Source organism: Rhodococcus oryzae (genome assembly GCF_005049235.1).
Lineage (GTDB): Bacteria > Actinomycetota > Actinomycetes > Mycobacteriales > Mycobacteriaceae > Rhodococcus_G > Rhodococcus_G oryzae.
On sequence record NZ_SUMD01000005.1, the window covers coordinates 57,672 to 114,748 of the forward strand.

General features: G+C 69.8%; 57 protein-coding genes and 1 riboswitch (2 of these 58 cut by a window edge). Of the genes, 26 read left to right on the plus strand and 31 right to left on the minus strand.

The window, feature by feature from the left end:
- Positions 1 to 1,386 carry the 3' portion of a phytoene desaturase family protein gene (locus tag FCG67_RS11725; RefSeq protein WP_136909990.1) on the plus strand. It extends 192 nt beyond the left edge of the window, so 1,386 of the gene's 1,578 nt are visible here — the last part of the coding sequence; its start codon lies beyond the left edge, outside the window; it ends in the stop codon at positions 1,384 to 1,386.
- Positions 1,387 to 1,443: 57 nt separating this feature from the next.
- A complete protein-coding gene (locus FCG67_RS11730; protein ID WP_136909991.1) occupies positions 1,444 to 2,142 on the plus strand; it encodes an LppM family (lipo)protein in 699 nt (232 codons plus the stop codon).
- 60 nt (positions 2,143 to 2,202) lie between these two features.
- Here the strand turns inward: FCG67_RS11730 and metF are convergent, their stop codons facing one another.
- Positions 2,203 to 3,126, minus strand: coding sequence for a methylenetetrahydrofolate reductase [NAD(P)H] (gene metF, locus FCG67_RS11735; RefSeq protein ID WP_246045050.1), 924 nt, complete (start codon positions 3,124 to 3,126; stop codon positions 2,203 to 2,205).
- Positions 3,127 to 3,259: 133 nt separating this feature from the next.
- Between metF and FCG67_RS11740 the strand changes: the two genes are divergently transcribed.
- The 4 genes from FCG67_RS11740 to FCG67_RS11755 all read left to right on the plus strand — a co-directional run bounded on the left by FCG67_RS11740 (position 3,260) and on the right by FCG67_RS11755 (position 8,632).
- Complete coding sequence (locus FCG67_RS11740) at positions 3,260 to 4,375, plus strand: polyprenyl synthetase family protein (protein WP_425467830.1); 1,116 nt, start codon at positions 3,260 to 3,262, stop codon at positions 4,373 to 4,375.
- Entirely contained in the window at positions 4,375 to 5,991 is a 1,617-nt protein-coding gene (gene crtI, locus FCG67_RS11745; protein ID WP_136910276.1) for a phytoene desaturase family protein, read from the plus strand. Before FCG67_RS11740 ends, crtI begins: the two co-directional genes overlap by 1 nt.
- An 81-nt stretch (positions 5,992 to 6,072) precedes the next feature.
- Positions 6,073 to 7,683 (plus strand): alpha-(1->6)-mannopyranosyltransferase A, encoded by a 1,611-nt coding sequence (locus FCG67_RS11750; RefSeq protein ID WP_136909994.1) that lies wholly within the window; start codon positions 6,073 to 6,075, stop codon positions 7,681 to 7,683.
- 1 nt (position 7,684) lies between these two features.
- A complete protein-coding gene (locus FCG67_RS11755; protein WP_136909995.1) occupies positions 7,685 to 8,632 on the plus strand; it encodes a phytoene/squalene synthase family protein in 948 nt (315 codons plus the stop codon).
- A gap of 4 nt (positions 8,633 to 8,636) precedes the next feature.
- Here the strand turns inward: FCG67_RS11755 and FCG67_RS11760 are convergent, their stop codons facing one another.
- On the minus strand, positions 8,637 to 9,518 hold the full coding sequence (locus FCG67_RS11760) for an SDR family oxidoreductase (RefSeq protein WP_136909996.1): 882 nt from the start codon (positions 9,516 to 9,518) through the stop codon (positions 8,637 to 8,639).
- 54 nt (positions 9,519 to 9,572) lie between these two features.
- Positions 9,573 to 9,941, minus strand: coding sequence for an Rv2175c family DNA-binding protein (locus FCG67_RS11765; protein ID WP_136909997.1), 369 nt, complete (start codon positions 9,939 to 9,941; stop codon positions 9,573 to 9,575).
- A gap of 168 nt (positions 9,942 to 10,109) precedes the next feature.
- Here FCG67_RS11765 and pknB point away from each other — a divergent pair, with 168 nt between their 5' ends.
- Positions 10,110 to 12,149, plus strand: coding sequence for a Stk1 family PASTA domain-containing Ser/Thr kinase (gene pknB / locus FCG67_RS11770; protein WP_136909998.1), 2,040 nt, complete (start codon positions 10,110 to 10,112; stop codon positions 12,147 to 12,149).
- A 152-nt stretch (positions 12,150 to 12,301) separates the two neighbouring features.
- On the plus strand, positions 12,302 to 13,216 hold the full coding sequence (locus FCG67_RS11775) for an esterase/lipase family protein (protein WP_136909999.1): 915 nt from the start codon (positions 12,302 to 12,304) through the stop codon (positions 13,214 to 13,216).
- A 25-nt stretch (positions 13,217 to 13,241) separates the two neighbouring features.
- Here the strand turns inward: FCG67_RS11775 and FCG67_RS11780 are convergent, their stop codons facing one another.
- From FCG67_RS11780 to FCG67_RS11795, 4 genes are all read right to left on the minus strand, one after another.
- Positions 13,242 to 14,066, minus strand: coding sequence for an HAD family hydrolase (locus tag FCG67_RS11780; protein WP_136910000.1), 825 nt, complete (start codon positions 14,064 to 14,066; stop codon positions 13,242 to 13,244).
- 68 nt (positions 14,067 to 14,134) lie between these two features.
- Positions 14,135 to 14,893 carry a VOC family protein gene (locus tag FCG67_RS11785; protein ID WP_136910001.1) on the minus strand — a complete coding sequence of 253 codons (759 nt, stop codon included), beginning with the start codon at positions 14,891 to 14,893 and terminating at the stop codon, positions 14,135 to 14,137.
- Between the two features lie 135 nt (positions 14,894 to 15,028).
- On the minus strand, positions 15,029 to 16,414 hold the full coding sequence (locus FCG67_RS11790) for a class II 3-deoxy-7-phosphoheptulonate synthase (protein WP_136910002.1): 1,386 nt from the start codon (positions 16,412 to 16,414) through the stop codon (positions 15,029 to 15,031).
- A gap of 51 nt (positions 16,415 to 16,465) precedes the next feature.
- Entirely contained in the window at positions 16,466 to 16,957 is a 492-nt protein-coding gene (locus FCG67_RS11795) for a polyadenylate-specific 3'-exoribonuclease AS (RefSeq protein WP_097212158.1), read from the minus strand.
- 186 nt (positions 16,958 to 17,143) lie between these two features.
- On the opposite strand from FCG67_RS11795, the gene FCG67_RS11800 reads away from it, so the two are divergent.
- Together FCG67_RS11800 and FCG67_RS11805 are read left to right on the plus strand one after the other, a co-directional pair.
- On the plus strand, positions 17,144 to 18,385 hold the full coding sequence (locus FCG67_RS11800) for a glycosyltransferase 87 family protein (protein WP_246045052.1): 1,242 nt from the start codon (positions 17,144 to 17,146) through the stop codon (positions 18,383 to 18,385).
- A 59-nt stretch (positions 18,386 to 18,444) separates the two neighbouring features.
- Entirely contained in the window at positions 18,445 to 18,837 is a 393-nt protein-coding gene (locus FCG67_RS11805) for a DUF4240 domain-containing protein (protein WP_136910003.1), read from the plus strand.
- Here FCG67_RS11805 and FCG67_RS11810 read toward each other — a convergent pair.
- From FCG67_RS11810 to FCG67_RS11835, 6 genes are all read right to left on the minus strand, one after another.
- A complete protein-coding gene (locus tag FCG67_RS11810) occupies positions 18,834 to 19,571 on the minus strand; it encodes a lysophospholipid acyltransferase family protein (RefSeq protein WP_136910278.1) in 738 nt (245 codons plus the stop codon). The two genes, FCG67_RS11805 and FCG67_RS11810, sit on opposite strands and share 4 nt — an antisense overlap.
- A gap of 120 nt (positions 19,572 to 19,691) precedes the next feature.
- Positions 19,692 to 20,666: an ROK family protein gene (locus FCG67_RS11815; protein WP_136910004.1), complete on the minus strand. Its 975-nt coding sequence runs from the start codon at positions 20,664 to 20,666 to the stop codon at positions 19,692 to 19,694.
- A 2-nt stretch (positions 20,667 to 20,668) separates the two neighbouring features.
- Positions 20,669 to 21,061, minus strand: coding sequence for a hypothetical protein (locus FCG67_RS11820; RefSeq protein ID WP_136910005.1), 393 nt, complete (start codon positions 21,059 to 21,061; stop codon positions 20,669 to 20,671).
- Positions 21,058 to 22,338 (minus strand): ArsA family ATPase, encoded by a 1,281-nt coding sequence (locus FCG67_RS11825; RefSeq protein WP_342775487.1) that lies wholly within the window; start codon positions 22,336 to 22,338, stop codon positions 21,058 to 21,060. The genes FCG67_RS11820 and FCG67_RS11825 overlap by 4 nt, the downstream gene beginning before the upstream one ends.
- Positions 22,314 to 22,751 (minus strand): SRPBCC family protein, encoded by a 438-nt coding sequence (locus tag FCG67_RS11830; RefSeq protein ID WP_136910006.1) that lies wholly within the window; start codon positions 22,749 to 22,751, stop codon positions 22,314 to 22,316. The genes FCG67_RS11825 and FCG67_RS11830 overlap by 25 nt, the downstream gene beginning before the upstream one ends.
- A gap of 118 nt (positions 22,752 to 22,869) precedes the next feature.
- Entirely contained in the window at positions 22,870 to 23,262 is a 393-nt protein-coding gene (locus FCG67_RS11835; protein WP_097212152.1) for a polyketide cyclase / dehydrase and lipid transport, read from the minus strand.
- A gap of 115 nt (positions 23,263 to 23,377) precedes the next feature.
- Between FCG67_RS11835 and FCG67_RS11840 the strand changes: the two genes are divergently transcribed.
- Entirely contained in the window at positions 23,378 to 25,177 is a 1,800-nt protein-coding gene (locus tag FCG67_RS11840; protein ID WP_136910007.1) for an AMP-dependent synthetase/ligase, read from the plus strand.
- Positions 25,178 to 25,245: 68 nt separating this feature from the next.
- Here the strand turns inward: FCG67_RS11840 and FCG67_RS11845 are convergent, their stop codons facing one another.
- From FCG67_RS11845 to FCG67_RS11865, 5 genes are all read right to left on the minus strand, one after another.
- On the minus strand, positions 25,246 to 26,373 hold the full coding sequence (locus tag FCG67_RS11845; protein WP_136910008.1) for a glycosyltransferase family 4 protein: 1,128 nt from the start codon (positions 26,371 to 26,373) through the stop codon (positions 25,246 to 25,248).
- A gap of 59 nt (positions 26,374 to 26,432) precedes the next feature.
- A complete protein-coding gene (locus tag FCG67_RS11850) occupies positions 26,433 to 27,719 on the minus strand; it encodes a hypothetical protein (RefSeq protein WP_425467831.1) in 1,287 nt (428 codons plus the stop codon).
- Positions 27,720 to 27,796: 77 nt separating this feature from the next.
- Positions 27,797 to 28,849: a C40 family peptidase gene (locus tag FCG67_RS11855; RefSeq protein WP_136910009.1), complete on the minus strand. Its 1,053-nt coding sequence runs from the start codon at positions 28,847 to 28,849 to the stop codon at positions 27,797 to 27,799.
- 334 nt (positions 28,850 to 29,183) lie between these two features.
- Positions 29,184 to 29,750, minus strand: coding sequence for an NlpC/P60 family protein (locus FCG67_RS11860; protein WP_077041951.1), 567 nt, complete (start codon positions 29,748 to 29,750; stop codon positions 29,184 to 29,186).
- 15 nt (positions 29,751 to 29,765) lie between these two features.
- A riboswitch (cyclic di-AMP (ydaO/yuaA leader) is annotated at positions 29,766 to 29,930 on the minus strand.
- 126 nt (positions 29,931 to 30,056) lie between these two features.
- Positions 30,057 to 30,326 carry a hypothetical protein gene (locus FCG67_RS11865; RefSeq protein WP_136910010.1) on the minus strand — a complete coding sequence of 90 codons (270 nt, stop codon included), beginning with the start codon at positions 30,324 to 30,326 and terminating at the stop codon, positions 30,057 to 30,059.
- Between the two features lie 138 nt (positions 30,327 to 30,464).
- On the opposite strand from FCG67_RS11865, the gene FCG67_RS11870 reads away from it, so the two are divergent.
- On the plus strand, positions 30,465 to 32,177 hold the full coding sequence (locus FCG67_RS11870; RefSeq protein ID WP_169310503.1) for a DEDD exonuclease domain-containing protein: 1,713 nt from the start codon (positions 30,465 to 30,467) through the stop codon (positions 32,175 to 32,177).
- Between the two features lie 98 nt (positions 32,178 to 32,275).
- Positions 32,276 to 32,551 carry an Lrp/AsnC family transcriptional regulator gene (locus FCG67_RS11875; protein ID WP_077041953.1) on the plus strand — a complete coding sequence of 92 codons (276 nt, stop codon included), beginning with the start codon at positions 32,276 to 32,278 and terminating at the stop codon, positions 32,549 to 32,551.
- A gap of 58 nt (positions 32,552 to 32,609) precedes the next feature.
- Here FCG67_RS11875 and trpD read toward each other — a convergent pair whose 3' ends face one another.
- Positions 32,610 to 33,644, minus strand: a complete 1,035-nt coding sequence (trpD, locus tag FCG67_RS11880) for an anthranilate phosphoribosyltransferase (RefSeq protein WP_136910012.1) — start codon at positions 33,642 to 33,644, stop codon at positions 32,610 to 32,612.
- A 45-nt stretch (positions 33,645 to 33,689) separates the two neighbouring features.
- On the minus strand, positions 33,690 to 34,172 hold the full coding sequence (locus FCG67_RS11885; RefSeq protein WP_136910013.1) for a hypothetical protein: 483 nt from the start codon (positions 34,170 to 34,172) through the stop codon (positions 33,690 to 33,692).
- Positions 34,173 to 34,298: 126 nt separating this feature from the next.
- Here FCG67_RS11885 and ctaE point away from each other — a divergent pair, with 126 nt between their 5' ends.
- The 4 genes from ctaE to qcrB all read left to right on the plus strand — a co-directional run bounded on the left by ctaE (position 34,299) and on the right by qcrB (position 38,659).
- Positions 34,299 to 34,910, plus strand: a complete 612-nt coding sequence (gene ctaE, locus FCG67_RS11890) for an aa3-type cytochrome oxidase subunit III (RefSeq protein WP_072754055.1) — start codon at positions 34,299 to 34,301, stop codon at positions 34,908 to 34,910.
- Between the two features lie 64 nt (positions 34,911 to 34,974).
- On the plus strand, positions 34,975 to 35,826 hold the full coding sequence (gene qcrC / locus FCG67_RS11895; protein ID WP_097212142.1) for a cytochrome bc1 complex diheme cytochrome c subunit: 852 nt from the start codon (positions 34,975 to 34,977) through the stop codon (positions 35,824 to 35,826).
- A complete protein-coding gene (qcrA, locus tag FCG67_RS11900; RefSeq protein WP_136910014.1) occupies positions 35,823 to 36,959 on the plus strand; it encodes a cytochrome bc1 complex Rieske iron-sulfur subunit in 1,137 nt (378 codons plus the stop codon). Before qcrC ends, qcrA begins: the two co-directional genes overlap by 4 nt.
- Entirely contained in the window at positions 36,956 to 38,659 is a 1,704-nt protein-coding gene (qcrB, locus tag FCG67_RS11905; RefSeq protein WP_136910015.1) for a cytochrome bc1 complex cytochrome b subunit, read from the plus strand. The genes qcrA and qcrB overlap by 4 nt, the downstream gene beginning before the upstream one ends.
- Positions 38,660 to 38,773: 114 nt before the next feature.
- On the opposite strand, the gene FCG67_RS11910 is transcribed toward qcrB, so the two are convergent.
- Positions 38,774 to 39,685: a LysR family transcriptional regulator gene (locus FCG67_RS11910; RefSeq protein WP_136910016.1), complete on the minus strand. Its 912-nt coding sequence runs from the start codon at positions 39,683 to 39,685 to the stop codon at positions 38,774 to 38,776.
- Between the two features lie 120 nt (positions 39,686 to 39,805).
- Between FCG67_RS11910 and FCG67_RS11915 the strand changes: the two genes are divergently transcribed.
- On the plus strand, positions 39,806 to 40,645 hold the full coding sequence (locus FCG67_RS11915) for a Rossmann-fold NAD(P)-binding domain-containing protein (RefSeq protein ID WP_136910017.1): 840 nt from the start codon (positions 39,806 to 39,808) through the stop codon (positions 40,643 to 40,645).
- A 5-nt stretch (positions 40,646 to 40,650) separates the two neighbouring features.
- The gene (locus FCG67_RS11920; protein ID WP_136910018.1) at positions 40,651 to 41,268 is read left to right on the plus strand and encodes an anthrone oxygenase family protein; all 618 of its coding nucleotides are present in this window, start codon (positions 40,651 to 40,653) and stop codon (positions 41,266 to 41,268) included.
- On the opposite strand, the gene FCG67_RS11925 is transcribed toward FCG67_RS11920, so the two are convergent.
- From FCG67_RS11925 to ctaC, 3 genes are all read right to left on the minus strand, one after another.
- Complete coding sequence (locus FCG67_RS11925; protein WP_136910019.1) at positions 41,252 to 43,618, minus strand: arylsulfatase; 2,367 nt, start codon at positions 43,616 to 43,618, stop codon at positions 41,252 to 41,254. The genes FCG67_RS11920 and FCG67_RS11925 overlap by 17 nt on opposite strands.
- A gap of 204 nt (positions 43,619 to 43,822) precedes the next feature.
- Entirely contained in the window at positions 43,823 to 44,239 is a 417-nt protein-coding gene (locus FCG67_RS11930) for a cytochrome c oxidase subunit 4 (protein ID WP_027500069.1), read from the minus strand.
- Between the two features lie 48 nt (positions 44,240 to 44,287).
- Entirely contained in the window at positions 44,288 to 45,358 is a 1,071-nt protein-coding gene (gene ctaC / locus FCG67_RS11935; RefSeq protein WP_136910020.1) for an aa3-type cytochrome oxidase subunit II, read from the minus strand.
- Positions 45,359 to 45,562: 204 nt separating this feature from the next.
- Here ctaC and asnB point away from each other — a divergent pair, with 204 nt between their 5' ends.
- Positions 45,563 to 47,488 (plus strand): asparagine synthase (glutamine-hydrolyzing), encoded by a 1,926-nt coding sequence (asnB, locus tag FCG67_RS11940; protein ID WP_136910021.1) that lies wholly within the window; start codon positions 45,563 to 45,565, stop codon positions 47,486 to 47,488.
- Between the two features lie 73 nt (positions 47,489 to 47,561).
- On the opposite strand, the gene FCG67_RS11945 is transcribed toward asnB, so the two are convergent.
- The 3 genes from FCG67_RS11945 to FCG67_RS11955 all read right to left on the minus strand — a co-directional run bounded on the left by FCG67_RS11945 (position 47,562) and on the right by FCG67_RS11955 (position 50,357).
- Entirely contained in the window at positions 47,562 to 48,527 is a 966-nt protein-coding gene (locus FCG67_RS11945; protein ID WP_136910022.1) for a carbohydrate kinase family protein, read from the minus strand.
- Between the two features lie 217 nt (positions 48,528 to 48,744).
- On the minus strand, positions 48,745 to 49,113 hold the full coding sequence (locus tag FCG67_RS11950; protein WP_027500065.1) for a HesB/IscA family protein: 369 nt from the start codon (positions 49,111 to 49,113) through the stop codon (positions 48,745 to 48,747).
- Positions 49,114 to 49,280: 167 nt separating this feature from the next.
- Positions 49,281 to 50,357, minus strand: coding sequence for a glycerate kinase family protein (locus FCG67_RS11955; protein WP_136910023.1), 1,077 nt, complete (start codon positions 50,355 to 50,357; stop codon positions 49,281 to 49,283).
- 115 nt (positions 50,358 to 50,472) lie between these two features.
- On the opposite strand from FCG67_RS11955, the gene FCG67_RS11960 reads away from it, so the two are divergent.
- Positions 50,473 to 51,132, plus strand: a complete 660-nt coding sequence (locus FCG67_RS11960) for a DUF3043 domain-containing protein (protein ID WP_097212133.1) — start codon at positions 50,473 to 50,475, stop codon at positions 51,130 to 51,132.
- Positions 51,133 to 51,142: 10 nt separating this feature from the next.
- On the opposite strand, the gene FCG67_RS11965 is transcribed toward FCG67_RS11960, so the two are convergent.
- Entirely contained in the window at positions 51,143 to 51,367 is a 225-nt protein-coding gene (locus FCG67_RS11965) for a hypothetical protein (RefSeq protein WP_136910024.1), read from the minus strand.
- Positions 51,368 to 51,451: 84 nt separating this feature from the next.
- Between FCG67_RS11965 and FCG67_RS11970 the strand changes: the two genes are divergently transcribed.
- Genes FCG67_RS11970 through FCG67_RS11985 form a run of 4 tightly spaced genes read left to right on the plus strand, consistent with a single transcriptional unit; the run spans position 51,452 to position 54,937 of the window.
- Positions 51,452 to 52,426 carry a GlxA family transcriptional regulator gene (locus FCG67_RS11970; RefSeq protein ID WP_097212215.1) on the plus strand — a complete coding sequence of 325 codons (975 nt, stop codon included), beginning with the start codon at positions 51,452 to 51,454 and terminating at the stop codon, positions 52,424 to 52,426.
- A gap of 3 nt (positions 52,427 to 52,429) precedes the next feature.
- Positions 52,430 to 52,987 (plus strand): bifunctional adenosylcobinamide kinase/adenosylcobinamide-phosphate guanylyltransferase, encoded by a 558-nt coding sequence (locus FCG67_RS11975; RefSeq protein ID WP_281282332.1) that lies wholly within the window; start codon positions 52,430 to 52,432, stop codon positions 52,985 to 52,987.
- A gap of 55 nt (positions 52,988 to 53,042) precedes the next feature.
- A complete protein-coding gene (gene cobT / locus FCG67_RS11980; protein ID WP_136910025.1) occupies positions 53,043 to 54,164 on the plus strand; it encodes a nicotinate-nucleotide--dimethylbenzimidazole phosphoribosyltransferase in 1,122 nt (373 codons plus the stop codon).
- Positions 54,165 to 54,166: 2 nt separating this feature from the next.
- Positions 54,167 to 54,937: an adenosylcobinamide-GDP ribazoletransferase gene (locus FCG67_RS11985; RefSeq protein WP_136910026.1), complete on the plus strand. Its 771-nt coding sequence runs from the start codon at positions 54,167 to 54,169 to the stop codon at positions 54,935 to 54,937.
- A gap of 6 nt (positions 54,938 to 54,943) precedes the next feature.
- Here the strand turns inward: FCG67_RS11985 and FCG67_RS11990 are convergent, their stop codons facing one another.
- Entirely contained in the window at positions 54,944 to 55,222 is a 279-nt protein-coding gene (locus tag FCG67_RS11990; protein ID WP_246045055.1) for a hotdog family protein, read from the minus strand.
- Between the two features lies 1 nt (position 55,223).
- On the opposite strand from FCG67_RS11990, the gene FCG67_RS25360 reads away from it, so the two are divergent.
- A complete protein-coding gene (locus FCG67_RS25360; protein ID WP_246045062.1) occupies positions 55,224 to 55,394 on the plus strand; it encodes an LmrA/YxaF family transcription factor in 171 nt (56 codons plus the stop codon).
- 54 nt (positions 55,395 to 55,448) lie between these two features.
- Here FCG67_RS25360 and FCG67_RS11995 read toward each other — a convergent pair whose 3' ends face one another.
- Positions 55,449 to 56,552: a branched-chain amino acid aminotransferase gene (locus FCG67_RS11995; RefSeq protein ID WP_136910028.1), complete on the minus strand. Its 1,104-nt coding sequence runs from the start codon at positions 56,550 to 56,552 to the stop codon at positions 55,449 to 55,451.
- Positions 56,553 to 56,584: 32 nt separating this feature from the next.
- On the minus strand, positions 56,585 to 57,077 hold the end of the coding sequence (gene gcvT / locus FCG67_RS12000) for a glycine cleavage system aminomethyltransferase GcvT (protein WP_136910029.1). It continues 608 nt past the right edge of the window; only the last 493 of its 1,101 coding nucleotides appear in the window; the start codon falls outside the window, past its right edge; it ends in the stop codon at positions 56,585 to 56,587.

Genomic DNA, 57,077 nt, shown 5'->3' on the forward strand with positions numbered 1-57,077 from the left:
GGCATCATCGAGGACCTCGACCTCACCTCGCACGGACTGCGTTATCTCGACTGCGACCCTTGGGCATTCGCGCCCGCGCCGCCCGAGTCCGGCCGGTCGGGCATCGTCTTCCACCGCAGCCTCGAACGAACCTGCGCCTCCATCGCCGAATCCTGCGGGGCCGCCGACGCGAGGGCATACAGAGAGTTCGTCGACACCTGGGGTCCGCGCACCGCGGGAGTGATGCGGGCGTTCGCCGGGCCGCCGACCGGTGGGAGGCTGGCCCGCTCGTTCGGCACCCTGGATCGGGGCGCGGGCGCCGCGGCCTTCTCACGGGAGTTCCTCGCATCCGGGGACAGCTTGCTGGACAACTACTTCGACAACGAGCGCCTCAAGGCGGCACTGGCCTGGTTCGGCGCCCAGTCGGGACCACCGATGTCCGAGCCGGGCACCGCCCCGATGGTCGGGTTCGCGGCGCTGATGCACACCCTGCCGCCGGGCCGGGCGGTCGGCGGCAGCGGCGCCCTCACCCGGGCCCTGGCGTCGCGGCTGGCCGCGGACGGTGGAGCCGTGCGACTGGGCGACGCGGTGACCGAGCTGCGCCGCACGCCGAAGGGCTGGACGGTCCGCACCGCCCATGGCCACGAGGTCCACGCCAGGACGGTGGTGGCCGGCTGCCACATCCTGACCACCCTCGACCTGCTCGAGCGCGGCGGCCACGACCGGACGCAACTGGACGGGTGGCGCCGCCGGATCCGGGTCGGGCCGGGGATCGGCATGGTCGTCCGCCTCGGAACCGATTCGCTCCCCTCCTATCCCAGCGCCCCGGCGGGCGAGACCGTCACCTCCGGGCTGCAGCTGCTGGTCTCCGATCGCGCACAGCTGAGGCTCGCACACGGCGCGGCGCTGGCGGGCGAGCTGCCCCCCGTCCCCGCGGTCCTCGCCATGAGTTTCAGCGGGATCGACCCGAGCCTGACCCCCGCGGGTGAACACCAGGCGACGCTGTGGTCGCAGTGGCATCCCTATGCCCTCACCGGCGGACGCGACTGGGCGGACCTCGCCGAGTCCGAGGGCGACCGGATCGTCGCCGAGATCGAGCGGCTGGCACCGGGATTCACAGACTCGGTGCGCCACCGGCTGGTCCAGACCCCCGCGGACCTCGAGTCCGAGATGGGGCTGATCGGCGGCAACGTGATGCACGTCGAGATGTCGCTGGACCAGATGTTCATGTGGCGCCCCCTGCCGGAACTGTCGGGACACCGGGTGCCAGGCGCGAAGGGGCTGTACCTGACCGGCGCGTCCACCCACCCGGGCGGCGGAGTGTCCGGGTCGAGTGGGCGCAGCGCCGCGCGGATCGCGTTGTCCGACGCCCGGTTCGGGGGCTTGCGCCGGGTGCTGCACCGATGAGCGGGCCGGGAGGCACCGGATCCGCCACGCCGCGCACCCCTACCGCCTGACACCTGCATGGCTGCCTGGCACGATAACGCTGTGCAGCAGCCCCACTCCGATGTCCGAAGTCGATCCCGCGTCCGACTGTTCGCCCTGTCCGTGCTCCTCCTGATCTGCATACCGGTGCTCAGCGGGTGCCTTCGGGTCCAGGCGTCACTCGGCGTCTCACCCGACGACCGGGTGTCGGGACAGATCGTCGCCGCGACGGTTCCCGCGGACGACAACGACAAGGGCCCGGAGCTGATCCCGCCGGACTCGTTGATGTCGAAGGTCCGGGTACAGGCGTACAAGCAAGACGGCTACGTCGGCAGTCAGGCCTTCTTCAGTGACCTGACCTTCGGCGAGGTGCAGCAGCTCGGGGCGATGTCCAGCCAGACCGGCAGCTCCATCCAGCTGGACTTCCGGCGCAGCGGCGACGTCGTGGTCCTCGAGGGCAAGGCGGACCTCAAATCGGTGCCCGACGGCAGCGACGTCCAGTTCAGCGTCGCATTCCCCGCGCGGGTGAACACCACCAACGGAACCCGCGACGCCGACTCCATCGTCACCTGGAAGCTGCCGCCCGGCGAGGTGAGCACCCTCCGTGCCGAGACCCGATACGCCGACCCCAGCACGCGCGGCTTCGCCGGCTGGGCAGGCATCGTCGCAGGCGTCACGCTGGGCGTCGCGCTCGTGGTCGGCGCGATGGCGTACTTCAGCAGGCACCCGAGGCGCTGACGCACTGTGCGCGAATTGCACCCCACCGAGAGTGCAATTCGCGCACAGGCGCGAAGCGCGCTATCTGACCGAGCTGGCCAGTCCGAGGCGGGCCAGCACCTCACGGGTCGCGCGGGCGAAGTTCAGCGTGATGAAGTGCAGGCAGGGTGCGCCCTCGGCGATCAACCGCTCGCTCATCTCGGTGGCGAGCTCGATGCCGATCTCACGGACCGCGGCGCGGTTCTCCTCGGGCCCGTGGCCCGCCGCGCGATCCAGCCGGTCCGCGAGCTCGCGCGGCAGCTGCGATCCGGACAGCTCCACCATCCGCTTGACCGAGCGCAGCGACGTGATCGGCATGATCTCCGGGATGATCGGCTTGGCACCCTGCTCGGCGTCGCACCGGGAAACCCGGTCGCGCAACCGCAGGTAGTCCTCGACGTCGAAGAACATCTGGGTGATCGAGTACTCGGCCCCGGCACGCAGCTTGGAGACCAGGTATCTGGTGTCGTGGTCGAGGTCCGGCGCCCGGAAGTGCCCCTCGGGGAAGGACGCGACACCGACGTGGAAATCGCCGAGGTCGCGGACCAGCCGGACCAGCTCCTCGGCGTACTCGACGCCCTCGGGATGCCTGACCCACTCGCCGAGCGGATCGCCAGGCGGATCGCCGCGCAGCACCAGGATGTTGCTGATGCCGCGGTCCGCGTATGCGCCGACCATCGCACGCAGCTCGTCGACGCTGTGGCCGACGGCCGTCAGATGGGCGACCGGGAGCAGGGTGGTCTCCTCGGCAAGAGCACCGGTGACGCGCACGGTCCGGTCCCTGGTCGATCCGCCGGCCCCGTAGGTCATCGAGACGAATGCGGGCTGCATCTGCTCGAACTCGCGGACCGCGCGCCACAGACGCGCCTCCGCATCGGCATCGCGCGGCGGCGAGAACTCCACCGAGAAGGGAATCCGCCCGCCGCTCGAACCGATCCGGTCCACGATGGACGGGGTCTGGGTCACCCAGCCCTCGCTTGACCGTCCCCTGACGGCATCGAATGTCACTCGACAATCATAGTGGCGGGCAGCGAGGGCGACTTCGACGGACCACTAGGGTGAGGGTGTCGATCACCTTCCCAGGGCAATTCCCGGGGCAATCACCGAGGAGGACACCCTGTCCGCCCACGCCGCCTCCCCCGAGGCCACCGAGTCGCTGCCCGCCGCCGTCGAGACGGCACTGCGCGAGTTCTTCGACAGTCGCAGGCCGGTCACCGATGCCGTCGGCGGCACCTTCACCGCCGCCACCACCGCGCTGGAGGCCTTCGTCCTGCGCGGCGGCAAGCGGGTCCGGCCCGCGTTCGCCTGGACGGGCTGGCTGGGCGCCGGTGGCGACCCGACCGGTCCCGACGCCGCCGCGGTGCTGCGGGCGTGCGCCGCGCTCGAGCTGGTCCAGGCGTGCGCCCTCGTGCACGACGACATCATCGACTCCTCCCGCACCCGCAGGGGCTTTCCCACCCTGCACGTCGAGTTCGCCGACCGGCACCGTTCGGGCGGATGGTCCGGCGAACCGGCGAAGTTCGGTGAATCCGTGGCCATCCTGCTCGGCGATCTCGCGCTGGCATGGGCGGACGACATGGTCCGCGAGTCCGGGGTCGACGCGGCCGCCCAGGTCCGGCTCGGCCCGGTGTGGTCGGCGATGCGCACGGAGGTCCTCGGGGGCCAGTATCTGGACGTGAGCACCGAGGTGACCGCCGACGAGTCGGTGGCCGCGGCGCTGCGGATCAATCGATACAAGACGGCGGCGTACACGATCGAGCGACCGCTGCACCTGGGCGCCGCCCTCGCCGCGGCCGATCCGGATCTGATCGCCGCCTATCGCGAGTTCGGCACCGACATCGGCATCGCCTTCCAGCTCCGCGACGACCTGCTCGGGGTGTTCGGGGACCCGGCGGTCACCGGGAAGCCGTCCGGCGACGACCTGCGCGAGGGCAAGCGGACCGTGCTGTTCGCCGAGGCCCTGCTGCGGGCCGACGCCACCGACCGGGGCACCGCGGACGTGCTGCGGCGCAGCATCGGCACCGATCTCACCGAGGAGCAGGTGCAGCGGCTGCGCGCGATCATCACCGATCTCGGCGCGGTGGACGAGGTCGAGCGCCGCATCGACGAGCTCACCGCCAGGGGCCTGCGCGCCCTCGACACGAGCACCGCAACGGAGTCGGCCAAGCAGAGCCTGCGCGCGATGGCGCTGGCCGCCACCCGTCGTACGGCCTGATCGGCGTGGGCCTGCGCACGGTCCCGGGTCGCACCGATCACGTGGTGGTCGTCGGGGCAGGGCTGTCCGGATTGTCGGCGGCGCTGCACCTGCTGGGCACCGGCCGCGCGGTCACCCTCCTCGAGCGCGATCGTTCGGTCGGCGGCCGGGTCGGCGTCTACGACGGACCCGGTTACCAGATCGACAGCGGTGCAACCGTTCTCACCATGCCGGAGCTGGTCGCCGAGGCGCTGGCCGCGGTCGGTGCCGACTTCGGGTCGGTGTCCCCGCCGCTGCGCCTGCACCGGCTGGACCCGGCATATCACGCGCGATTCGCGGACGGCGGCGCGATCGCCGTGCACTCGGACCCCGACGCGATGGCGGCGGAGGTCGCCAGGGCGTGCGGTCCCGACGAGGCGCGCCGCTACCTCCGGCTGCGCTCCTGGTTGGAGCGGATCTTCACGGCCGAGTTCGACCGGTTCATCGACGCGAACTTCGACTCGCCGCTCGACCTGGTCGGCTCGCGCGCAGCCCTCGCGGACCTGTCGACGCTGGTCCGGATCGGCGGCTTCGGCAGGCTCGGTCCGCGCGTCGAGAAGTACCTCCGCGACCCGCGGCTGCAGCGCATCTTCACCTTCCAGTCGCTCTACGCGGGGTTGAGCCCGGCGCGGGCACTCGGCATCTACGGCGCGATCGCCCACATGGACACCTCGATGGGCGTGTACTTCCCCGACGGCGGCATGCGGGCGATCGCCGAGGCCATGGCCGGCGCCTTCACCGCCGCGGGCGGCACGCTCGCACTCGGGACCGAGGTGAGCCGGATCGACTACCGGAACGGTCGGGCGACGCGGGTGATCGCCGCCGACGGGTCGGGGTTCGAGGCCGACGCCGTGGTCCTGACCGCGGACCTCGGCAGCGGGAGTGCCCTGCTCCCGCGCCGGACGTGGCCGCGGCGGCCGGTCCGGCATTCTCCCTCCGCGGTCGTCGCGCACGGCACCATCCCCGCCTCCGTCGCCGCAGGCTGGACCGACTCCGGCCACCACACCATCGACTTCGGGGCGGCCTGGGAGCAGACGTTCGCCGAGATCACCGCGCGCCGCGGTCGCGGCAGGCTGATGAGCGACCCGTCCCTGCTGCTCACCCGCCCCGCGGTCACCGATCCGGAACTGCTCATCGACCGTGACGGTGTGCCGCACGAGCCACTGTCGGTGCTGGCGCCCTGCCCGAACCTGCACAGCGCCCCGCTGGACTGGGCCGCCCTCGGGCGGCCGTACGTCCGCGAGCTGCTCGTCGAGCTCGAGCGGCGCGGCTACACCGGGATCGCCGAGGGGTTCCGGGTTGACCTGATCGACACCCCACAGACCTGGGCCGACCGCGGGATGTCCGCGGGCACCCCGTTCGCCGCGGCACACACCTTCGCGCAGACGGGACCGTTCCGGCGCGGAAACCTCGACACCGGAGCCGAGAACGTGGTGCTCGCCGGGTCCGGCACCACACCGGGGGTCGGGGTGCCGACCGTGCTGGTCTCGGGGAAGCTCGCCGCCCAGCGGATCGGGGGCGAACTGCGTGCCAGGTCACAGACACACCCCGCACGATCAAGGCGTTTCCCGCTGCGGAACACCGAGCCACTAAACTAACCAGCTGTCCACGCATTCCGCCGACGGGTCTTGCCGGCCGGACCGCAGTCAACGCACAGCCATGGGGGAAGATCCGCACCGATGACGTCCCCACTTTCCGCTGCTGACAGGCACACCGGCGACAGCAACGACCAGGGCCCGAGCGCCGGGCGGCTCCGCGCGGTCGCCGGGTTCGCGCGCAGCGAGGCGGGGCACGCCGCGATCCTCGGGTTGGTCGGCGCATCGATGATCACGTTCGGCGGTTTCGGCTCGGGCAGCGTTCGACGTGAGGATCCGCTCCTCGAGGCGCTGCACCTGTCCTGGCTGCGCTTCGGGCACGGCCTGATCCTGTCGACGATCCTCGTGTGGGTCGGCGTGCTGTTGATGATCGCGGCGTGGGTCCGCCTCGGCCGCTGCACGCTGCGCGGCACGACCACGCTGCACGAGCTGCGCTGGGTGGTCCCGGTGTGGACGGCCCCGTTGCTGCTGGCCGTACCCATGTTCAGCCGGGATGCGTACTCGTACCTGGCGCAGGGCGCGCTGCTGCGGGACGGTTTCGACCCGTACGCGGTCGGCCCTGTCGCCAATCCCGGCATCCTGCTCGACAACGTGAGCAACGTCTGGACCACCACCACCGCTCCGTACGGACCGATCTTCCTGCTGCTCGGCCAGGGCATCACCTCGATCACCGGCGACAATGTGATCGCCGGGACGATGCTGCTGCGGCTGACCATGCTGCCCGGTCTCGCGTTGACCATGTGGGCGGTACCGCACCTGGCCCGTCAGCTCGGCGGCAACCAGGCGACCGCGCTGTGGCTCGCGGTGCTCAACCCGCTGGTCCTGATCCACCTGATCGGCGGCGTGCACAACGAGATGCTGATGGTGGGCCTGATGACGGCCGGCATCGCGCTCGTGCTCGAGCGGCGCCACGTCGCGGGCATCGCGGTGGTCGCGGTCGGTGTCGCCATCAAGGCAACCGCCGGTGTCGCGCTGCCGTTCCTGGTGTGGATCTGGATGATCCACGAACGCGACCGCGCGGTGGCCGAAGGTAGGACCCCGCCCGCGCCGCTGGTCCTTTTCGCCAAGACCGCGGGCGCGGGGCTCGCCGTGTTCGCCGCCGTGTTCGCCGCGGCCTCGGCCATCGCGGGCGTCGGCATCGGGTGGCTCACCGCGCTGTCGGGATCGGCGAAGATCATCAACTGGCTCTCGCTGCCGACGATCATGGCCCACATCGTCACCGTCAGCACCTCCTGGTTCACCGGGCTGCGGTTGGGCCCGGTGCTGGAGGTCACCCGTGCCATCTCCGCGGTCGCGCTGGTGGTGATCCTCGTGGCGGTCTGGTGGCGCTTCCGTCGGACGCCGCGGGAGGCCGTCATGGGCATCCTGATCGCGTTGGTCGCGATCGTGGTGCTCTCCCCCGCCGCGCTGCCCTGGTACTACTCGTGGCCGCTCGCCGTCGCCGCGGGCTTTGCCCTGTCGACCACGACGCTGATGATCCTGGTCGGCCTGTCTACCTGGCTGATGCTTGTCTTCCAGCCGGACGGCTCGATCGGGCTGTACACCCTCGTGCACGTGTTGCTCGCGACCTTTGCGGCGATCGTCGCGGCCAAGTCGCTGGTGACCGTCGACCCGCTGCGGCTGCGCTCCACGCCCGCCGTCGCCGACGCCGCGGACACCCGTTCCGGCGCCGGGGCGGCCCCCGGCCGGGACTGAGATGACGACGCTGGACGACCGTGCGGTTGCGAGCGATCTCGGAGCCGCCTACCGATACTGCGAGCGGCTGGCCGCCGAGCACGGCCGCAGCTATGCACTCGCCACCCGGCTGCTACCCGAGCACCGCAGGCCGGCCGTGTACGCGCTGTACGGATTCGCCCGCACCGTGGACGACCTCGTCGACATCGACGCGCCCGGCGGCCGTCCCGCCTCCGATTGCCTTGCCGAACTCGACAGGATCGAATCCGAGCTGACGGCCGCCGTCGCGGGCACCGCTGCCGACGACGTCCGGCCGGTCGTGCTGGCGGTGGCCGACACCATCGGCAGGTACTCCATCCCGCTCGATCACTTCACCGCGTTCCTCGGGTCCATGCGGATGGACCTGCCCGGCGCGCCCGGATTCCGTGCCGTCTACACCTCGATGGACGAGCTCCGCGGCTACATGCACGGCTCCGCCGCGGCGATCGGCAAGCAGATGCTGCCGATCCTGGGCACGGTGACCCCGCTCGCCAAGGCCGAGCCCGCGGCCGCCTCGCTCGGCGAGGCCTTCCAGCTCACCAACTTCCTCCGTGACGTCGGCGAGGACCTCCGGCGCGGACGCATCTACCTGCCGTCTCAGGAGCTGTCCGCATTCGGTGTTGACGGCGACCTGCTGCGCCACTGCCAGTCCACCGGGGCCACGGACCCCCGGGTCCGGCGGGCCCTCGCCCATTTCGTCGCACTGAACCGGTCCGGGTACCGAGATGCCCGGCCGGGACTGGCGATGCTCGAACCGCGGGCGCGACCCGCGATCACCGCGGCGTTCGACCTGTACTCCGCGATCCTCGACGAGATCGAGGCGAGCGGTTACCGGGTGCTCGACCGGCGGGCGGTGGTGCCGAGACGGCGGCGGCTCACGCTGGTCGCGCCGCGACTGCTGGAGTCCGCGGTCGCGGCGGCCCGTAGCTGAGCGGCTACTCCCGCTCGAGCGCCTGCGTGCGGGCGCTCAGCGACCGCCCCAAACCGGCGACCTCGGCGTCCATCTGGGGCACCAGCACCGGCGCGAGCCTGCGGATGTCGCGTTCGGCGATCGGGGTCTGCACCAGCGGCCGCAGCCAGCGCAGCGCACCGACCCAGCCCGGCACATTGATCCGGCTCGATCGCTTCTCGATCCCCGTCACGAAGCGGCTGCCACACGCCTGCACCGACGTCGTCTTCCCGAGCGGGCCGGGCAGCGCGGCGAGCATCTTGGTGAACGCGGGCAGGTCGGCCTTGGCGTCCTGGACCAGCGGGGTGTCGATCCAGGCCATGTGGGCGGAGCCGACGTCGACACCCAGGTGGGCGACCTCGAGCCGCAGGGTGTTGGCGAAGTACTCGGCCCCCGCCTTGGACGCGTGATACGCCGCCAGCCCGGGTGAGGCGGTGTACGCCGCGAGCGACGAGACGACAAGGACGTATCCCCTGCGCTCGATGATCGAGGGCAGGGCGGCGCGCACCGTGTGGAAGACGCCGACGAGGTTCACGTCGACGACGCGCCTGAAGGTCGCCGGATCGACCGCAAGGACGGATCCATAGCTCGCGATGCCCGCGTTCGCCATCACGACATCGATGCCACCGAACTGCTCGACCCCTTGCGCGACAGCCGATTCCATCGATGCGAGATCGCACACGTCGGCGACGACGGTCAGCGCGCGATCGGGACCACCGAGTTCCTCGGCCAGCGCGCGCAGCGGCTCCGCGTCCAGGTCGGTCAGCACGAGCCTCGCGCCCTTGGCATGCAGCCGACGGGCGACCTCCGCTCCGACACCACGCGCGCCGCCGGTGATGAGGACGACCTTGCCGTTCATGGATGTCATGGCGGAAAGCGTAGTCCCGGGAGCCCCGGCGGCGGGCTCATCGCATCGACGCGCCTAGAAGGCCATCGCCTGGGCGCGGCGAATCACCTCGCGGGCGAGGTCGGTGTGCAGCGCGTCCACCGGGGCCCCCGGCAGGGTCTCGTCCTCGGTGAACAGCCAGCGCAGGATCTCCTCCTCGCTGTAACCGCCGTCGCGCAGGACCACGAGCAGACCGGACAGCAGCCGGACCACCTCGCCCTCCTCGGTGAAGAAGCTCGCGGGCACGCCGATGACGCCCTCGCGGCGCACGGCGACCAGCTCGCCGTCGCGGAGCATCTGGTGCACCCGGGTGACGACGATTCCGAGCAGTTTGGCCACATCCGCGAGCTGCAGCAGCTCTACCGAGGGATCGAGGACGTCGTCGCTATAAGGGATTGCACTCACACGGGTAACGGTATCGGGTCGGTGCGCGGTAGGTCATGGGCGGTCCGCGCGATCGCGGCCGCCGCGCCGTCGGCACCGGGCGGGCGGCCCGCTGGCTACCATCGATGCGGACATTGTCGAAACTGCTGCGGTGGATCACCGGGTAGAAGAGAAACGGGGTAAGCGCGGGTGGGGCCAGGAGATCAGGCGCTGATCGGCACACTGCTCGACCGCCGCTATCGGGTGGACTCCCCGATCGCGCGCGGCGGGATGTCGATGGTCTACCGAGGCCTCGACATGCGGCTCGACCGGCCGGTCGCGATCAAGGTCATGGACCCGAAGTTCGCGCATGACCCCCAGTTCGTCGCCCGCTTCGAGTTCGAGGCCCGCGCGGTGGCCCGGTTGACCCATCCAGGTCTGGTCGCCGTGTACGACCAGGGCGTCGACGGCGAACACGCGTTCCTGGTGATGGAGCTGGTCGCGGGCGGGACGCTGCGCGAGCTGCTGCGCGAGCGCGGCCCGATGCCACCGCACGCCGCGGCCGCGGTCACCGGACCGGTGCTCGACGCGCTCGCGGTCGCGCACCGTGCCGGCCTGGTGCACCGCGACATCAAGCCGGAGAACGTGCTGATCTCCGACTCGGGCGAGGTCAAGATCGCCGACTTCGGTCTGGTCCGCGCGGTCGCCGGATCCAACGCCACCTCCAGCAGCGTGATCCTCGGTACCGCCGCCTACCTCTCCCCCGAGCAGGTCACGACGGGCAACGCCGACGCCCGCAGCGACGTGTACGCGACCGGCGTGTTGCTGTACGAAATGCTCACCGGCCGAACGCCGTTCACCGGCGATACCTCCCTCTCGATCGCCTATCAGCGGATCAACGCCGACGTGCCGAGCCCGGGTTCCCAGATCCCGGGGGTGCCGCCGGAGTTCGACCAGCTGGTGCTCGAGGCCACCGCCCGTGACCCCGAGGAACGGTTCACGAACGCGGGCGAGATGTCGGCGGCGCTGCGTTCGGTGAGCCGGCAACTGCAGTTGCCCGCCTACCGGGTACCCGCCCCGCGACGATCCGCGCAGCACCTCAGCGCGGCCATGCAGGTCGCGGGCGCGCTGCCGCCGCCCGCGGCGACCACGGCCGGACCGAACGACGCGACGACGGCACTGGCGTCGGCCGCCCCGACCGCGGTACACCCCGGCATCCAGCACGTGGGCCCGCAGCCGACCAAGGTGGTCACCGACCTGACCGCGCGCCCGCCGGAGTTCCCGCAGCCGGAGGTGGACCCCGGCGCGACACGGCAGCACCGTCGCGACCCGGCCCAGTACGAGTTCCCCGATTTCGCGGCCGAGCGTCAGCGCTCGCGCCGCACGATCATGGTGTGGCTGCTGGTGATCCTGCTGCTCGGGGTCGCGGTCGGATTCGGCGGCTGGTGGATGGGGTCCGGCCGGTATGCGGCGGTGCCCGCCATCGACGGCCTCGACCGCGCCTCGGCGACCTCGACGATCGAGGCCGCCGGGCTGAGCACCGAGATCCGCGGCGAGTACTCGAACAGCGCCCCCGTCGACACACTGCTCGGCACCGATCCCGCCGCCGGGTCCCGGGTGCCGAAGGAGTCGGTGGTGGCCCTTCTGGTGTCGCTTGGCAGGCCCGCGGTCCCCGAGGTGCCCGCGGGCGGCGACCCGGATCAGGTGGACCGGGTGCTGCGCGAGCGCACCTTCGTGCCCGTCGAGGGCGGTGAGGCCTTCAGCACCAAGGTGCCCAATGGCGGTGTGGCGGCGCTGAAGCCGGGTCCGGGCACGGTGCTCGACGTCGGATCGCAGGTCCAGATGATCCGGAGCAAGGGTTCGCCGCCGGTCCGGATGCCGGACCTGCGCGGCAAGTCGGCCGATGAGGCCAGGGCCGCCTTGGACGCCGTCGGGATCACCGTCGGCGAGACCCGCGAGGAGTTCGACAGCGGCGTCGACGGCGGCGACGTGATCGGCACCGACCCGTCGACCGGCACGGAGGTCGGGGCCGGATCGAGCGTCACGCTGATCGTCTCGACCGCGGTCCGGCTGCCGTCGATGCTCGGGCGCAGTGTGGGCTCGGCCCGCGATGAGCTCACCGGCCTCGGCCTGGTGCCTCAGGTCAGGCAGGTCACCGACTCCGACCGGTCACTGGTCCTCACCCAGAGCCCCGGCCCCGGAACCCGGGTCGAAGCGGGCACCACCGTGTCGCTGGTCGCGGTGCCGTAGCGCGGAGATCTCCACTCCACCTTTCCCTGCGGCGCACCACGTTTCGAGCGACAGGTCGGTCGCACCTCCCCTTCGACCATTCTCAGGACATACAACAAAACGGTCGGTATGTTCGGTGCCCTCACACAACAACTGGGGGCACGTTGTTCCGAATGCTGCGCGCGACCGTCTTGGCGTGCTCGCTGGTCGCGCTCGTGATGTCGTTCGGAACTGGGGCGGCAGGTGCAGATCCGCTTCCCGAGAAGTTCGAATCCTCGGCGGGCTCCTCGAACGAACTGACCAATCCGGGCGGCTCGCTGCCCGGATCCAACGACTTCGGATGCAAGCCGACCACAGACCACCCTCGTCCCGTGGTGTTGGTGCACGGAACGGCGGGCGGACAACAGATCACGTGGGGCGCCTATGTCCCGATGCTCAAGAATGCGGGCTTCTGTGTGTTCGCACTGACCTACGGCGCCATCGCCGGACCGTGGCCGATCTCCTCGATCGGCGCGATGAAGCCGATCGAGGACAGCGCACAGCAACTCGGTGGGTTCATCGATCGGATCCTCTCCGCTACCGGCGCTTCGACAGTGGACATCGTGGGGCATTCGCAGGGCACGCTCGTGCCGGCGTACTACGCGAAAGTCCTCGGCGGGCAGTCGAAGATCACCAACTACGTGTCGCTGGCTCCGCTGTGGCTGGGCACGAAGGTCGGAGGCGGCGATGGGCTTCCCGAACTCTTCGAACGATGGGGACTTCCGGACAGCGCGTTCCCGATCTGTCAGGCGTGCGGACAGTTCGTCGCCGGATCCAAGGTGGTCAACAGGGTCAATGCCGACGGGACCCCCTATCTCAAGGGCATCACGTACACAAACATCGGCACCCGATACGACGAACAGGTGGTGCCGTATACCCAAGGCATGCTTCCCGGCCTGCCTGGCTACGACGTCACCAACATCGTCATCCAAGACGGATGCGAGCAGGACAGTTCGGATCATGTCGAACTCACCGACACCAAGCGGGCGGCATACATGGTGCTCAATGCCCTCGACCCGGCCAATCCGCGCGAAGTGCCGTGCGGATGAGTGTGAACCGCCGCGACGGCACCACTCACCGGCCGGGCGCCCCCACGAGCTCCTCGAGGTAGCAGGCGACTCCGTCTTCGTCGTTGCAGGCGAGGACGCGGTCGGCGAGCGTCCTCACCTCCGGCAGCGCGTTCGACGGGCACAGGGCGGTACCCGCCCACGACAGCATAGGGACGTCGTTGATCCCGTCGCCCGCGACGGCGACCTCGTGCGCCTCGATCCCGTCGGCCGCGCACAGCTCCGCGAGCGCACTGGCCTTCGACACCCCCGACGGGGCCATCTCGAGGTAGGGCGCGCCCGAATGGGTCAGTTCGACGCCATCGACCCCGGCCGCGACAGCGGCACGGTACAGGTCCGCGCTGGACACCTCGGGGTGACGCACAACGATCTTCACCATCGGCTCGTCGAGCGCGGGCAGTAGCTCCGAGAGCGTCATCTCGTGCGGGTGTCGGTGATGATCGGCGAATTCGCACAGCGCGGCGTACTCGGGTTCGGCGACGAAACTCGTCGGACCGACGTTCGCGAACACCACCCCTGGCATGAGCGTCCGCACCCGGCCCATCGCCGTCGTCGCCGCGGCAGCCGTGATCGAGGTCGTCGCGGTGACGAGCGCAGTGCCGTCGGCGAGGTCGAGAACGACCGCACCGTTGGCGCAGATCGCCCTGCCGCGAAAGCCGCACTCGAGCGCGAGTTCGTGGACGGAATGGCGCGCTCGCGCGGTCGCCCACACGATCTCGATCCCGGACTCCTCCGCCGCCGCCATCGCCGCGGCGGTCCGGCGTGAGATCGTGCGGTCCGACCGCAGCAGGGTGCCGTCGAGATCGGTGGCGACGAGTCGAATACGAGTCACGTCCGCCATGATGCCAGCCGACGACGACGCGCGGCAGGCCCCGCCCATGCGGGCCTGCCGCGCCTGGCTCAGTCCTGCGGGCGGAAGACCGCGAAGGCGCCGCCCTGTGGGTCGGTCAGGACGGCGAACCGACCGGTCTCGGGGATGTCGGTGCCCGGCACGTGCACGGTTCCGCCCAGACCCGTCGCCTTCTCGACCGCGGCGTCGACATCGTCCACGCCGAAATACAGCGCCCAGTGCGGCGGAATGCCCTCCGGGAAGTCCTCACCCATCGCCATCATGCCGCCGAAGTCGGTGCCGCCGAGGCCCCACTGGGTGTACCCGTCACCCGCCGTGACCGTCCAGCCGAACACGGTGCGGTAGAACTCGATCGCCCGCGCGGTGTCGCGGGTACGCAGCTCGATCCAGCACAGCGCCCCGGTCTCGTTCAGCCGGGCCGCGCCCTGGAACTTGCGGCCCTGCCAGATCGAGATGACCGCACCCGCCGGGTCGGCGAGCACCGCGAACCGGCCCAGATCGAACACGTCCATCGGCTCGGCGATCACCGAACCTCCGGCCTCCGTGGCCGCCCGCGCGGTCGCATCCACGTCGGCCACCGCGATCGAGGCCGTCCACGCGACGGGCTGGCCCTGCTGATAAAGCGGGCTGGCGGCGGCCACCGGGTCCTGCTCGAGCAGCATCATCGTGTAGCCGCCCGCCTCCGGGTTCGGATCCGTTTCCGGCTTCCAGCCGAGTAGGCCGCCATAGAACTGACCGGCTGCCGCGACATCGGTAGTGCCGAGCTCGGCCCAACACGGGGTCCCCAGCGTCGGTTCGGTGATCTTCATGGTGTGTCCCTCACTGCGATGGTTGGGTACGCGATTCGATCGCCCCGACCGTATCGCCGGCCACCGACACCGTCGCTGAACGCAGAGCGGCCCGCACCCGGGCAGGGTGCGGGCCGCTGTGCGGGATCCGATGGCTCAGCCGCGCAGCATCTCCGCAACGAGGAAGGCCAGTTCGAGGGACTGCTGGGTGTTGAGCCGCGGGTCGCAGGCGGTCTCGTAGCGGCCGGACAGGTCCAGGTCGGAAATGTCCTGTGCGCCACCGAGGCACTCGGTGACGTTCTCGCCGGTCAGTTCGACGTGGATGCCGCCCGGGTGGGTGCCCAGCCCGTTGTGCACCTCGAAGAAGCCCTGCACCTCGTCGACGATCCGGTCGAAGTGCCGGGTCTTGTAGCCGGTGGACGCCTCGTGGGTGTTGCCGTGCATCGGGTCGCACTGCCAGATCACCTGGTGACCGGTGGCCTGCACCTTCTCGATGATCGCGGGCAGCAGGTCGCGCACCTTGCCGTTGCCCATCCGCGAGATCAGCGTCAGCCGGCCGGGCTTGTTCGTCGGGTCGAGCCGCTCGACGTACTCGACCGCCATCTCGGGGGTGGTGCTCGGGCCGATCTTGAGACCGATCGGGTTCGCGAGCATCTCGGCGAACGCGATGTGCGCGCCGTCGAGCTGGCGGGTCCGGTCGCCGATCCACAGGAAGTGCGCCGACAGGTCGTACAGCTTCGGGTGGTCATCGTCGTTGTCGAGCCGCAGCATCGCCCGCTCGTAGTCGAGGACGAGCGCCTCGTGGCTGGCGAAGATCTGCGCCTGGTGCAGGCTCGGATCCGTGACCCGGCACGCGTTCATGAACTGCAGGCCGCGGTCGATCTCGGCGGCGAGCGCCTCGTACCGGGCACCCGCAGGCGACGACGCGACGAACTCCCGGTTCCAGTCGTGCACCTTGTGCAGATCGGCCATGCCCGCGCCGGTGAGCGCGCGGACCAGGTTCATCGCGGCGCTCGCGTTCGCGTACGCGCGGACCAGCCGGGACGGGTCGTGGACCCGCACCGACTCCTCGGCGACGAGCGAGTTCACCATGTCGCCCCGGTACGACTGCAGCCCGAGCGAGTCGATGTTCGACGAGCGCGGCTTGGCGTACTGGCCGGCGATCCGCGCGACCTTGACGACCGGCAGGCTCGCGCCGTAGGTGAGCACGACGGCCATCTGCAGCAGGGTGCGGATGTTGCCCTTGATGTGCGGTTCGGTGTTGTCCGCGAACGTCTCCGCGCAGTCACCGCCCTGGAGCAGGAACGCCTCGCCCCTTGCGACCTCGGCGAGGTTGTTCTGCAGCGCCTCCACCTCGCTCGCGACCGTGATCGGCGGCACGCTCTCGAGCACGGTGCGCATCGCGGCGGCCCGGTCCTCGGGCCAGTTCGGCTGCTGGGCGGCGGGCTTGCTCAGCGCCTCATCGAGCCTCTGGCGCATCGCAGCGGGCAGCGGCGGAAGTTCGGGCAAGCGGTCGATCGGAACGTCGACAGTCCAGTTCACCAGTACAGGATATTCGCTCTGTCGAACGCGTCACGCAAAGGGGCCACCAATTCAGCGAATTGCGAGTGCTGCCCGGATCGCCTCGTACTTGACCAGGTTGTGCCTGGCGTCGGCCAGCGCGTCGTGCGCGTCGGCCGGAGCGGACGGCAACGCGGGCGACCCGCTGTCCTCCCAGTACTGGCGCAACTCACGGGTGAACCGCGGCAACGAACGCGGCAGCGCGGTCATGTCCCCCCACAACTGGCAGAGCGCGACGTGGTCGTACGCCGCGATCCAGGCCCACAGCTCCGGCGTGACACCGGGGCGCGGAACGAGGAACTTGAGCAGGTCGTCGCGGATCTGGGCGCGCGAGCGCCACAACGGCGAGGACGGCTGCGGGAGCTTAGGCAGGACGTTGGCTCGCACCCACTTCCCCGCCTTCGTGGGGTCGAACTCGGTGGAGACGGCATAGAACTCTCTGCCGTCTTCGGCGGCCACGCCGATCGAAACCAGGTCGATTGTGCGACCATCCTCGATGAACTCACAGTCGTAGAAGTAGCGCACCCGGGCAGACTATGCCGCCCGGCACTTCCCCACGACCACCGCCCCCGACCCGAAGGACAATTGGTGCCTGGCCAGGATCAGACCGCTCCCAGCGACCACGTGAGCACCGACACACCGGCAGCCGACACCTCGGCGGCACCAGCGGCGGACGACGCCGATCGGGAGCCTGCCGGCCCGGGAACGGGTATCCGGCGCCTCGTCGCCGGCCCCGCGGCCCGCGTGTGCATCCTGATCGCCGCGGCCATCGGCGTGATCTACAACCTCGTCGGCTTCCCCGGCCTACGGCATCTGGGCAGCTACTACCGGATCGACCTCGACGTGTACCGCATCGGCGGCACCGCGCTGGCGAACGGCGTCGGGCTCTACGGTCCGATGCCGCCGACCGAACTCGGCAAGTCGCTGCCGTTCACCTATCCCCCGCTCGCCGCGATCGTGTTCAGTCCGATGTCCGCGATCAGCCTCGGCGAGGCCAGCACCGCGCTGACCGTGCTCTCGCTAGTGCTGCTCTTCGCGACCGCGGTCGTGACCCTCACCTCCATCGGCGTGCTGCCCGAACGCACCCTGCTGTGGACGGCCGGGGCCGCGTTCGCCGGGGCGCTGGCGCTCGAACCGGTGTATTCCACCCTCGACTACGGCCAGATCAACATCGTGCTGATGGCCCTTGTCGCCGCCGATTGCCTGCTCAAGAAGACGCCGTGGCCGCGCGGAGCCCTGGTCGGTCTCGTCGCCGCGGTCAAACTCACGCCTGCGGTGTTCGTGCTGTACTTCCTGCTGCGCAAGGACCTCCGGGCCACCGCGGTCACCGCGGTGAGCTTCCTCGCGGGCACTGCCATCGGCTTCGCGGTCTCGTTCACCGACTCCAAGCAGTACTGGACAGACACCCTCATCGACTCCAACCGGATCGGCAGGCCCGCCTACCCCGCCAACCAGTCGATCACCGGCATGCTGGCCCGGCTCGGCCTCGATCCCTCGATCCGGACCCCGCTGTGGATCCTGGCGAGCGCGGCGGTCCTGGTCGTCACCGTGCTGGCCGCACGCCGGGCGCTGGCGGCGGGCATGCCCGCCCTCGCGCTCACCATGACGGCGCTGTTCGGACTTCTGGTCTCCCCGGTGTCGTGGTCACACCATTGGGTGTGGGTGGTCCCGACCCTGCTGATCCTGGGGCACCTCGCCTACACGCGCCGCAGCATCGGCTGGGCGCTCTGGGTCGCGGCGGGAATGGCGCTGTTCGTGGTGGCCCCGCACTGGCGACTGGCCCCCGGCCGGACCAGCGGCCTCGGCTGGCCGCTGTGGGATCAGTTCCTGGCCTCGTCGTACGTGTGGTGGGGCCTGGTGACGCTGGTGCTGGTCGCCGCGGTGGGTGTCACGGGCAGGGCGAAGCGGATCGCTGCGGACGAGCGGTCGCGGGTGCCCGCCGCGGTGGCCTAGCCGGCCGAGCCTCATCACTGTTGAATCGCCGGTCTGCTCGTCTGGAAAATTGGGAGGCCATGGCCCACGATGATCGCCACGACGGGGATTCCGACGTCGACTGGTTCTGGAACGTCATAGAGGAGGCCTCGCGGAGCCGTGATCACCTTCGCGAAATTCTTGGACGACTGCCGAAGGGCGCCGTCCACACGTTCCAAGACCTGTTCTTGGACTTCGCCGCCGAACTACAGGACGAGCCATATCGGTCGGATCTCGGGCACGACGAGTCTGAAGACGGCCTCGAAGACGCGGCGCACTGGGTCGTCAGCCAGGGGCGCGTGACATATGAAGCGGTCCTCGCAGGGCGTAGCCGGATGCCGGCACACGTCGACGTCGGTGATCCAGCCAGCTTCGGAGGGCTCGCTTACGAGGTCTACTACCACCGATTCGGGGAACCGCTGGACCTGATCTAGCTCGCCCGGGTGTCCGGGATCCGGTCGGCGGCGGGCGCGGGTGCGGGCGCGGCCGCCTCGGCGGGCTTGTTCTTGAGCGTGGCCGCGTAGATGTCGACGTACTCCTGACCGGAGAGCGCCATCAGCTTGTACATGACCTCGTCGGTGACCGCGCGCTCGACGAAGCGGTTCCCGCCCATGCCGTTGAAGCGCGAGAAGTCGATCGGCTCGCCGACCTTGATCACGATCTTCGCGAAACGCGGGAAGCGCGAGCCGATCGGGTTGAGCTTGTCGGTACCGATCATCGCGACCGGGATGACCGGAACGCCGGACTGCAGCGCCATCCGCGCCATCCCCGTCTTGCCCTTGTACAACCGGCCGTCCGGGGAACGGGTGCCCTCGGGGTAGATCCCCAGCAGCTTGCCGTCGCCGAGCACCTTCATGCCCGCGTTGAGCGCGTCCTGCGCCGCGTCGGCGCCGGTCCGGTCGATCGGCACCTGGCCGACCGCGGAGAAGAACCACCGCTGGAATCGGCCCTTGAGTCCGGTGCCGGTGAAGTACTCGCTCTTGGCCAGGAAGGTGATCCGGCGCGGCGAGCGCAGGGGCAGGTAGAACGAGTCCATCACGGCCTGGTGATTGCTGGCGAGAATCGCCGGACCATCACTCGGAATGTGTTCGGCGCCTTCGATGGTCGGGCGCCCGAGCACCAGCAGGATCGGTCCGAGAAAAATGTATTTGACCAGCCAGTACCACATGGCACCCTTCCCGAAGACATCCGTGCTCACGCTATGTTTCTCGTGTGATGACTGTACTCACGGCCGGTGCATGCGGTCCACCGGAGGGGCGCACCGTCCACGGTGCCCACGCGAGCAGGGTCAGGATTCCAGTTCCGTGCGAGCGAGTTCGGCAGCACCGATCATCCCCGCCGCCTCGCCGAGCTGGGTCGGCCTGATCCGGGCCAGCGGGCGATGCCCGGATCCGGTGATGAGCGTGGCGTAGTGCTCGCGCGCGTCGTCGAGGAAGAGCGGAGCCGAACTGGCCACGCCGCCTGCGATGACCACGAGGTCGGGGTCGTAGACATCGCTCACCATCGCCAGCCCGACACCCAACCAGCGCGCGAACTCCGCCATCGTCGCCATCGCGACCTTGTCGCCGTCCTGAGCCGCGCCCGCCACCCGGCGACCGGTCAGGCCCCCAGGGTTCCCTGCGACCTCGCGCGCCAGGATCGTCGACTCGGCGGGATTGGCGGCCAGCAACTCGATCGCGGTGTCCACTAGCGCGGTACCGCTGCAATACCGCTCCCAACAGCCGCGCTTGCCGCAGGCGCAGGCGCGTCCGCCGGACATCACCTGCACGTGCCCGAGTTCGGGCGCAACCCCGTGGCTACCGCGGTAGAGCTCGCCGCCGATCAGCAGGCCCGCACCGATCCCGGTCCCGATCGACATCATCAAGACGTTCTGCCCGCCTGCCGCGGCGCCGAACCGGTATTCGGCCCACGCCGCCGCATTGGCGTCGTGCTCGAGGATCACCGGCATGCCGAGGCGATCGCTGAGGTCGCGCGCGACCGGTGCGTCAACCCACGGCAGGTGCGGCGCGAAACGAACCGTGGACCGGTCCGGGGTGATGAAGCCCGCCACCGCGAGGCCGACCCCGCCGATCTCGTGCCGCCCGCAGAGCTCCCGGACCGCGCGGTCGAGCCCGTCCTCCAGCGCCTGCGCCGACCGCGGGGTCGGCGCGAACGTCGAGTCGAGCACCTGACCGTCGGCATCGACGACCGCCGCCCTGATGCTGGTTCCGCCGACGTCGATACCGATCGTGAGTGCGGTCCGACCGCGGGTGCGCGTGCCCATGGTCACCGATTGTGCTCGACCTGAACCGAGATCGGGACGAACTTCGGGCGAGCCCCCTGCGCCTCCGCGCCTGGAGCGGCCGTCGACCCGTCGGGCCCACCATCGGGGTCGGGATGCGCGCCGTGCTCGTCCAGGATCTGCCGGAGCAGGGCGAGCAGCACCGCGGCCTGCGAACCGAGCAGCGTGATGAGGTCGTGCTGCTCGCCTCGGGCCAGCGCCGCAAGCGCGCACACCGGGCACCAACTGCACCCGTACGGCCCCGGCTCGCCGCCGTCGGGATTCGCGGCGGCAGCGGCGGCCTCGGACGCCTTCTGCAGCAGCGGTTCCAGCCGATCGAACGCCGCGTGCGTGAGTGCCCGCAGCTCGGCGACCAGGTCCGCGTGATCGTCGCTCACAGCGGCCAGACCTGCGGATCGGGGCGGAACCGGACGACGAGGTCCCCGTCCTCGAACTGGGCGCCGACCGTGGTGCAACGGCGGAGCACGGACGCCAGCCTCACCCTGCGCCTGACCCCCGCCGCGCCGACCACCAGGTCGTCCTCGACCCTGCCGAGGGTCAGCGTGGACGGGTCGACCAGGGGCATGCGCAGTCGCAGCGCGTACACCGATTCCACCCCCGACCCTGACTCCAGTTCCACCCTCGCCCCCGTCGAATCGTCGTCCGCGGCGGTCAGCGGATCGACCCCGGCCGGATACAGCGCGTCGGCGAGCGCGGCGAGAGAGTCAAACCCTACCGGCTCGACGGCGTTCTCGTCGGCCGTGCGGACCGGCAGCCCACCGAGCGACGCCGCCAGCGAATCCAGCTGCGCACGCTCGCGATCCGCGCGCTCCGCATACCAGCGCAGGGCCGGACGGTCCACACCATCGGATGGAACCGGATCATGTTGCGGCAGAATCTTGTTCACGATCAGGCCATCGACTCGCACGCCGAGCACGGACATCGCCGCCGCGGTGTGCCGCGCCTCGGCCACGCCGACCGCATCCGCGGTGAGCACCATTCGCGCGCAGGTGTTCTGCCGGTCCGTGAGCATCGCCCGGACCGGCAGGGTGAAGTCACTGAGACGGTCGACGAGCAGCGCGGCCATCGCCTGCCAGCGCTGCGCGCCCGGCACCGTGGCCCTGAGGTGCCGGGGCCAGATCCGCTCGAGATAGTCGTGCACCATGTCCGGAACCGTCAGCAGACGCAGCAGTTCCCCGGTCGGCGGGCAGTCGACCAGCACGGCGTCCCAGTCCCCTCCGTGCGCGAGCCGGGCGACCTCGGCCAGCCCGAGCAACTCCTCGGCGCCGGGTAGTCCCGTCAGTTCCTGGGGGTCGGGCAGCGACAGCGCAGAACCGTGCTCGTGGTCGGTGCCGCTGGGGATCAGCGCCGACAGCGCGACCAGTCGATCCTCGAGCAGGGTCAGGGTGTCGAGCTCGAGCGCGTCGAACCCCTGGGCCACGGCGACGACGCCGGTGCCCGCCGCTGCCGCCGCGCCCTCCAGCGCGAGCACCTCGGTCAGCGAGTGCGCGCGATCGAGCGAGATGAGCAGGACGCGGTCTCCGGTGCGCGCCACCGCAATCGCGGTCGCGGCCGCCAGTGTCGTCTTCCCGACGCCACCCTTACCGATGAAGAACCGGATCTGGGTGTTCGCATCGGAGCCACGCCCGGTCAGCCTTCGACCCTCTTCTTCAATTCCTTGAGGGCGGTGTCGGTGATCGCCTTCTCGGCCTTGCGTTTGAACAGCCCGATCATCGGGATGTTCAGGTCGACGGTCAGCTCGTAGGTGACCGTGGTGGTCCCGTCCGGCTGGTCCTCGAGGGTGTACGAGCCGTCCTGCGACTTCTGGATCTCGGCGGAGGCCAGCGACCAGCGCACGGACTTTCCGTCCGACGCCCAGTCGAAGTCGAGTTCGTAGGTGTCCTTGACCATCCCGGCATCCAGCACGAACCGAACCCGCCGCGCGCGACCGTTCGCCCCGCGTGCGAGCACCTCGACTGACTTCGCCGCGGCCACCCACTCGGGGTACGCGTCGTAATCGGCGATCACGTCCATCACCCGACTCGACGGAGCCGCGATGGTGATCGACCTCTTGGTCTTGTCGGCCATACGACCAACGCTTCCTTTCACTCCAGGACAGCCACGAAGGCACTCGAACCCATCACACACGAAACAGATGTGCGCGCACAACGACGGGCCGCACCGCGCGACACCGTCGGGCGGGCGATCACCTGGGGGTCGGCGACTCTCCCGCCGGCCGACCGGCCTCGAGCTCGCGCTTGGTACCGAAGGCCATCACCTTGCCCGCCACGCGGCGCGCCCGGGTGAGGGCCCCGAGATCGAGCTCGGCCAGTTCCGCGGGACCGGCGCCGGTCGGCTCGGCGTGCAGGAAGTAGTGCACGATCGTGCCGTCGAGCTCCGGCTCCAGCCAGACCTCCATCGTTCCGGTCAACGCGCCCGTGACCGTCCAGCGAATCCCCTTCTCGCCTCGGTCCTCCCGCACGCTGATCTGGAGATCCGGCCACCAGCGGCGCCATTTCGACACCACGCCGATCGACTCCGCGACCGATGCCGGCGGCGCCGCGATGAAGGTCTGGTCCGAGACCTGAATGCTGCTCACCGGATTAGCTTCACACACTCCGCGCGGCGGGTGCGGGCCAGGGCCGATCAGCACGGGTTAAAGTGGAACCGCAGCAAAACCTACTCGTCAGTACACCGCAGTGCCGGAGGTCTTCGTGCGTGAATTCAGCGTTCCGTCAACTTTCACCATCCCTGAGGACGCGTCCGCCGTCGACTCGGTGTTCACCCATGCGGTGAACACGCCCAACCTGGCCGTCTTCACTCGGCTGACCGGCGGCACGTGGACCGATGTGTCCGCGGCCGAGTTCGCCGACCAGGTCACCGCGGTCGCCAAGGGCCTGATCGCTTTCGGCGTGCAGCCAGGCGATCGGGTCGCCCTGATGTCCTCGACCCGGTTCGAGTGGCAGCTCATCGACTTCGCGATCTGGGCCTCGGGCGGCGTCACCGTTCCGGTCTACGAGACCTCCGCCCCCGAGCAGGTGCGGTGGATCCTCGAGGATTCCGCCGCCGTCGCGCTGTTCGTCGAGAACGAGGGCCACACGAAGGCACTCGAGCAGGTCGCGGCCGAGTCCCCCGCGCTGCGCAAGATGCTGCAGATCGAGGGCGCGCCGGGAGCGGTGGCGGAGCTGATCGCGCTCGGCGCCGACGTCAGCGACGACGAGGTCCGATCCCGCGCCGACGCGCTCAAGGCGACCGACCCCGCGACCCTGATCTACACCTCCGGCACCACCGGTCGCCCCAAGGGCTGCCAGCTCACCCATTCCAACCTCATCGCCGAGTCGCGCGGCATCAGCACCTCCGGATTCGGCGAGCTGCTGCGCCCGGGCCGGCGCACCCTGATGTTCCTGCCGCTGGCGCACGTGCTCGCCCGCGCGGTCTCCCTCGCGGCCTTCGACGCGGGCGCCACCGTCGGCCACACCTCCGACATCCCGAACCTTGTCCCGACCTTCGGCACGTTCAAGCCCGACTTCATCCTGTCGGTGCCCCGGGTGTTCGAGAAGGTCTTCAACACCGCCCGCCAAAAGGCGCACGCCGAGGGCAAGGGCAAGATCTTCGACAAGGCCGCCGAGACCGCGGTCGAGTGGAGCGAGGCCCAGGACACCGGCGGCGCCGGCTTCGGCCTCAAGGTCAAGCACGCGGTGTTCGACAAGCTGGTGTACTCCAAGCTGCGCGCCGCGCTCGGCGGTCAGTGCCAGCTCGCGATCTCCGGCGGCGCCCCGCTCGGTGCCCGCCTCGGCCACTTCTTCCGTGGCATCGGCGTGACCATCTTCGAGGGCTACGGCCTGACCGAGACGACCGCGGCGGTGGCGGTGAATACGCCGGGCGGCCAGAAGGTGGGAAGCGTCGGAAGGCCGTTGGCCGGCAACGCGGTTCGCATCGCCGAGGACGGCGAGATCCTGCTGTCCGGGCCGGTGGTCTTCGGTGGCTACTGGCGCAACGAGGCGGCCAGCGCCGAGGCGCTCGAGGACGGCTGGTTCCACACCGGCGATCTCGGCTCGGTCGACGCCGAGGGCTACATCACGATCACCGGGCGCAAGAAGGAGATCATCGTCACCGCGGGCGGCAAGAACGTCGCGCCCGCCCAGCTCGAGGACCAGCTCCGCGCGCACCCGCTGATCAGCCAGGCGCTCGTCGTCGGCGACCAGAAGCCCTTCATCGGCGCCCTGATCACTGTCGACCCCGACGCGTGGACGGGCTGGAAGCAGCGCAACAGCAAGCCCGCCGAGGCCACCGTCGCCGATCTGATCGCCGATGCCGACCTGATCGCCGAGGTCGATGCGGCCATCGCGGAGGCCAACAAGTTGGTCTCGCACGCGGAGTCGATCAAGAAGTACCGGATCCTGCCGGTGGACTTCACCGAGGAGACCGGCGAGCTCACTCCGACGCTCAAGCTCAAGCGGAATGTCATCCACCAGAGCTTCGCGAACGACATCGAGGCCATCTACGCCAAGTAGGCGGCTCCGCCGCCTGTGCGCGGTTGACGAGTGCTGGCACTCGTCAACCGCGCACGGGCGCGTAGCGCCTAGTGCAGCAGGCCGCTGAGCTTGGCTGCCAGCGCATCCCAGCGCCACTGCTCGGTCACCCACACGCGGCCTGCGGCGCCCATGGCGGCTGCGCGGTCGCGGTCGGCGAGCACCGAGATCACCGAGTCGGCCACCTGCCGAACCGATCGCCCGTCGACGACGTGCCCGGTCTCGTTCTCCCGCACCGTTTCCGGCGCTCCACCGGATCGACCGGCGATCACGGGGACCCCCGAGGCCGAGGCCTCGAGGAACACGATGCCCAGCCCCTCGACGTCGAGGCCGGCTCCCCTGGTCCGGCACGGCATCGCGAAGACATCGGCGATCGTGTGGTGCGCCGCGAGCTCGGCGGACGGCACGGTGCCCGTGAACACCACGTGCTCCTCCATCCCGGTCTCCTTGGCCAGCGCGTGGAGTCGGCCCTGGTACGGGCCGCCGCCGACGATGACGAGCACCGCGCCGTCGATGGACTCACGGATCCGCGGCAGCGCCCGGATCAGCACGTCCTGGCCCTTGCGCGGGACCAGCCGGGACAGGCACAGCACGGTCGGACGGTCGCCCAGCCCGTATCGCGCCCGCAGCTCCGCCCTGGCCGACGGGTCGGGTCGGAACACCTCGGTGTCGACACCGGGCGGCAGGTGCTCGAGCGCGGCGTCGGCTCCGAACGCGGACGCGAACCGGCCGCGCGTGTACTTGCTGACGAAGGTGACGGTGTCCGTGGTGTTCCCGATCCGGCCCAGCGCCTGCCTGGCGCCCGGCAACATCGACCAGCCGACCTCGTGTCCGTGCGTGCTGGCCACGACCCGCTCGGCGCCGGCCCGGCGCAGCCCGGGGGCGAGCAGCGCCAGCGGGGCCGCCGCGCCGAACCACACGCTGTCGCATTCGCGCGAGCGCACCAGCTTGGCCGCCCGGCGGGCCACCAGCGGCGTGGGCAGCATCAGCGTCGTGGGGTGGCGGACCACCTCGAACGGCTGACGCGCGTCGAACTTCTTGTGGCTGTCACCCCGCCAGCGCGGGGCGTACACCACCAACTCGTCGGCGGGCAGCGCGTTCGCAAAGGACTGGAGGTAGGACTGGATGCCTCCCGGTCGGGGCGGAAAGTCATTCGTCACCAACAGGGTTCGGCGCATGGGTTCACCGTAATTGCCGGACACGGGCGGCCGCTGCGCAGGGTCGGGTCGGCCGGCTCTCAGTCGAGGCCCTCGGCGACCCAGCGGCCCCAGTCGGTCACGAACTCGGACGCGGAGAGCCCGACGGCCTCGTGCAGCTTCACATCGAGCTCGTGGCTGTCGACGGGTCCGGTCGCCAGGTCCACGTACAGCTCGCGCAGCGTCGGCTCGTCGAACCGGTCGGCGACATACGCCGACACGGACCAGGCCAGCTCGTACGCCGCCTGAGCGCGCTCCCCGCCTGCCGTGAAGTCCGCGTCGACGGGCAGCCGCGTCGGGGGCCCGTGCGCGACGACCGCCGCCGCCAGGATCGGCGCGGCCCGACCGACGGGAGCATCGGCATCGCGGTGACCGGCGTAGTCGGCGAAGCCCTCCAGCATCCACATCGGCGATCCGTCGGTGGTCGCGGCGCGGGCGGCCACGTGGGTGAGCTCGTGCCGCAACACCGAGTGCCGGGTGTCCTCGTCGAGTCGCTCCGACGCGGCCGGGCTGAACACGACGCGCTGGCCCGTCGCGGAGTCGGCCCCTGGCTCGACGACGTCCGAGACCGCGACCGCGGCGATATCGGAACCGCTGTGGTCCGCTCCGACCTGTTCCATGAACTCCTCCTGGGAGGAGCTGACGACGACCAGCGCCCGCTGCGACCACTCCGGGCCCCACAGTTCGGTCACCGAGGACACCGCGTCCGCGAGATCCGCCGCGATCGCGTCGATCAACTCCTCCTGATCGGAGTGACCGAGCACCACCGACGAGCGCGAACCGGTCTCCACCTCTCGCACGACAACCGAACCGAAATCCCAAGGGCCCCGCCAGGTATGGCGTCCGTACTCGGGGAGTGACCGGTCGGAGACCAGCGTCCAGTTCTCCCCCCGCCTGGCGACGATCAGCGAGACGGGCTTGCGCGTGGAACCGGCATCCGCGCCCTCGATGGCGTAGCGCAGGTACGCGGGCACCGCCCACACGTCGGTGGCGTCGAGCTGCTCGGCCAGGTCCGTCGGGACCGGCGTCTCGGGGTCGGATCCGATCTCATAGCCCCAGTCCGCCAGCGGCACCGCGGCGAGATGCTCGCTGCGGCGGATCTCGGAGGCGAGGAACTCGGGCGCAGCGGAGCGGTCGAACAGCGCGGCGAGCGCGGCGGGGTCACCACCCCTCACCGCGCCCGCCCAGCGGTTCAGGAGGTCCTGAACGCCCGCGCGGCGCGCCTGTTCGTACGGGTTGGCGCTGGTGGCGCTGTCGGAACCACGTCGATCCGGCTCGGCCGGCTGCGACCGGGCCGTCAACGCGCCGACCGCGACGACGGCGAGCAGCAACCCCCCGAGCGCAGCCGCCTCCCATGTCCGGATCCGACGCCGTGGCTGCCGCGGCGGGACGTCCGGTATGCCGTTCAGTACCTTCTGGCGCCGTAGAACGGGTACGCGTCCATCGGCGCGACCTTGACCGGAACACCGAAGGTGGACGCGTGCAGGATGTTGCCGTTGCCCGCGTACATGCCGACGTGCGAGATGTCGGGGTAGAACAGCACCAGGTCGCCCGGCTGCAGCTCGGAACGCGAGACCGGGATCCCGCCCGCGGCCTGGGCCTGGCTCGAACGCGGCAGCGTCTTGCCGACCTGCTTGTAGGCCCACACCATCAGGCCGGAGCAGTCGAAGGAATCCGGACCGGTGGCGCCCCAGACGTACGGCTTGCCGACCTTCGTCATGCCTGCCTGCAGCGCGCCGGAGTTCGACCCTGGCACGAGACCCTTGAGCAGCGTCTGCGGATCGAATCCGGGAGGGAACGGGCTACCGGCGAGGGTGGCCCGCTCCGAACCGCTGAGCGCGCCGAACGCCTGGGTGACCTGCGCGATCTGGGCCTGCAGGTCGCTCTGCTTGTTCTGCAGGTCGTCGCTGATCGACCTGGCCTGCTCGGTGGCGGTGCGCGCGGCGTCGGCGGACTGGCGCGAGGCCTCGGCCGCGGTGGCGGCCTCGTCGGTGGCCTGCTTGAAGTGGCCGACCTGGGCCGCGGTGTCCTCGGAGAGCACGCTGAGCGTGGACATCTGGTCGAGGAGTTGCTGCGGGGAATCGGAGACCATCACCGCGAACAGTCGATTGACGCGGGCGCCCTGGTAACTGGCCGTCGTGAGCTTGTCGACCGCGGGCTGGAACTGCGCGATCCTGGCCTTCGCCTCGGCCAACAGGTTCTCGTCGGCGGCGTGCCTGGACTCGGCGTCGCGCTGGACGGCGGTCTTGGACTCGAGGTCGATCTGGGCGTTGTGCAACGCCTCGCTGGTCTGCTCGGACGTGCGGGAGAGTTCGGAGAGCTTCTCGAGCGCGGCTGTCGGATTCTCCAGCGCGGGATCCGCGGCTGCGGTGCCCGCGGGGACCACGACTGCTGCGAGGGACAGCAGGCCCGTTGCCAGCACTGCGCTGGTAGATCGCTTCAGTCTCTGTGACGCCACGAAAGCTGGTACTCCGTTCTTCCACTGCCCGTCGGCCGGATTGGCTGACGGGTCGGGCTGGGAAGATCAGCCCTGCCCCACGAACCGAGGTCCGAGCGGGAGATTCACCCCGGCGACTCCGTCTCCGGCGCCGGACCGGCGCCTGCGGCGCCCAGGTCCTGCGTGGTGGTGCCCTCCGATGCCGCGCCGGGTGACGCGGCAAGATTTCGGAAGGTCTCAGACAGGTTACGGAATGGCATACGAGGATGTCCACCCAACCTGCCGAGGCATTTTCCGCTCACCCCGAGAGCCGCGCGACAGGCGCAGACCCACCACGAGAGTTCGTGCGCGGCGCTCAGTAGCGGCGGGCGCCGTCCATCGGCATGGACGACAGCGGCGCGCGCTTGACCGGGGTACCGGAGGTCGCGGCGTGGATGACCTCGCCGTTGCCCGCGTAGATGCCCGAGTGCGAGCCACCGTAGAAGGAGACCACGTCGCCCGGCTTGAGGGCGGACGTGGAGACCGGCGTACCGGCCGAAGCCTGGTCGTAGCTGGTGCGCGGCAGGTTGATGCCCGCCTGCTTGAAGGCCCACTGCACGAGGCCCGAGCAGTCGAAGGAGTCCGGGCCCGAGGCGCCGTACACGTAGGGCGAACCGATCTTGCTCGCGGCGGCCTGAACGGCCTTGTCACCTGCGGAGACCAGCGGCGCGGGGGCCGGCGCACCGGGCGCACCGGGCAGGGCCGGGAGGCCGGGGACCTGGATGGTCTGGGCAGGCACACCCGGGATGTCGAACGTTCCGATGCCAGAGATCGTGACGGGCTCGGCGAGGGCCGGGCCTGCAGAGACTGCGATGGCACCGAAGGTCAGCGCGCTGGCAACGGCAATGCGTCGCACCGAACGCTGGGTAGTGGATGAAGCCACGAGAAGGGGTACTCCGTTTCTTCCGTTCATCCGCCGACCGAGTTAGCTGACGGGTTCGGGCTGGGAAGATCAGCCCTACCCGGCGGCACGCATGTCGCGCTCCGACGGGATTCACCCCAGAGAAACTTGGGTTCCCGGCACGATCGCTCTCACGAGTGATCGATTAGGCGGTACCTGGCGATGCCGCACCGGATGGTGTGGCAAGACTCCGCTAGGTCTCAGGAAGATTACGAAAGCGTGGAGCGCCTGTCGACCCAACACGCCCGACCACTCGGCCGATTCGGACATATCGCCCACAAATGGGCGCTAGGCCACTCTCGGGTCACGGACAGATAACGACCGACCGGTCTGCGTGACATCCGCGGCACGCACCAACCGAAGCCTCGGCACCAGCCCGACATCGGCGAGCACGTCCAGAGCGACCCGTTCGTCCTGCTCAATACTGATACGGGCCGACCCTGCCGAGTCCCCTGCCCGCTCCCCCGCCCGGGCACCGGGCAGACCGAGCAGCACCGTCACCACGCAGTCGCCGCACGCGGTATCGCGAACCTCGCAGTCGTTGCAATCGACAATCACTGTGATCCTCGTCTCTACCGGTGGCCTCGCGGCGTTTCGGAGACCTCTGCGACGGAAACTAGCGGCGCGGTCCGACACGGACTGCGCGACGGCTGCGACAGGTTGGCCCTGTCGGTGGCCGCACCTAGCCTCAGCCGGGTGAGCCCGCAGAGTCCGCCCTACGCCCAGCTGAGCTTCGACGAGCTCGATACGCCACTGCGGGACACCACCTTCGTCGTCGTGGACCTGGAGACCACGGGCAGCGCGCCGGGCGAGGACGCGATCACGGAGATCGGTGCGGTCAAGATCCGTGGCGGCGAGGTCATCGGCGAGCTGTCCACCCTCGTCGACCCCGGCCGCTCGATGCCCCCGTACATCGTCGAGCTGACCGGGATCACCTCCGCCATGCTGATCGGGGCACCGCGAATCGAGCGGGTGCTCCCGAGCTTCCTGGAGTTCGCACGGGGGTCCGTCCTTGTCGCCCACAACGCGCCCTTCGACATCGGCTTCCTCAAGTCCGCCACGGCCCGCTGCGAGCTGCCCTGGCCGCCGTTCCAGGTGTTGTGCACCGTCAAGCTGGCCCGCCGGGTGCTCGGTCGGGACGAAGCACCCTCGGTGAAGCTCTCGGCCCTCGCCGCCCTCTTCGACGTCAGCACCAAGCCCACCCACCGGGCCCTGGACGACGCCAGGGCGACGGTGGAGGTGCTGCACGGGCTCATCGAACGGGTCGGCAACCTGGGCGTGCACAGTTACCCGGAGCTGGTCGACTACCTCCCCAACGTCTCCGCCGCACAGCGCGGCAAGCGCGGGCTCGCCGCACACCTCCCCCGCACCCCGGGCGTCTACCTGTTCCGAGGCCCGTCCGACGAGGTGCTCTACGTCGGCACCGCGGTCAACCTGCAGCGCCGGGTGCGCGGCTACTTCACGGGATCAGAGACCCGCGCACGGATGAAGGAGATGGTGGCGCTGGCCACCAGGGTCGACCACGTCGAGTGCGCGCACGCCCTCGAGGCGTCGGTGCGCGAACTCCGACTGCTGGGCGCGCACGCCCCTCCCTATAACCGGCGTTCGAAGTTCCCCCGCCGGGCGTGGTGGATCACCCGCACCGCCGAGCCGTTCCCCCGGCTCGCGATCTCGCGCAGCGCGACCTCCGACGCCCTCGGCCCCTTCGGTACCCGCGCGGACGCGGCGGAGGTCGCCGCGACCATCGCCGACATCTGCCGAATCAGGACGTGCACCAAGAGAATTCGCGACGACCAGCCCCACGGGCCCGACTGTCCGGACAGTGCGGTCGGCGGTTGCCCCGCCGGGGGCACGCCACAGAGCGCGGCCGAGTACCGACGCGCACCGGACACCGCGCACGCGCTCTTCAGGGGAACCGACGATGCGCCGCTGCACGGGCTCCGTGCCCGGATCGAAGAACTCGCCGCGGCCGAACTGTTCGAGAGTGCCGCGCGGCTCCGTGACCGCACCACGGCCCTGGCGCTCGCGCTCCGCCGGGCTCAGCGCCTCGCGAGCCTCGCCGCCGTCGACGAGCTGGTCGCCGCGCGACCCTCGCCTTCCGGCGGCTGGGAGCTGGCGGTGATCCGGGCAGGCAGGCTCGCCTCCGCAGGGATGGCGGAGCGCGGCGTGCCTCCGATGCCGGTCGTCGAGGCGCTCACCCTGGCGGCCGAGACCGTGATCGAGGAGCCGTCACCGCTGCGGGGCGCCACGGCGGGCGAGGCCGGGCTCATCGCCGGCTGGCTCGAGACGCCGGGGGTCCGGATCGTGCGCGCGAGCCACGGATACGCCGAACCCGCGCGCGGCGGTGGCGGCTGGCTGCAGTGGTGCGCGGTGGCGCGGGGCGCCGCCGCCGCGGCAGGCACCGCCTAGGGTGACAGGGGAAAGAACAGAGTCGGACGCCCGTCTATGGACAAGGACCCACACGGCCCTTCCCTATAGATAGGACGCCACCGCAGCCAAGGAGCGAGATGATCAACGCCATCGTCCTCATTCACGCCAAAGCGAACCGGATCCCGGAGACCGCGCAGGCGGTGGCCGACATCGCCGGGGTGTCCGAGGTCTATTCGTGCGCGGGCGATGTCGACCTGATCGCCATCGTGAAGGTCCGAGACCACGCCCAGATCGCCGAGGTGGTCACCGGCGCGATCAACAAGGTGGACGGCGTCGAGCAGACGACGACCCACATCGCCTTCCGCTCCTACGCCAGCGCCGACGTCGAGGCCGCCTTCTCCATCGGCGAGTGATTCGGGGCGGGGACCGCCGTTCGGTTCGACTGACGGCGGTTCCCGCACCCGGCGGGCGTCAGTCCGCCAGTTCGGTGGAGACCGTGACCCACCGGTCGAGCAGCGCAGCCGCGTCGCCACTGTCGATCGCGCGTACGGCCCGCTCGAGGCCCGCACGCAGGGCGCTGTCGAGCTCGCCCGACAGACCGCTGTGGGCGGCGATCGCGCCTGCCGCGTTCAGGATCACCGCGTCGTGCACGGCGCCGCGCTCGCCGCCGAGCACCGCCCGCGCGATCACCGCGTTCGCCTCGGCGTCCCCGCCACGCAGGGCCGACAGTGGCACCCGCTCGATCCCGAGTGCCGTCGGGTCGATGCTGTCCTCGCGCACCTGCCCACCCGACACGACGTACGCCGTGCTGGTGGTCGAGGTGGTGATCTCGTCGAGTCCGTCGTCGCCCCGCACCACCAGTGCGCTGCTGCCCCGCCGCGCCAGGACCCCCGCCACCACGGGCTGCAGGTCCGCGAAGGCACAGCCGATCAGGCCTGCTCGCGGCCGCGCGGGGTTGGTCAGCGGCCCCAGCACGTTGAACACCGTCGGGATGCCGATCTCCTTGCGCGGACCCGCGGTGAACCGGAACGCGGGATGAAAGGTCGGCGCGAAGCAGAACCCGATCCCCACCTCCCGCACGCACCGCGCGACGGCATCCGGGCTCAGGTTGATCCGGACTCCGAGCGCCTCGAGCACGTCGGCGCCGCCGCTCTTCGAGGACGCGGCCCGGTTTCCGTGCTTGACCACCCGGATGCCCGCGGCAGCGACCACGACCGAGGCCATCGTGGAGATGTTCACGGTCTGCTGCCGGTCACCGCCGGTGCCGACGACATCCACCGCGTCACCGTCGACATCGATCGTGCGCGCGTGCGCGAGCATCGCGTCGGCGATGCCGGTCACCTCCGCCGGGGTGGGGCCCTTCATCTTCAGTGCGATGCCGAACGCCGCGATCTGCGCGGAGGTGGCGTTGTCCGACATGATCTCGTCCATCGCCCACGACGCGGTCCCCGGATCGAGATCGCGTCCGTCCGTCAGCGCACCGAGCACCTCTGGCCAACTCCCCATCGCAACCGCCTCTTCCGTCGCCGTCAGCACAATCGAAGACGAAGCTTAGTCAGTACGGGCAACCGGATTCCGCGGCGGCTGCAGCGCATCCCATCCGAGGACACACCCACCCGCGCGCTGCGCCAGCCCCGCCATCCGAGAGCGCTCCTGTGAACAGTGCAGCGCGTCGAGGACCTGCACCCGCTGCAGCACCAACGCCACCAGTTCCTCGTCCCCCTGTTCCGCCACCGCCACGTCGACCTCTCGCGGCGCGGGCGCGTCCGGCGCCGCGACGGCGTAACGGTCCTGCCCTGCGAGCTCGACCGCGCCGTGCACCTGATCCGCGGGCACCCTCAGGTGGTGCCGCAGGACCGCGTCCTCGTTCGCGATCCAGCCGGGCTCCGACCCCGCCGCCCGCTCCAGCGCCCGGCTGCACGCCTCGGCGTCGTCGAAGCTCGATGCCACCACCACAAGATCGCTCCGCGTCGCGTCGAGCGGCACCGCCCTACGTCGCCCGAACCGCTTGCGCCACCACCGCACTCGTTCCATGACACCAGCCTCGCATGCCCGTCTACCTGCGCAATCAGCGACCACGCGTAGCGTATGAAGGGCCGCGACGCGCCAACACCGGACCCGGGTTCCCTTCTCTTACGACAACGCGTCATACTTCTGTGCGTGACGAGCGCAGTAGGGACCCAAGGATCCGCAATCACCCAGCGCGTGCACTCGCTGAACCGGCCGAACATGGTCAGCGTCGGCACCATTGTCTGGCTGTCCAGCGAGCTGATGTTCTTCGCCGGCCTGTTCGCGATGTACTTTGTCGCGCGCGCGCAGGCGGACGGACACTGGCCGCCGGAGCCCACCGAGCTGAACCTCGGCCTCGCGGTGCCCGTCACCGCGGTGCTGGTGGCTTCTTCCTTCACCTGCCAGATGGGCGTCTTCGCCGCTGAGCGTGGTGACGTCTTCGGGCTGCGCCGCTGGTACACGATCACCCTGGTCATGGGCATCATCTTCGTGCTCGGCCAGGCGTACGAGTACTACCACCTGGTTCACGAGGGCACCACGCTCGCCAGCAGCGCGTACGGCTCGGTCTTCTACATGACGACCGGCTTCCACGGCCTGCACGTGATCGGTGGTCTCGTCGCCTTCGTCTTCCTGATCGCGCGTACCAAGGTCAGCAAGTTCACCCCGGCACAGGCAACGGCCGCGATCGTTGTCTCGTACTACTGGCACTTCGTCGACATCGTGTGGATCGGCCTGTTCGCCACCATCTATTTCATCCGTTAAGAAGCTGAACGCAGTTCACAGCCCAAGCCCGTTCAGTCCGTCCCGCGAGACCAAAGGGATACAGATGAGTTCATCCCCCCCTTCAGCAGCCGCCGGTAGCGCGTCTGCCACGAAAGCCCGTCGGCAGCGAAAGTTCCGGCGGCGCGTCACCGGCGCCATGGTCCTGATGATGGGCCTTGTCGGTGCCGGTTTCCTCGCCGCGGCGCTGACGCCGACTCCGCAGGTGGCCACCGCGTCCGACGATTCGGCAGCGCTGATCCGCGAGGGCAAGCAGCTCTACGACACGTCCTGCATCACCTGCCACGGTGCGAACCTGCAGGGTGTCCAGGACCGTGGACCGAGCCTCATCGGCGTCGGCGAGGCCGCCGTCTACTTCCAGGTGTCCTCCGGCCGCATGCCTGCGGTGCGCAACGAGGCCCAGGCGCTTCGCAAGCCGCCGAAGTTCGACACCAAGCAGACCGATGCCCTCGGTGCCTACATCCAGGCCAACGGCGGCGGGCCGACCGTGGTCCGGGACGAGAACGGCGAGATCGCCCAGTCGTCGCTGCGCGGCGACGATGTGGCCCGCGGCAGCGAGCTGTTCCGCCTGAACTGCGCCTCGTGCCACAACTTCACCGGTAAGGGCGGCGCGCTGTCCTCCGGCAAGTTCGCCCCGCCGCTGGAGCCGGCGAGCGAGCAGCAGATCTGGCAGGCGATGGCCACCGGTCCGCAGAACATGCCCAAGTTCTCCGACCGGCAGCTGAGCCCGGACGAGAAGCGGGACATCATCGCCTACGTCAAGTCCGCGACCGAGTCCAAGAACCCCGGCGGCTACGGCCTCGGCGGGTTCGGCACCGGCCCCGAGGGCATGGCCATGTGGGCCATCGGAATCGTTGCGGTTGTTGGCGCAGCACTCTGGATCGGAGCAAAGTCATGAGCGACGCCGGTCACGGCGATACGCCTAAGAAGCACACCGAGGAAGAACTCGCCGCGATGAGTCGCGACGAGCTCGTCGAACTCGGTACGAACCTCGATGGCGTCGACATCGCATTCCGTCGCGAGCGGTGGCCCGTCAAGGACACCAAGGCCGAGAAGCGTGCCGAGCGGAGCGTGGCCATCTGGTTCACGATCGCCGGCATCTCTGCCCTCGCGTTCATCGGGATCTACCTCTTCTGGCCCTGGGAGTACAAGGGCATGGGCGAGGAGGGCTACAACGCGTACAACCTGTACACGCCGCTGATCGGCCTCACCATGGGTCTCGCGATCCTCGGTGTCGGTATCGGCGCGGTGCAGTTCACGAAGAAGTTCATCCCCGAAGAGGTCTCCATCCAGGACCGCCACGACGGCGGCTCTCCGGAGCAGGACCGCAAGACGATCATCGCGGAGCTGAGCGACACGCTCGACACCTCGACCATCGGTCGTCGCAAGCTGATCACCCGCAGCCTCGGCTTCGGTGCGGGCGCCCTCGGCATCATGGCGATCATGCCGCTCGGCGGTCTGATCAAGAACCCGTGGGCGAAGGGCGACAAGTCCGACCTGTGGACCTCGGGCTGGACCCCGACGTTCCCCGGCGAGACCATCTACCTGCGTCGCTACACCGGTCGCACCGACGACATCGTCCTGGTCCGCCCGGAGGATCTCGACGCGGGTGCCATGGAGACGGTCTTCCCGTTCCGTGAGTCCGAGCGCGGCAGCGAGCGTGCCCTGGCGCACGCCCTCAAGCGCGCCGACAACCCGGTCATGCTCATCCGCCTGCGGACCGAGGATGCCAACAAGGCCGTCAAGCGCAAGGGCCAGGAGAGCTTCAACTTCGGCGACTACTTCGCGTACTCCAAGCTGTGCACGCACCTCGGCTGCCCGACGTCGCTCTACGAGCAGCAGACCAACCGGATCCTGTGCCCGTGCCACCAGTCGCAGTTCGACGCTCTCCAGTACGGAAAGCCGATTTTCGGTCCCGCTGCTCGCGCACTGCCGCAGCTGCCGATTACAGTGAATGAAGAGGGCTTCCTGGTCGCCAACGGCGACTTCGTCGAAGCTCTCGGCCCGGGATTTTGGGAGCGTCCTTCATGACAGTGACAGACAACCAGTCCAAGGTCTCCGCTCACGCCGCCAAGGCGGCCGAGGGCATGGACTCTCGGTACCACCTTGCCGCCGGCATGCGCAGGCAGATCAACAAGGTCTTCCCGACCCATTGGTCCTTCATGCTCGGCGAGATCGCGCTCTACAGCTTCGTGATCCTGCTGATCTCGGGTGTCTACCTGACGCTGTTCTTCGACCCGTCGATGGCGGAGGTCGTCTACGACGGCGCCTACCAGCCGCTGCGCGGCGTCGAGATGTCGCGGGCGTACGCCACGACACTCGACATCTCGTTCGAGGTTCGCGGCGGACTGTTCGTCCGTCAGATCCACCACTGGGCAGCACTGATGTTCGCCGCGTCGATCATCGTGCACCTGCTGCGCATCTTCTTCACCGGCGCGTTCCGTCGCCCGCGTGAGGCGAACTGGGTCATCGGCTGCCTGCTGCTGATCCTGGCGATGTTCGAGGGCTTCTTCGGCTACTCGCTCCCCGACGACCTGCTGTCCGGCACCGGCCTCCGCGCCGCACTGTCCGGCATCACGCTGAGTGTCCCGGTCGTCGGCACCTGGCTGCAGTGGCTGATCTTCGACGGCGACTTCCCCGGTCAGCTGATCATCCCGCGTCTGTACGTGGCACACGTGCTGCTGCTGCCGGGCATCATCCTGGCGCTGATCGGAGCGCACCTGGCGCTGGTCTGGTACCAGAAGCACACGCAGTTCCCCGGCCCCGGCCGCACCGAGCAGAACGTCGTCGGCGTCCGCATCCTCCCCGTCTTCGCGATGAAGGGCGGCGCGTTCTTCGCGTTCACCTTCGGCATCCTCGCGCTGATGGGTGGCCTGCTGCAGATCAACCCGATCTGGAACCTCGGCCCGTACAACGCCTCGCAGGTGTCCGCGGGCGTCCAGCCCGACATCTACATGATGTGGACCGACGGCATGGCACGTCTGTGGCCGGCGTGGGAGATCTACCTGTGGGGCACCTACACGATCCCGGCGGTGTTCGCGGTCGCGATCATCATGGGTCTGGTGTTCACAGTGCTGATCGCCTACCCGTGGATCGAGAAGAAGTTCACCAAGGACGACGCTCACCACAACCTGCTGCAGCGTCCCCGTGACGTTCCGGTGCGCACCTCGCTCGGCGCGATGGCCCTGACGTTCTACGCCATCCTGACGATCATGTGCATCAACGACATCATCGCGTACAAGTTCGACATCTCGATCAACGCGACGACGTGGATGGGCCGCATCGGCATCATCGTGCTGCCGCCGCTGGCGTACTTCTTCACCTACCGGTTCTGCCTTGGCCTCCAGCGCAGCGACCGCCAGGTGCTCGAGCACGGCATCGAGACGGGCGTGATCAAGCGTCTGCCGCACGGTGAGTACGTCGAGGTCCACCAGCCGCTCGGACCCGTGGACGACCACGGCCACCCGATCCCGCTGGAGTACCAGGGCGCCGCGATCCCGAAGAAGATGAACAAGCTCGGTTCGGCCGGCAAGCCCGGCTCCGGATCGCTGCTCGTCGCGGATCCGGCCGACGAGGCCGCGGCACTGCTCGCGGCCGAGCACAAGAACGAGCACGACCAGATGGCGATCCTCAAGGATTACCAGGACAAGGCCCACGGTCACGGCGCGTACGCCGACGGCCAGAAGCCGCTCACGGACGGCGAGAAGCCGTCCACGGACGGCGGCCACTGACCCCGGTCAGAACCAGGCGAAGGCCCCGAACCCATTGGGTTCGGGGCCTTCGTCGTTCCGGTGGCCCGGCGCCCGCACCGCTCCCCTACCCCGAGGCACGCCCGACGCCGCCGCTCATCCCTCCAGCAGTGGGTTCCCCCTGGCCGCCACGAAATCCTGTGCCGCCTCCGCGAAGGCGCGGATCCGGCTCGTCTGGCCCGCCGCACGCCAGATCAGTCGCCACTCGAGGGCGGTGCCGTCGACCACCGGCACGTACGTCACGTCCGGACGCGCGTCGTATCGACTGGCGTGGGTGGGCACCGGGAACACCCCCTGCCCGGCCCCGACCAGCGCCAGCATCTCCTGAACCGTCCCGAAGTCGGGTCCGCGTTCGATGACCCTGCCGCTCGGCGTGGTCCGCGGCACCGTGGCCTCGTCGAGATCGTCCGGAATTCCGCGGGGCCGCAACACCTTCGCCCGGGCGAGGTCCTCGATCGTCACCGATTCCAGGCGCGCGAACGGGTGCCGGGCCGAGACCGCGAGTGACAGCTGCTCGCGCAGCAGCACGGGGCTCTGGTCGAGCTCCCGGACGTGCCCGACGTCGGCCGCCGCGACGAGGCCGTCGATCTCGTCGCTCATCAACAGCCCGACCCCGTCGCTGTAGTGACTCTCCCGGATCTGGACCCGGCACCCGGGGTGCCGCTCCTGGAAGGTGTTCGCGACCTCGAGCACGAACTGTCCGAGCGCGGTCCCGACGAAGCCAACCCGCAGCTCACCGTCGAGCCCCCGCCCGGCGGCGATCGCCCTGGCGATGGCCGCGCGGATCTGCTCGTCCGCGGGCCTGAGATCCTCCTCGAGCCGTCGGCCGATCGGGGTGGGTGTCACCCGGCGACTGGTCCGCTCGAACAGCGGGGCGCCGACGCGGCGCTCGAGCGCCTTGATGGTCTGACTGACCCGGGCGGTGGACACGTGCAGTCGCTCGGCCGTGCGGCCGAAATGCAGCTCCTCGGCCAGGGTCAGGAAGATCTCGATGTCGCGCCGCTCCATGCGGCAACCCCCTTCGTTTAGCCACAGGTTAACGATTCTTGCGCAATCGGCCGTTGTTGGCGACCTCCCCCTGAAGGATCGTAAAGGGGACAACAGCTTTCGATCAGCAAGGAGAGCAACATGAACGTCCACGCCTCGAACCCCACGACACTCGTCCTCGGTGGCACCGGCAAGACCGGCCGCCGCGTCGCGCAGCGGTTGACCGGCCTCGACCTGCCGGTGCGCCTCGGCACCCGCTCGGGCGGGGTCCCGTTCGACTGGGAGGACACCGCGACCTGGGAGCCGGCACTGGAGGGCATGACGGCGGCGTACATCTCCTACTACCCGGACCTGGCGGCCCCCGGCGCGGTGGAGGCCATCGCCTCGTTCTCCGAGTTGGCGGTGGACCGCGGTGTGCGGCGCCTGGTGTTGCTCTCGGGCCGGGGTGAGGTCGAGGCGCAGGCCTGCGAGAAGGCGCTGACGGATTCGGGCGCGGACACCACGATCCTGCGGGCGAGCTGGTTCGCCCAGAACTTCAGCGAGGGCTACCTGCTCGATCCGATTCTCGCGGGCCAGGTGTACCTGCCGGCCGGGGACATCCCCGAGCCTTTCGTCGACGTGGAAGACATCGCGGACGTCGCCCTCACCGCGCTCACCCAGCCCGGGCACACCGGCGAGATCTACGAGCTCACCGGGCCCCGCGCGATCACCTTCGCGGAGGCCGTCGGCACTATCGCCACCGCCGCCGGTCGGACCATCGACTACGTGCAGGTGCCCGCCGAGGACTTCGCCGAGGGACTCGCCGCCGAGCAGGTGCCCGCCGACGTCGTCGAGTTGCTGATGTATCTGTTCACCACCGTCCTCGACGGACGGAACGCGGAGCCGGGCGATGGGGTCCGGCGAGCACTGGGCCGCGCGCCGCGCGACTTCGCCGGGTACGCCTCGGCCGCCGCCGCCACCGGCATCTGGAACGTGGGGTGACCGTGATGAACACCAAACTCCTCCAGACGATCACGTTGCTCGGCGCAGGCGTCACCGCCGGACTGATGGCTGGACTGTTCGCCGCGTTCGCCTACGCGGTGATGCCGGGCCTGGGCCGCACCGACGACCAGACCTTCATCTCGGCGATGCAGAAGATCAACGTGGCAATCCTCAACGGCTGGTTCATGATCTGCTTCCTCGGCGGGTTGGTGCTCACCGTCGCGACCCTGTTGCTGCACCTGCGGTCCGCCCGCAGCGTGCTCCCCTGGATCATCGCCGCGCTCGTGCTCTACGTCGCGATGCTCGTCATCACCGCAGCCGTCAACGTGCCACTCAACGACGAACTCGCACGGGCCGGCGACGTCATCGCGAACCCCGACGTCGTACGCGAACAGTTCGAATCCCGTTGGGTCACATGGAACATCGTGCGGGCGGTCGTCAGTACCGCCGCCTTCGCGGCGCTCGCCTATGCCCTGGTGGTGCACGGGCAGGCGACCGCCACCGACACGAGCGCGTCGGCCGCGGCCGCCGGACACACTGCCCCTGCCACGTGGATGTACCCGGCCGATCAGGCCGGCGCCGGCGAAAGCCGGAGCCTGCCTTCCGTCACTGACGCGAGGTAGCGACCCGTACGACCTCCTGGGGGTCGATGAGATGGGAATGGTCGTCGTCACCGACCTCGATCTGCACGACGTCGATACGGCCGTTGAACCTGGTTTCTCCCAGATACCCGACGCTGACCGGCATTCCGTAGTCGTCGCCGATGTCCGTCGTCTCGTCCGCGGAGAAGATCATCGGCTGCGTCTGCTCCACCCGCCCGGCACCGACGGGGCGGCCATCGTGAAACAGGGTGACATCCCCGCCCTTCGCGAGGCCGCCCCCGTCGTATGCGAACTCGGCGCGGATCTGGTGACTACCCGCGGGGATGTCCTCGGTCGCCTCGATCGTGAACTCCCTCATGCCGAGCAGGTTGTAGACGAACGCGGTTCGGCCCTTCTTGACGTAGAGCGCCCATCCGCCGAAGCGACCGCCCTGCGCGATGACCACGCCATTGGTGGTGCCGTTCGTCGGTGTCTCCACCGCGGCGGTCACCGAGAAGGATCGGTTCTTTATGTCGAGGACGCTGTGCTCGCTGAGCCGCTTCATGCCGGGGAACAGCACTTGCCTGTTGCCCGAGACCAGTTGGGGGCGACCGGCGATGGTCGGGTTGAGACGTTCGAACCGGCGATCGTCGATCGGCAGCACGTTGTATTTCACCGCCTCGATCAGCCACAGCCGCTGCAACTCGCCGAGCTTCTCGGGCATCTCGGCGGCCAGATCGTGGGCCTGGGTCCAGTCGGTGGTCCCGTCGTAGAGCTCCCACACGTCGTCGTCGAGCGCCGGCAGCACCTCGTTCGGCAGCCAGGGGGTGCTGTGCCGGGTGACCGCGCTCCAGCCCTTGTGGTAGATGCCCCGATTGCCCGCCATCTCGAAGTACTGCAGGTCGTGCCGCTCCGGCGCGGCCGCGTCGTCGAAGCTGTACAGCATGCTCGGGCCCTCGAGCGGGGACTGCTGCACCCCGTTGACGAAGGTGGGCTCGGGCAGCCCGGCGGCCTCGAGCACGGTGGCCGCGACGTCGATGACGTGGGTGAACTGAGAACGGATCTCACCCTTGGCGGTGATTCCGTCCGGCCAGTGCACGATCGTCCCGTTGCGGGTACCGCCCCAATGTGAGGCGACCTGTTTGGTCCACTGGAAGGGGGAGCACATCGCCCACGCCCAGCCCACCGAATAGTGGTTGTAGGCCTCAACCGTGCCGAGCTTGTCCTTGACCTCCGCCATGAACTCCGGCGTCTCGATCGCGGCGAGGCCGTTGAAGTTCGCCATCTCGTTGAACGCCCCGTTCAGCGTTCCCTCCGCGGAGGCCCCGTTGTCGCCGATGATGTAGTAGATCAGGGTGTTCTCGAGCGCCCCCATCGCGTCGATCGCGTCGACGACGCGGCCGACGTGGAAGTCGGTGTGCTCGAGGAACCCCGCGTAGACCTCCATCTGGCGTTCCAGTACCGGCTTGAGCGCCTCGTCCATGTCGTCCCATGCCGGGATCGCGTCGGGACGGGCGGTCAGTTCGGCGTCGTCGGGCACGATCTGGCGCTGTTTCTGCCGATCCAGGATGGATTCACGCTGTGCGTCCCAGCCGCCGGCGAACCGGCCCGCGTACTTGTCCGCCCACTCGGCGGGCACGTGGTGCGGTGCGTGAGTGGCGCCGGGGGCGAAGTAGGCGAAGAACGGCTTGTCGGGCGCGAGCGACTTCTGGGTGCGCACCCAGTCGATGGCCCGGTCGGCCAGGTCCTCGGTGAGGTGGTAGCCCTCCTCCGGCGACTTGTCCGGCTCGACCGGCGCGAAACCCTCATAGAGGGCCGGGTAGTACTGGTTGCTCTCGCCGCCGATGAACCCGTAGAAGTACTCGAACCCGCCACCACCCGAGGGCCAGGCGTCGAACGGTCCGACCGGCGAGGTCTGCCACGGCGGCACCTCGTGGCACTTGCCGAACTGCGCGGTGGAATAGCCGTTGAGCTTCAACGTCATCGGCAACGCGGCCTTGGTGTTCGGACGGAGCCCGGACAAGCCGGGCGCCGAGGTCGCGGTCTCGGTGATCATGCCCATTCCGACCGAATGGTGGTTGCGGCCGCTGAGCAGCGCCGCCCGGGTCGGCGCACACAGCGCGGTCGTGTGGAACCGGGTGTAGGTGAGGCCGCCTCGCTGCAGGCGTTCGGCGGTCGGCGTGTGCACCGGTCCCCCGAAGGCGCTACTGGCGCCGTATCCCACGTCGTCGAGCAGGATCACCAGGACGTTCGGTGCGCCCTCGGGCGGAAGCAGCGGCTCGATCGGCGGGAACGCCGTGTCCGGATCCTTCGCGTCGTAGGTCGTCAGACCTATGTGCTGCCGGTCCGGAATCGGAAGAACCCCTCGGTACTCGCCCGCTCGATCCACCATGGCCACTCACATTCCGTCGTCACCCATCGGAACGCCCGTCGGCCCCAGGTCGGAACCGCCGACAGCGCCTTGCCCGTCCGACGATATCGCCGACAACACGGAACCGCCGACCGAATCGACCGAGCGAGGCCCTACGGAAACGGCGAGGGCGCCGAACCCCCGTGTGGGATTCGGCGCCCTCGCCGTGCTCAGCTGTGATGCGGCTCAGTGCTTCTCGGGTCCGACGTGGTACTCGAAGACCAGACCGACCGCGGTGGCCAGGATCAGCGCCACGCCGACCACGATCAGCCACGGCTGGAAGAAGGCCAGCGCGACCGCGGTGAAAGCCGCCGCGAAGGCGAGCAGGACGGGCCAGTAGCTGCCCGGGCTGAAGAAGCCCAGGTCGCCCGCGCCGTCCGAGATCTCGGCGTCGTCGTAGTCCTCGGGGCGGGTGTCGAGTCGCCGCGCCACGAACCGGAAGTACGTGCCCACGATCAGGGTCAGTCCGGCGGACAGCACGATCGCGGTCAGTCCGGCCCACTCGACGCCGGTGCGCGAGGCGGCGGTGAAGACGCCGTACACGATCGCGACGAGGATGAAAAACACCGTCAAGATCTCAAAGAGCTTGGCTTCGATCTTCATTTCAGCAAGTCCTTCAGCGGTTGATGGGTCTGGGTGCCGTCGGCACTGCTACTGGTATTCGCCCTCGAGGACGGTGGTGGCCTGTCGGTACGTCCGCTCCGTGTTGAACGGCTGCGTGGACGTGGCGACCGGCGACTCGCCGATCTTCGCGAGCGCCTCGGCGGTGGTCAGCGCCTGTCCACCCTCGTCGAGCGGCTTGCGCAGCTCGATGTACTCGGCGAACTTCTCCGGGCTGACCGCGCGGACCTCGAAGTTCATCATCGCGTGGTACGTGCCGCACATCTCGGCGCAGCGGCCCACGAACGCGCCTTCCTTCGTGATCTCGCTGATCTGGAAGACGTTGTCGGAGTGGTTCTGCTCCGGGTTCGGCATGACGTCGCGCTTGAACAGGAACTCCGGCACCCAGAACGCGTGGATGACGTCCGCGGCGTTGAGCACGAACTCGATGCGCTTGCCGGTCGGCAGCACGAGGATCGGGATCTCCGTGCTGGATCCGACGGTCTCGATCTTGTCGAAGCGCAGGTAGGAGATGTCGTTCGCGGACAGACCCGCGTTCGGCGGCGGAACCTCTTCGCCGCGGAGCACCTGCTCGCCCGCCGGCTCCTCGGCGTACGCCTGCGCGGCGACGTCGACGCCGTCGTACTTGGCGCCGCCCTCACGCAGGTCGATGCTGCGGTAGCCGAACTTCCAGTTCCACTGGTACGCGGTCACGTCGACCACCACGTTCGGGTCGTCCTTCTTCTCGTGGACGTAGTTCTGCACGACCACGGTGAAGTAGAACAGCACGGCGATGATGACGAACGGCACCGCGGTGTAGAAGAGCTCCAGCGGGACGTTGTAGGCCGTCTGCCTGGGGAACTCCGGAGAGTCCTTCTTCTTCCGGTGGAAGATGACCACCCAGAAGGTCAGGCCCCACACAATCACGCCCATGAACAGGGCGGCGATGACCGACCAGGTCCACAGTTCGCGCATCCGCTCAGCCTGCGGGGTAATGCCCGACGGCCATCCGAACCGAAGCACCGAATTGTCGATCGAACATCCCGACAGCAGCATGGCAGCAAGGCCCAAAGATGCTGCGAGCCCTGCTCGTCGAAGGATCCGACTCTGCGCCACGTTCACGCCTTCCTGATCGCCGCAATGAATAAGGGCAGCCCCAGCCGGACGCCCGAATACTACGCAGCGTAGACCAAAGCTGGCGCCTCTCCACCGTCGGGTCACAACATCAGTTCCGCGAGTCTGCGGCATACTCGGCAGAGTTATTCGGCAATCCGCTGCATACCAGTGTGGAGCCTTCCCCAAGAGCGAATAGAGGTATTGGACGCCGTGTGCGGACTGCTCGGGCTACTGACCTCCTCCGGCACCACCGAAGACGCGGTTTCACGCGTCGACTCGGCGATGCACTGCCTGCGCCACCGCGGGCCGGACGAGCACGGAACCTGGAACGACGACGACCTGATCTTCGGCTTCAACCGGCTCTCGATCATCGACATCGAACACTCGCATCAGCCGCTGCGCTGGGGCCCGCCGGAGAACCCGACCCGGTACGCGCTGACCTTCAACGGTGAGATCTACAACTACCTCGAGCTGCGGGCCGAGCTGGCCCGGGATCACGGTGCCGAGTTCAGCACCGAGGGCGACAGCGAGGCCATCGTCGCGGCTTTCCACCACTGGGGAGCCGACGCGGTCCGCCGGTTGCGCGGCATGTTCGCGTTCGCGATCTGGGACACCGAGACCAAGGACCTGTTCCTGGCCAGGGACCCGTTCGGCATCAAGCCGCTGTTCCTGGCGACGGGCAGCGGGGGCACCGCGTTCGGCAGCGAGAAGAAGAGCCTGCTGGAGCTGACCGAGCTGATCGGCATCGGCCTGGACCTCGATCCCCGCGCCACCGAGCACTACACGGTGCTGCAGTACGTGCCCGAGCCGGAGACGCTGCACACCGACATCCGCCGCCTCGAGTCCGGCTCCTTTGCCTGGGTGCGGGCAGGCGAGGCGCCGCGGATCACCCGTTACTTCACCCCGAAGTTCCCGGCGAAGCCGTTCACCCCAGGTTCCGAGCAGGCCCGCTACCAGGAGATCGCCGAGGCCCTCGAGGACTCCGTCGCCAAGCACATGCGTGCGGACGTGACCGTCGGGTCGTTCCTGTCGGGCGGCATCGACTCCACCGCGATCGCGGCCCTGGCCATCCGGCACAACCCGAACCTGATCACCTTCACCACCGGGTTCGAGCGCGAGGGCTACTCCGAGGTCGACGTCGCCGCCGAGTCGGCCGCCGCGATCGGCGCCAAGCACGTGGTCAAGGTCGTCAGCCCGGCCGAGTTCGCGGCCTCGATCCCGGAGATCATCTGGTACCTCGACGACCCGGTCGCCGACCCGGCCCTCGTGCCGTTGTGGTTCGTCGCGAAGGAGGCCCGCAAGCACGTCAAGGTGGTGCTCTCGGGAGAGGGCGCGGACGAGCTGTTCGGCGGCTACACCATCTACCGCGAGCCGCTCTCGCTAAAGCCGTTCGAATACCTGCCCGCTCCGCTGCGCCGGGCCGCGGGCAAGCTCTCCGACCGGATCCCGGAGGGCACCCGCGGCAAGAGCCTGCTGCACCGCGGCTCGATGACGCTCGAGGATCGCTACTACGGCAACGCGCGCAGCTTCAGTGACGCCCAGCTACGGGCCGTGCTGCGCGACTTCCGGCCGGAGTGGACCCACCAGGACGTGACGGCGCCGATCTACGCGCAGTCGCGGGACTGGGACCCGGTGGCCCGGATGCAGCACCTGGACCTGTTCACCTGGATGCGCGGCGACATCCTGGTCAAGGCCGACAAGATGACGATGGCGAACTCGCTCGAGCTGCGGGTGCCGTTCCTCGACACCGAGGTCTTCGAGGTGGCGTCGCGGGTACCGCTGGAGCAGAAGATCACGAAGGACACCACCAAGTACGCGCTGCGCCAGGCACTGGAGGGCATCGTCCCGCCGCACGTGCTCCACCGCGCCAAGCTCGGCTTCCCCGTTCCGCTGCGGCACTGGCTGGCCGGCACGGAACTGTTCGACTGGGCACACCAGCAGATCGCGGACTCGCAGACCGACCACATCTTCGACAAGGCGGCGGTCACGGCGATGCTGAACGAGCACCGCGACGGCGCATCGGATCACAGCCGTCGGCTGTGGACGGTGCTGTGCTTCATGGTGTGGCACGGCATCTTCGTGGAGAAGCGGATCGTGCCGCAGATCCAGGAACCGGTCTACCCGGTCCACGTGTAAAGGCGCTTCGCGCCCGTGCGCGGTTGACGAGTCCTGAGACTCGTCAACCGCGCACGGGCGGCGTAGCCGCCTGCTACTTCAGCAGGGCGCCGATCTCGTCCGCTGCGTCGGTGCCGTAGGCCTCGGCCAGGCGCTTGACGGCGTCGTCGCGGTCCAGGGTCCATTCCTGGGTGCCGGTGGTCTCGAGCACCAGCACCGCCACCAGCGAGCCGAGCTGAGCGGACCGCTCGAGGCCGAGGCCGGCGCTCTGTCCGACCAGGAATCCGGCACGGAAGGCGTCGCCGACGCCGGTGGGATCCACCTTCGCCTTCTCGGGCACGACGCCGACGCGGACGAAGTTGCCCTCACGGTCCACCATCTCGACGCCCTTGGCGCCGAGCGTGGTGACCCGCAGTCCCACCTGCTCCGCGACCTCGGACTCGGTGAGCTCGGTCTTCTGCAGCAGCAGGCCCCACTCGTACTCGTTGGTGAACAGGTACTTCGCGCCGCCGATCAGTTCCTTCGCCTCCGCTCCGGACAGCCGGGCGAGCTGCTGCGAGGGGTCGGCCGCGAACGGCAGCCCCAGCTCGCGGCACTGCTCGGTGTGCCGGATCATCGCCGCGGGGTCGTTCGCGCCGATCAGGACCAGATCGACGCCCTCGGCCAGGCCCTCGAGGGAGATCTCCCTTGCCTCGCTCATGGCGCCGGGGTAGAACGACGCGATCTGCGCCATGTCCTCATCGGTGGTGCACACGAAGCGCGCGGTGTGGGCGGTCTCGGAGACATGCACGGAGTCGCAGTCGACACCGGCGGACTCGAGCCAGGCGCGGTATTCCGCGAAGTCGGCGCCGACCGCGCCGACGAGCAGCGGGGTGCCACCGAGCACGCCCATGGCGTACGCGATGTTGCCGCCGACGCCGCCGCGACGCACCACCAGGTCGTCGACCAGGAAGCTCAGCGAGATGTGGCTGAGCTGGTCGGCGAGGAGCTGGTCGGCGAAGCGCCCGGGGAACCGCATCAGATGATCGGTGGCGATGGAGCCGGTGACCGCAATTGTCACGCGCAGAGACCTCTCAGTAGTTCGTCGATACCGCGGCCATGTCCGTCGGCCGCGGCACTAATGTGCCGCAAAACTGCCACGGTACCGGCACGTCGCCGCCGCGGCGACCAGAGCGCCTTGGCGGGTACCCCCCGATACGACTCTGACGCGGGCCCACGTGGGGCACCGCGTCAGAGGTGTCGACGGACTCACGCGACGCGGACGTCGCGGGGTCGGATCAGTTGAACGAGTCTCCACAGGCGCAGGAGCCGGTGGCGTTCGGGTTGTCGATCGTGAAGCCCTGCTTCTCGATGGTGTCGACGAAGTCGATCGAGGCGCCCTCGACGTACGGCGCGCTCATCCGGTCGACCGCGAGGCTGACGCCACCGAAGTCGACGACCAGGTCACCGTCGAGGTTCCGGTCGTCGAAGAAGAGCTGGTAACGCAGTCCGGCGCAGCCGCCCGGCTGCACGGCGATGCGCAGCGCGAGGTCGTCGCGACCTTCCTGGTCGAGCAGCGCCTTGGCCTTCGACGCGGCGGCGTCGGTCATGGTGACCTTGTGCGCCTCCGTCTCGACCGGAGCTGTCGTCTCGTTCTGCACAGTCATGGGCTCTCCCTGTTCGCTCGTACCAAACCCGTGAACGCTTCAACGGTACTCTGCCGTGCAGTATTCCTGACGGGGCCGACGACGATGACGGCGCCGTCGACATTGTTCCGGGTCGGACTGCCTCCAGTGTGCCGCGCCGCGCCCCTACCGCGCCACCAGCGGCCGAGTCATCGCCCATCCGGCGGCCACTGCCGGGCCACCTTCTCGGCGAGTGCGCGCAGCTGACCAGCCGCATCGGACATCGCCAGGCGCACCGAGCCGGCGTGGTCGGTCACCGAGTACACCGCGCGCAGGCCCGCGGCCTCGGCCTCGCCCGCATCGAGCTGCACCTGACCCGCGATCACCACGGTCGGCACCCCGTGTCCGGCGGCCGCCCCGGCGAGGGCGATCACCACCTTGCCGCGCAGCGACTGGTGGTCGAACCGCCCCTCCCCGGTGAGCACCAGGTCGGCGGACGCCAGCAGCGACTCCTGCCCGGTGTGGGTGGCGACCACCGCGGCACCCGACTCCCTCGTCGCCCCGAGCGCCAGCAGCGCCGCCCCGATCCCGCCCGCCGCGCCAGCCCCCTCGTCGTCGGCCACCCGTTTCCCGGCGGCCGACTCCAGCACCAGCGACCACTCGGCGTTGCGTCGCTCCAGCAGCTCGACGGCCGCGACATCCGCACCCTTCTGCGGCCCGAACACCGTGGCGGCGCCGTGCTCGCCGAGCAGCGGGTTCCGCACGTCGGTTGCGGCGATCAGCCGGATCCCCGCCAGCCGCTCCCGCGCGGACGCGACTGCCGCGCGGTCGGTCCCGCCTCCGAGAGCCTCGACCAGTCCCCTGCCGCCGTCGGTGCAGCCGCTGCCGCCGAGCCCGACCACCACCGTGGTTGCGCCCGCGCGCACGGCCGCGGCGATCAGCTGCCCGACGCCGCGGCTGTGCGCGGCGACCGCGGTGCTCGGATCCGGCGGCCCGCCCAGCAACGCCAGTCCACACGCCTGTGCCGATTCGAGGTAGGCGGTGTCACCCGCGGCCAGCCAGCGCGCCCGCACCCGCTCATCGAGCGGGCCGTCGACGGTCACGGCGATCGGCTCGCCGATCCGGGCGGCGAGCACGTCGACGAATCCGGGTCCGCCGTCCGACTGCGGCGCCAGGGCCAGCTCGTCGTCGGGCCTGCCCGCGGACCAGCCGGCCGCCATTGCCGCGGCGGCCTGTACCGCGGTGAGGGTGTCTCCGAACGAATCCGGCGCGATCAGCACTCGCATCGGCCGAGTGTAGGACCGGTGGCGCCGCCCGGCAGCGCGGCGCGGGGCGACCCCGTGTCCATCCCGACGGGACGGGCGCGAATCGATGCACGCCCATGGCAAGTAACCTGAAGGGGTGAAGCTGCTGCGCCGAGGAAACTCCGACACCCCCGACAACGGCGACCATGAGGTCGTCGAGTCGACCGCGGTCGAACTGACCTCCCCCACGTCCGAGACCGAGGGCAAGGGCAGGCCGACCCCGAAGCGCCGCGAGGCCGAGAGCAAGCGACGCGGCCCGGTCGCGCCCGCACCGCTGACCGCAAAGGAAGCGCGGGCTCGACGCAAGCAGACCCAGGGCAGCAAGGAGGAGCGCAAGCAGGCCTCCGCGGAGCGCCGGGCGACCGCCGCCGATCGACGCGCCCGGATGCTCGCGGGTGAGGACAAGTACCTGCTGCCGCGCGACAAGGGCCCAGTGCGCGCCTACGTCCGCGACCTCGTCGACTCCCGCAGGCACCTGGTCGGGCTGTTCATGCCGCTGGCGCTGCTGCTGATCATGGCGATGTTCCTGAGCCCCGCGATCCAGTCGATCGTGACGCTGGGCATGTTGGTGCTGATGTTGTTCATGCTGGCCGAGGGGTACATCATGGGCCGCACCATCAATCGGCAGGTCCGCGAGAGGTTCCCCGACACCATGGACGGTGGCCTGAAGCTGGGCTGGTACGCGTTCGTCCGGGCCTCGCAGATCCGGAAGATGCGGGCGCCGCAGCCCCGGGTCTCCCCTGGCGACGCCGTCTAGTCGGCACCCCTCAGCTGTGCGGCGCCCGGTGCCGCACGGCCTGGAGGTCGGCGAACATCCGTTCGGCGTCCCGATCGACGACGTTCACCGAACCCGAGGCGGGGTCGGGCCGAAAGTGGTTGAACCGGTATCCCCGGATGCCGGAGGGTTCCCCGTCCCGGCCGCGCCGGGTGACCGCCACGAAGACTCCCTGTAGCGCGATCATCAGCAGGACGAGCGCAATGAATGTGGTCATGGCTGTAATTTTGCGGCCATAGATTTGGCGCCAACAGTGGCAGCAATGACATAGTTCGTCAATATCGCGCCATATACTGTTTTCATGCTGTCCTCGGTCGCGGTGCTCCTCGTCGACCACGCCGCCATGTTCGAGTTCGGCGTGGTCTGCGAGGTGTTCGGCGTCGACCGCACCGCGGCGGGCCTGCCCGCCTTCGACTTCCGGGTCTGCGGCCCCGAAGCGGGCGTACCCCTGACGTCCGTCACCCCCGGAATCTCCATCACCCCCGAGCGCGGACTCGACGGACTGCGCGGGGCGGACCTGGTCGCGATCCCGGCCTCCGCGACCCGCACCGACTTCCCGCCCGCCGTCGTCGCGGCGCTGCGCGAGGCCGCCGACGCGGGCGCCACCGTGCTCACGGTCTGCTCGGGCGCGTTCCTGGCAGGCGCCGCGGGGCTGCTCGACGGACGCAAGTGCACCACCCACTGGGTTCACGCGGACGAGCTGGCCCGCGCCTTTCCCACCACCACCGTCGATCCGGACGTCCTCTTCGTCGACGAGGGCAACCTCATCACCAGCGCGGGCACCGCCGCCGGGATCGACGCCTGCCTGCACCTGGTCCGGCGCGAACTCGGTAGCGCCGTCGCGAACACCATCGCGCGGCGCATGGTGGTACCGCCGCAACGGGACGGCGGCCAGCGCCAGTTCATCGAGCGGGCCGTGGTCGATTGCGCCGACGACAGCATCACCGACACCCTGCGATGGATGAGCGAGCACCTCGACGCCGCCCACAGCATCGAGAGCCTGGCGGCGAGGTCGACGATGTCGACCCGCACCTTCGCGCGGAAGTTCGCGGCCGAGACCGGGACCACCCCGGTCAAATGGCTGACGACGCAACGAGTGTTGCTGGCCCAGCAGCTCCTCGAGGAGACCGGCTACGGGCTCGAGGAGATCGCGGGGCGCTGCGGGTTCGGGTCCGGCGCGCTCCTGCGCCACCACTTCCACCGGCAGGTCGGGCTGGCTCCCGCCGACTACCGCCGACGGTTCGGCGACCGCGCCCCTGCCGTTGGTACCGTCTAGCCCGTGCCGTCCCCCGCCCCGCAGCCGCCGCTACGCACCCTCGTGCTCGGCGGGGCACGATCCGGCAAGTCCGGCCACGCCGAGGCCTTGATGGACGGATCCGCGCCGACCACCGTCCGCTACATCGCCACGGCCCGCCTCGATGCCGACGACGCCGACTGGGAGCAGCGGATCGAGGCGCATCGCAGCCGCCGACCGCAGGAGTGGACCACCGTCGAGAGCGCGACCGGCGCCGGGCTCGCCGAACTGCTGCGCACCGACGCCGCCCCGACCATGGTCGACGATCTCGGCACCTGGCTGACCGCGGAAATGGACGCGGCGCAGGCCTGGGAACTCCCGCGAGGCACTCTCACCCCGCGCATCGACGACCTGATCGACGCCGTCACGGACCATCGCGGCAGACTCGTCCTCGTCAGCCCGGAGGTGGGACTCGGCGTGATCCCCGAGACCCGGTCCGGCCGACTGTTCCGAGACGAGATCGGCTCCCTCAACGCGAGGATGGCCCAGGTCTGCGACGAGGTGCTCCTCGTGGTTGCCGGGCTGGCGACCAGACTCAAGTGACGCCTATTTCAAGTGACACGTTAAAGCGGTACCGCGCTGAAGTGAGAGGTCAACTGTGACAACCGAATCGGGCATCCCATCCGAGGCGGCCTTCGAGGCCGTCACGCCCCCGGACCCGGCCGTCGCGGCCGAGGCCGACGCCCGCCAGCAGCAGCTGACCAAGCCCGCCGGCTCGCTCGGCCGGCTCGAGGCGCTCGGCGGATGGGCGGCGGCCTGCCAGGGCCAGTGCCCGCCCCGGGTGTTCGCGCGCCCCCGGGTTGTCGTCTTCGCGGGCGATCACGGCGTGACCGCACACGGCGTGTCCGCGTACCCCGCCGAGGTGACAGCGCAGATGGTGGCCAACTTCCAGGCGGGCGGCGCGGCCGTGAACGCGCTCGCCGCCACCACGGGGGCGGGGGTACGGGTGGTCGACATCGCCGTCGCGACCGACACCGACCCCACCGTCTCCACGCACAAGGTCCGGCGATCGAGCGGCTCCATCGACCGCGAGGACGCGCTCAGCGAGTCGGAGACGCTGCAGGCCATCGCGGCGGGGCGGGCGATCGCCGACGAGGAGATCGACAGCGGCGCCGATCTGCTCATCGCGGGCGAGATGGGCATCGGCAACACCACCCCCGCGACGGTGCTGATCGCCGCGCTGACCAACACCGAGCCGGTCGCCGCGGTCGGGCGTGGCACCGGCGTCGACGACGCCGGCTGGAGCCGCAAAACCGCCGCCATCCGCGACGCGATGCGCCGGGTCCGGCCCGTCACCGCCGACCCGGTGGCGCTGCTGCGCGTTGGCGCGGGAGCGGACCTGGCGGCGATGGCCGGGTTCCTGGCCCAGGCCGCGCTGCGTCGGACCCCCGTCATCCTCGACGGCGTCGTGGTGACGGCCGCCGCCATGGTCGCGGAGGACCTCGCTCCCGGCGCCCGCGAGTGGTGGGTCGCCGGGCACCGCTCCACCGAGCCGGCGCACACGATCGCGCTCAAGCACCTGCGGCTCGACCCGATCCTCGAACTCGGCATGCGGCTCGGCGAGGGGTCCGGTGCGCTGGTGGCGCTGCCCGTGCTGCAGTCCGCGGTCGCCACCCTGGCCGACATGGCGACGTTCGCCGATGCGGGGGTGAGCACCGAATCCGGTGAGCAGGCAACCGATTCCGAGGCCGACGACGAGACCGAAGCCGAGGCGCGCTGACGGTGAGCAACGCGCTCGGCGGGGTCCGGCTCGCACTGTCCTGGCTGACCGTGCTGCCCGCGCGCCACGATCCCGATGCCCCGGCGATCGACCGGGCCGCGGGCCGTCGGGCCATCGCCGCGACCCCGGTGGTCGGGATGCTGCTCGGCGCCGTCTGCGCCGGCCTGCTCTGGTTGCTGCTCGCGGCCTCGCTCGATCCTGCCCTGGCCGGGCTGGCCGCGGTGACGGCACTGGCGCTGCTCACCCGCGGCATGCACGTCGACGGGCTGGCGGACACCGTCGACGGGCTCGGCTGCTACGGCCCGCCCGAACGCGCCCTCGAGGTGATGCGCGGCGGCGGCATCGGCCCCTTCGGTGTGGTCGCCCTCATCGTCTGCATCGGCGCGCAGGCCCTCTCGTTCGGCTCGCTGGCCCAGTCCGGGCAGTGGATCGCGATCGGTGTCGCGGTGGCGGCGGGCCGGGTGGCGGTCGTGCTCGCCTGCAGGCGCGGTGTTCCCGCGGCGGGCCCGACCGGGTTCGGCGCGCTGGTCGCCGACAGCCAGGGCCGGTGGTCGTGCGCGCTGTGGTCGCTGGCGCTGACCGCGGCAGCCGTGTTCGCGGTGCCCGGCCGCTGGTGGCAGGGACCGGTCGTGGTGCTCGCGGCGCTGGCCACGACCGTGCTGCTGACCCGGCACTGCGTCCGCCGGTTCGGCGGTGTCACCGGCGACGTGCTCGGCGCGGCGGTCGAGGTGACGGTCACCGTCGTCGCCGTCGGTGCGCTGCTGGCCGGGTGAGATCGGCTACCCGGTGTAGGCGCGGGTGAGCATCTCGGCCACGCAGACCGGCTTGTCCGTGCCCTCGCGCTCGAAGGTCTGCGTCACCGCGATCTGGACACCGCCCGCGATGTCCGAGATGTCGCTCAGGACGGCCCGCATGCGCACCCGCGAACCCACGGGCAGCGGCGCAGGCAGCCGAACCCGATCGAAGCCGCAGTTGAGGGCGAATGCGAACCCGTCCAGCCCGAACATCGCGTACGAGAACCTCGGGCCGAGCGAGAGTGTGTAGTTGCCGTGGGCGATCGTGCCTCCGAAGGGAGATCGCCTCGAGGCGGACGGCTGGGCGCCCGACGAGGCCGTGCTGGCGCTCTCCGCGCTCGAGGGGGCGCCCGTCCTCGCCAGGGCGCAACAGGACCCGGCGCCACTGCACACCGCGGGTCGACTACTCGCGCGACGCCTGACACCCGGCCGCTGACCGGGTGCGGGCGCGGGCGATCACCGGACGGCGTGCGCCGTCCGCCGCCTGACCTCAGGCCAGCGTGGACATCCAGCCGTGGGTGTCCGCGAAGGTGCCGCGCTGGATCCCGGTGAGGGTGTCGCGCAGGGCCATCGTCACCTCGCCCGACTCGCCGTCGCCGATGGTGAACTCACCCGCGGCCGACTTCACCGTGCCGACCGGGGTGATCACCGCGGCCGTGCCACAGGCGAACACCTCGGTGATCTCGCCGGAAGCGGCCTTCTCGCGCCACTCGTCGGTGCTGATCTTGCGCTCCTCGACCGCGAACCCCGCATCGGCGGCCAGCGTCAGCAGCGAGTCGCGGGTGATGCCGGGCAGCAGCGCACCGGACAGCTCCGGGGTCACCAGTCGGGCGGACGAGCCGGACCCGAAGACGAAGAACAGGTTCATCCCGCCCATCTCCTCGACGTAGCAGCGCTCCTTCGCGTCGAGCCACACCACCTGGTCGCAGCCCTCGTCGGCCGCCTGCGCCTGCGCGACCAGTGAGGCCGCGTAGTTGCCTGCGAACTTGGCCGCCCCGGTGCCGCCGGGAGCCGCACGCACGTACTCGGTGGACAGCCACACGCTCACCGGCTTCACCCCGCGCGGGAAGTAGGCGCTGGCGGGCGAGGCGATCAGCAGGTAGCGGTACTCGGTGGACGGACGCACCCCGAGCCCGACCTCGGTCGAGATCATGAACGGGCGCATGTACAGCGAGTCCTCGCCGCCCGCGGCGGGCACCCAGTCCCGGTCCACCGCGAGCAACTCCGTGATCGAGGCGAGGAACAGGTCGTCGGGCAGCTCGGGCATCGCGATGCGGCGGGCCGAGGCACGCAGCCGGTCCGCGTTCGCGGTCACCCGGAACGAGGCGATGGACCCGTCCTGCTGGCGGTAGGCCTTGAGCCCCTCGAAGATCGCCTGGCCGTAGTGCAGCACCATGGCCGCCGGGTCCAGCTGGAGCGGGGCGTACGGCTGCACGGTCGGGCTGTGCCACCCGCGTCCCTCGGTGTAGTCGATCGTCACCATGTGATCGGTGAAGTACTTCCCGAACCCGGGAGCAGCCAGCACCCGATCGCGCTCCGCGGAGGTGGCGGGCGAGGGGTGCGGGATGCGCGTGAAGTCGAGAACACCAGTCATGGCGGGAATCCTATCGAACCGGGTGAGGACGGTTACTTGGTGTGGACGGGGACGAACGGCGGGTTGACGACCTCGCAGCGCAACGCCCTGCCGCGCACGTCGACCTCGATCTGATCCCCCGCCCCGACACCCGAATCCGAATCGATGAGCGCCAGCGCGATCCCGACCTTCAGGGTCGGCGAGAAGGTGCCCGAGGTGGTCTCCCCGATCGGGGCGCCGTCACGCATGACGGTCTGGCCCTGACGCAGCACGCCACGGTCGAGCGCCTTGATGCCCCACATCTTGCGGGCCGGTCCGGCCTCCTTCTCGGCGACCAGCGCGACGCGGCCCCAGAACTCCGGCTTCTTCCACCCGATCGCCCAGCCGCAGCGCGCCTGCAGCGGCGAGATCTCCGTCGACAGTTCGTGACCGTGCAGCGGGTAGCCCGCCTCGGTGCGAAGGGTGTCGCGGGCACCCAGCCCGGCGACCTCGCCGCCGGCGGCACGGACCTCGGCGACGAGCGCGCGGAACACCTTCTCGCAGTCG

Excerpts from the sequence above, each read along its gene's own strand:
- FCG67_RS11920 (WP_136910018.1), top strand. The coding sequence starts at position 40,651 with ATGAACACCAAACTCCTCCAGACGATCACGTTGCTCGGCGCAGGCGTC.
- qcrA (WP_136910014.1), top strand. The coding sequence starts at position 35,823 with ATGAGCGACGCCGGTCACGGCGATACGCCTAAGAAGCACACCGAGGAA.
- FCG67_RS11755 (WP_136909995.1), top strand. The coding sequence starts at position 7,685 with ATGACGACGCTGGACGACCGTGCGGTTGCGAGCGATCTCGGAGCCGCC.
- FCG67_RS11785 (WP_136910001.1), bottom strand. The coding sequence starts at position 14,893 with ATGAAGATCACCGAACCGACGCTGGGGACCCCGTGTTGGGCCGAGCTC.
- FCG67_RS11915 (WP_136910017.1), top strand. The coding sequence starts at position 39,806 with ATGAACGTCCACGCCTCGAACCCCACGACACTCGTCCTCGGTGGCACC.
- FCG67_RS11965 (WP_136910024.1), bottom strand. The coding sequence starts at position 51,367 with ATGACCACATTCATTGCGCTCGTCCTGCTGATGATCGCGCTACAGGGA.
- FCG67_RS11995 (WP_136910028.1), bottom strand. The coding sequence starts at position 56,552 with ATGACTGGTGTTCTCGACTTCACGCGCATCCCGCACCCCTCGCCCGCC.
- FCG67_RS11885 (WP_136910013.1), bottom strand. The coding sequence starts at position 34,172 with ATGGAACGAGTGCGGTGGTGGCGCAAGCGGTTCGGGCGACGTAGGGCG.
- FCG67_RS11810 (WP_136910278.1), bottom strand. The coding sequence starts at position 19,571 with ATGTGGTACTGGCTGGTCAAATACATTTTTCTCGGACCGATCCTGCTG.
- FCG67_RS11750 (WP_136909994.1), top strand. The coding sequence starts at position 6,073 with ATGACGTCCCCACTTTCCGCTGCTGACAGGCACACCGGCGACAGCAAC.
- FCG67_RS11845 (WP_136910008.1), bottom strand. The coding sequence starts at position 26,373 with ATGCGCCGAACCCTGTTGGTGACGAATGACTTTCCGCCCCGACCGGGA.
- FCG67_RS11730 (WP_136909991.1), top strand. The coding sequence starts at position 1,444 with ATGGCTGCCTGGCACGATAACGCTGTGCAGCAGCCCCACTCCGATGTC.
- FCG67_RS11760 (WP_136909996.1), bottom strand. The coding sequence starts at position 9,518 with ATGACATCCATGAACGGCAAGGTCGTCCTCATCACCGGCGGCGCGCGT.
- FCG67_RS11815 (WP_136910004.1), bottom strand. The coding sequence starts at position 20,666 with ATGGGCACGCGCACCCGCGGTCGGACCGCACTCACGATCGGTATCGAC.
- qcrB (WP_136910015.1), top strand. The coding sequence starts at position 36,956 with ATGACAGTGACAGACAACCAGTCCAAGGTCTCCGCTCACGCCGCCAAG.
- FCG67_RS11830 (WP_136910006.1), bottom strand. The coding sequence starts at position 22,751 with ATGGCCGACAAGACCAAGAGGTCGATCACCATCGCGGCTCCGTCGAGT.
- FCG67_RS11925 (WP_136910019.1), bottom strand. The coding sequence starts at position 43,618 with ATGGTGGATCGAGCGGGCGAGTACCGAGGGGTTCTTCCGATTCCGGAC.
- FCG67_RS11910 (WP_136910016.1), bottom strand. The coding sequence starts at position 39,685 with ATGGAGCGGCGCGACATCGAGATCTTCCTGACCCTGGCCGAGGAGCTG.
- FCG67_RS11875 (WP_077041953.1), top strand. The coding sequence starts at position 32,276 with ATGATCAACGCCATCGTCCTCATTCACGCCAAAGCGAACCGGATCCCG.
- qcrC (WP_097212142.1), top strand. The coding sequence starts at position 34,975 with ATGAGTTCATCCCCCCCTTCAGCAGCCGCCGGTAGCGCGTCTGCCACG.
- FCG67_RS11775 (WP_136909999.1), top strand. The coding sequence starts at position 12,302 with ATGCTGCGCGCGACCGTCTTGGCGTGCTCGCTGGTCGCGCTCGTGATG.
- FCG67_RS11950 (WP_027500065.1), bottom strand. The coding sequence starts at position 49,113 with ATGACTGTGCAGAACGAGACGACAGCTCCGGTCGAGACGGAGGCGCAC.
- trpD (WP_136910012.1), bottom strand. The coding sequence starts at position 33,644 with ATGGGGAGTTGGCCAGAGGTGCTCGGTGCGCTGACGGACGGACGCGAT.
- FCG67_RS11805 (WP_136910003.1), top strand. The coding sequence starts at position 18,445 with ATGGCCCACGATGATCGCCACGACGGGGATTCCGACGTCGACTGGTTC.
- FCG67_RS11970 (WP_097212215.1), top strand. The coding sequence starts at position 51,452 with ATGCTGTCCTCGGTCGCGGTGCTCCTCGTCGACCACGCCGCCATGTTC.
- FCG67_RS11930 (WP_027500069.1), bottom strand. The coding sequence starts at position 44,239 with ATGAAGATCGAAGCCAAGCTCTTTGAGATCTTGACGGTGTTTTTCATC.
- FCG67_RS11955 (WP_136910023.1), bottom strand. The coding sequence starts at position 50,357 with ATGCGAGTGCTGATCGCGCCGGATTCGTTCGGAGACACCCTCACCGCG.